This window comes from Sphingobium sp. SA2 (assembly GCF_032227065.1).
Classification (GTDB): Bacteria; Pseudomonadota; Alphaproteobacteria; order Sphingomonadales; family Sphingomonadaceae; genus Sphingobium.
The window spans coordinates 779,154-836,824 of the sequence record NZ_JAPMXX010000001.1 but is presented as its reverse complement, the minus strand read 5'-3'; the positions used below and the strand labels follow the sequence as shown (position 1 = coordinate 836,824).

Here is a 57,671-nt window from a genome sequence, read left to right as displayed (position 1 = left end):
GACCATCCAGTTCGAATGGCCAAGTCGCAAAGGCGACCTTCATCAGGTCTTTATTCTGCTCGGTCTTGTTGATGCCCTGCCCGTTGAACAGGCCCAATCCGAACGCGCCATAATTGCCGAACAATTTTTGCCCGTCATCGGCTAGCCTGTCCCAGATTTTCTGGACTGATGGCGGCGTATAATAGGCCACGACGCCCAGGTCGCGCTCGCCCGGCACGGCGCTGTTGATACCGTCGCTGCGATCGAGCGTCAGGCGGTTGGACGAGGATTGCATATTCTCCCAGCCATAGGGCACCTTCGATTGACCGAACCGCAGCCGGACGCTCTTGGCCTTGTCGAGGAAGATGTCGGCATAGGCGTCGCGCAACTGGCCGAAACTCTCCCGGCGCTCGCCACCACTCTGGTTGCTGACGGCGGTCGCGAAATCCGGCTGCAGATAGAGCGATACGCGATCAGAAATATCGCCTTGCAGGACGAGGCGGACCCGGCGCAGGGTAAAGCCGCCCTTGTCGGAAATGCCGCTGTCATGGACCGACCGCAGGCGGGATGTGCCCGCAGGCGCGCTGTCGTCGCCGGACAGGAAGGCATTGTAGCGCATCTGGGTATAGCCGCGCAGCGACAGGCGATCATACCAGCCTTTCTTCGGCTCTTGAGCAGGTTCGGCATCGACCGGGTCGGGAGTGGGTGCCGAAAGGCTCGCCATCTGCGGCGCAGGGGCGGGTGCAGGGTTGGTCGGAACCGGCGCAGGGGCGGCGGCGGACGCGGTCGCCGGGGCAGGCTGACGGGCGGACAGGGCGGCGGTAAGGGCCTGCACTTGGGCCTTCAGCTCATCGATCTGGCTTTGCAGTTGCTCGACTGTTTGCGCCTGCGCGGCTTGGGGCATCAGCGCCAGCAGGCTGACCGCCAGACCCATGCCGATATGTCTCGATTGTTTCACAGCCTTGTCCCTTGTTCGACAAGGGCGCCAGCTATGGCGGTTCAATGACTCTTTAATGACAGATTTTATCGGTTTTTATGACAGTAGCGACATGGAAATGTCACATATCTGGCGGCACCGTCATAGGTCAGGATGCAAAGAGATCGCCCTGCCGTGGCCGGGTGGCGGGGCGCCTTGCCAGGGGCGGCGCGCTGACCAGCGCGCGGGCGCGTCCGGTCAGGGTATAGACCGCTTGCCGCTGCGCGCCGCGGTTCAAATGATCGACGCGAAACCCTTGATAATGGCGTTTGAGCAATCCGGCCTTCACCAGTTCGGACACCGCGCGGCTGAGGTTCGTCTTACCGGAGGTCCGGACGCGGATACGTACTTCATCCTGCACCAGCGCCTCGTTCGTCGTCGCGTCGCCGGTCAGCCGCTCTTCCTTGCGCAATTCGTCCCTGACACGTTCGACCAGCGCCATCCGCCGGGGGTCGCGATGGCCCATGGGGGTCAGCGCATCGCACAACCAGTCGCGCAACGACACCAGGCTGTCGTCCACCCGCACCAACGGCCCGGCGCTGCCATCGGGTCGCGCCACGTCCGCGATCAAGGTCAGCAGCATGAAGGCATAGCGGGGACGCGAACAGCAATGCGACAATTGGTCGAGCAGCAGCGAGACATCGCTGCCGCCGGCTGCACGGGAGGGAAGGGGGGCGTGAAACATAAGGTGAATCAAGCACAGTGCAGCGCTCCTGTGAATCCCTAATTTCCGCCGAGGCGCACTTTGTCGCGCGTGACACTTTGCCCATCGGTAAAGTGTCACGCGCGAGACTTTGCCAGAGGGCCACCTTTGCCGCCTAGCGTTGGAGGTTCAGGTGACGGGTGAAGAAACGCGCCATGACGTCGAACGCCTCGCGTGATTCAGGCAAGGCCGGATCGTAGAAAAAGGCATGGCCCAGGCCATCCCAGATATGCAGGTCGGCATCGACCCCGGCCTTCACCAGTTCCTTATGCGTGTTGACCGCCGCGCTCATCTCGAACGCGCGCGTTCCCGTGATCACCAGCGTCGGCGGAAACTGCGCCAAGGTCGCGGGGGACTCGATCGGGGAAACGAAGGGATCGGACAGGTCGATATCCTTGAAATAGGCGCGACTATCCTCGCGCTGCGCCAAGGCCTGGAACGGGCGCCCGAACGCACGGCTGTCACCGCCCCACCGTGCATCGGCCGACGCACAGAAGATGCCGATCGCCGCTGGCAGGGGCAGTTTGTCGCGCACCAGCGCCGCGATCGTTTCCGCCGTCAGCAATCCGCCTGCCGAACAGCCGAATATCGCGATATCCTGTGGTTTGTGGGTCTTGAGCAATGCGCGATAGACGGTCAGCACGTCCTGCGTTGCGGCCGGGTAGACATGTTCGGGCGCCTGCCGATAAGTGATGCTGACGATCTCCACCCCGGCAAGACCCGCAAGCGGGATGGATTCGATCATGCCCGTTCCCGGCGCGGCGCCCATGACGAAGCCGCCACCGGGCAGATTGAGCAGGATCTTGGTCCGGTTCGCCTGCGGGACACCGCCTGCCGGTGTCGCGCGAACGGCGGGGACGCCTGCGATCTCCGTCTCTTGCGTGGTCACCTTGTACATCTGTTTCAGCGCATCAATGCGTGGCGCCATGAGCTGCGGCATACGCGCGCGCAACGCACCAGCCTGACCGGCCGCGACGGCGCGCATCATCGGTTCTTCGGGGTCGGACGGTGTCCGCGGCAGCGCCTTCTTCGCCGCCTCGCTCAGATAATCCGACGGCGGCAAGCGGAAGGACGGCACCACGACCGTACCGTCCGGCTCGATCGTGCCGGGTCCGCCCACGGGTGGCGTCTGGGCAAAAGCGGCGCCGATACACAGCGCACAAGCCGAAGTGGCCAAGAAAACCGTTTTAATTCCGTTGGATAGTCTGGACATGCTCATCTCCTATGACTTATGTTATGAAACATAACATACAGACTTGAGTGGGGAGGGCAAGCAGACTATTGAAACCTATGTCCGTGTCGCTGTCCGCTTTATCCGATCTGGTCGATCCGCTCGACACTCTGCTCAGCTATCATCTGCGCCGCACCACCACGGCGGCGACCGCCGCTCTGGCGAATATGCTTCAGCCTCTGGAACTCAATGTCAGTGAAGCGACGCTGCTGCTGTTCCTAGGCGCGAACCAGGGCTGTACCCAAAGCGACATCGGCCGCGCTTTGCGCGCCCAGCCCGCCAATCTGGTGCCGCTGATCAACAAACTGGCGTTGCTCGGCGCGCTGGACAAACAGCCGGGGAAGGGGCGGGCGATCGCCCTGTCGCTGTCGGACGAAGGCCAACAGCTCCATGCAAAAGTGCAGCAGGCTTTCGCGCGCCATGAAGAGGCGATCGGCCGTTCCATACCACCGGAACGCCGGGACGAGATATTGGCGCTACTCCGCCAGGTCTGCCGCGACGCCTGCCACCCCTGATCGATCATTCAGCGTCGGGTTCCACCCACTTGGTGGTCAGTGCGCGGGGTGAGAGATATTTGGTGGTGGTCCAGCCGCCATCCACCACGATCGTCTGCCCATTGATGAACCCCGCGCCCGGCGAACAAAGAAAGGCGATCGTGCTGGCGATATCCTCGACTTCGCCCAATCGGGGGAAGGGCGTCGTTTCGACATTCACCCGCTTGAACATCTCATCGTCGAACCGGTGCCGCACCATGTCGGTCATGGTGACGCCGGGCGCGACGCAATTGGCGCGAATACCGCGTGGACCATAATCGCAGGCGATATGCTGGGTCAGCGCGCCAAGGCCGCCCTTGGCCGCCGAATAAGCGCCGCCCCGCCGCCCGCCGATCATCGCATAGGTCGAACTGACATTCACGATGCCACAGCCATCCCCCATATGGCCAATGACTTCGCGACACAGGCGGAACGGCGCGCGGAGCATCAGCCCCAGAAAATAGTCGAGCGTTTCGTCATCGGTTTCATGCAGCGGCTTGGGGCTGCCTGCACCGGCATTGTTTACCAGGAAGTCGATCCGGCCGAAGCGGTCGAGCGCCAGAGCGACGATGCGGGCAGGCGCATCGTCGGCGGTGATATCGACCGAGAGCGTCGCGATCCGCGTCGGATCGCCGATCACCTGTTCCAGCGTCGCCAGCTTGTCCACGTCGCGCCCGACCCCCACGATCGCCATGCCGGCCTCCGCCAGCATCTTGGCGGTGGCAAGACCAATGCCGCTGCCCGCCCCGGTGATGATCGCAACCTGCATCGTTCATGTCCCTCTATCTGTCTTGAGCCTTTCCTATCGCGCCAGGACCGTCATCGCGAACCGCTGGAGCGATGCCTTGTCGGCCTGTCTTGAACGGGCGGATGCACCGGGTAACCCATCGGCGCGACAACCAGACGAGAAGGATAGGGCCATGGCAGAGCTACGTTTCGACGGGCGCGTCGCCGTCATCACCGGTGCAGGTCGTGGCCTGGGCCGCGCCTATGCGCTGTTGCTGGCCGCCCGCGGCGCGAAGGTGATCGTCAATGATCCGGGTGGCGCGATCCGGGGCGAGGGCGGCGATGCCGGACCCGCAGCCGATGTCGTGGCGGAGATCGAGGCCTTGGGTGGTGAAGCGATCGCCTGCACCGAATCGGTCGCAACGCCCGAAGGCGGCCGCGCCATCATCGACTGCGCGCTCGACCATTATGGCCGCATCGATATGCTGATCCATAATGCGGGGAATGTGCGCTACGGGTCGATGAAGGAATTAAGCCAGGATGATTTCGACGCCGTCCTAGACGTCCATCTGCGCGGCGCTTTTCACGTTGCCCGGCCCGCCTTTCCGATCATGTGCAGCGCGGGCTATGGCCGGATCGTGCTGACGTCTTCGATCGGCGGGCTCTACGGCAATGCACATTGCGTCAATTACGCCATGTCCAAATCCGGCATGATCGGCCTCAACAATATTTTGGCGCTGGAGGGGGAGGCGCAGGGCGTCCGGTCCAATATCATCGTGCCCGGTGCCGTCACCCGCATGGCCGATGGGATCGACGTGTCGGCTTATCCGCCGATGGGGCCTGAACTGGTCGCGCCCGTCGTCGGCTGGCTGGCGCATCAGGATTGCTCGATCACCGGCCAGATGCTGGCCTCGATCGCGGGGCGTATCGCGCGGGTTTTCGTGGCGGAAAGCAAGGGTGTTTATCAACCCGACTGGTCGATCGAGGATGTCGGTAGCCAAATCGACGCCATCATGGACAGCGCCGATCCGCTCGATTTCGGCCTGCACGGCCATGTCGACCATATCCGCTACAGCTTCGAACGGGCCGTAGCGGGGGCCTGAGGATCAGGTCGATACGCTAACCCGCTCCAGGCGGGGCGAGAGCAGGTGGACGGCGGCTAGCGCAACGAAATAGGCACTGCCCGCGACGGCAAAGAGCGGCGTGTAGCTGCCGATGCCGTCGAGGATATAGCCTGCATATTTGGCCATGACCATGCCGCCGATCGCGCCCACGGTCCCACCGATGCCGACCACCGACCCAACGGCACCACGCGGAAACAAGTCCGATGGCAGGGTGTAGAGATTGGCCGAGAAAGCCTGATGCGCGGCCGTGGCGATGCCGATTACCAGCACGGCAAGCCAGAGATTATCGATCGACTGTGCAAAGAAGATCGGCAGCACGGCAAAGGCGCATAGCAACATGGTGAGTTTGCGCGCCGCGTTGACGCTCTTGCCCGCCTTCATCAGCCTTCCAGACATCCAGCCGCCGAAGATGCTGCCACCGTCCGAGAGAAGGTAGATGGCGACCAGCGGCGGCCCGAAGCTGATGAGATCAAGACCATAGCGGGTGCCGAGATAGCCGGGCAGCCAGAAGAGGAAGAACCACCAGATCGGGTCGATGCAGAATTTGCCGATGGCATAGGCCCAAGTCTCCTTGATCGTGATGAGCTTGGCCCAGCCGATGGGTTCGACCGGATCGGCGGGATCCTGGCGGATATAGGCGAGTTCATCCGCCGTTACCTTGGGATGCTGATCCGGCCTGCGGTAGAAGACCAGCCAAGCGATGAGCCAGACGATGCCGAAAATGCCGGTGGCATAAAAGGCGACGCGCCAGCCATAGGCGACGGTCAACCATGGCACGAGCAAAGGCGTGATGATCGCACCGATATTGGCCCCAGCGTTGAACAGGCCGATCGCAAAGGCGCGCTCCTTTTGCGGGAACCATTCGGTCACCGCCTTGATGCCTGCGGGGAAATTGCCCGACTCGCCAATGCCAAGGCCAAAGCGCGCCATGGCGAATTGGGTGACACCATAGACGCCGCCATGCGCCATATGCGCGATGGTCCAGATGGTGACCGCGATGGCGTAGCCAAAGCGCGCGCCTATGACATCGACGATCCGGCCGAAACCGAGATAACCGATCGCATAGGCAGCCTGAAACCAGAAGACGATATTGGCATAGTCGGTTTCCGACCATTGCATCTCTGCTGACAGGGTCGGCTTCAGCACGCCGATCACCTGTCGATCGACATAGTTGATCGCGGTGGCCGCGAACAACAGCGCCACCACCACCCAGCGATAGCGGCCGACCGGCGGACCCTGCACCCCTGCTTCGTTCATCATCCTGGCTCCTGGTCTTTTATATGGTGTCAGAGGTTCAGCGTGGCGGCTGCGCCTCGATCGTGCAATGCAGTGTCCCCAAGGGACCAAAATCGGTTTCCACCGCTTGCCCGGCACGAACCGGATGGACGCCCGTCACCGCGCCGGTTGAAATCCACCAACCCGGTTGAATGGTGATCCCGCGCGCGATCAGATTTTCCAGCAAAAAGCTGACTGATCCGATCGCGCCTCGGTTGAACGCTGCGGCCGTGCCAGACCCAACGTCCACGCCGTCGATCCGGGTCGTCACCCGCTGATCCGCATAGGCCCCGCTGCGCCAATCGGGGATGGCAGGGCCGATCAACAGACCATTATTATTACCGAAGTCCGAGATCGTGACGGCAGGCCCCATCTCGTTGATCCCGGCGAAGGGCGAGCTGGCGATTTCGATACCGATATGCACGGCATCGATATGGTCCGCCGCTTCCTCCAGCGTGAAGCTGATCTGGTCCGGGCGTGGAACAGTGCCGATACGAAACAGATATTCGGCTTCCACCGCGCCGAACCCCCTGGCGAAAACCAGGCCTGTGGATTGGCTGGTGGCAGGAAAGACGGTGGGCGAGAAAATGGGACCGGCGAGGCGATCGCACCCATAGAGGTCGGCAAGCGGAGGCAGGATGCGCCCGACCTTCCAGCCCGCAATAGCATCAGACGTATGCGCAAGAGCGGTATCCTGGATGACATAGGCTTCCTCAAGCGTCGCCGGGGCATCGCCGGGATAATCATCGAAGCCCGTCGCAGCCTTGCGCATTGCCAGGAAATGGGTGGCAATCATTTGGGCCATGCTGCTTGCACTCACGGGTTAATCCTCTTCATCCTATCTGACCTTAACGCTATAGGAAACCGGTGTCATTGACAAGCCGGATCGCGGCGCTGCGTGGTGGCGGGCGTGAAAAACTCCACTATAAGGCTGTATGGCAAAGCAGAATCAGGATGAGGGCCAGACGGCCAAGCTGACGATCAACGACATCGCCAGCATGGCGGGCGTGTCGAAAAAGACGGTCAGCCGCGTCATTAATCGCTCGCCGTTACTCAACCGGGAAACGCGTGACAAGGTCGAGGCGATCATCCGCGAAACCGGTTATGTGCCCAATCCGCAAGCGCGTGCATTGGCGCTGGGGCGCAATTTCCTGATCGGGCTGGTCTATGACAATCCCAATGCGCAGATGATCCTGTCGATGCAGCGCGGCGTATTAGAGGCATTGCATGGGACGGAGTTCGAACTGGTGATTCGTCCGGTCGATCGCGGATCGAACCAGGTGATGGACGATATTCGTGGCTTCGTGTCGCGCCAGCGCCTGTTCGGTGTCGTCATTCTACCGCCCATGTCGGAAAATGACGCTCTTGCGCGGATGCTGGACGAGGAAGGCTGCCGCTATGTGCGCATGGGATCGGCCGTGCTGGACGACCCGGAGCATATGGTGGCGTCGAACGACCGGGAAGCGGTGGCAGAGGCGGTGCGTTATCTCATCGCGCAAGGGCATCGGCGGATCGGCCTGATCGCCGGGGCCCACGGGTTTCGGTCGGCCAAGGAGCGGCGGGACGGCTTTGAACTGGCGCTAGCCGAAGCGGGGATCAGCCTACCGCGCAGTTTGATCGCGGACGGGCAATATACGTTCGAATCGGGACAATCGGCATCGGAAAGTCTCTTCGATCTGTCGCCAAGACCCACCGCTATCTTTGCCAGCAATGATGAAATGGCGGCGGGCGTTCTTTATGCGGCGCGCCAGCGGGGCATCGCCGTGCCGGAGGAATTGTCGATCATCGGCTTCGACGATACGCCCCTGACCACGCGGGTATGGCCGCCGCTGAGCACGGTGCGCTGGCCGATCGTAGCGATGGGGCGCGCGGCGGCGCTCAAGCTGATCGGAACGGCGATCGGCGAAGGATCGGAGGTGAATGAGCCGTCGATGTTCAGTTCGACCCTGATCCGTCGTGCATCGGTTGCGCCACCCGCTTCATCCTGATAGACGGTTGCTCATGACACCGGTGTCTGACGACGCCGCAAGCAGTGCAAGGAAGAGGACCAATCATGTTCGACAAGACCTATTACGCGACGCACCCCGACATGATGGAATGCGTGTCGAACGAGGAATTGCGCGATCGCTATTTGATCGGCGGGTTGTTCCGCGATGGCGAGTGCGTGCTGAACTATACCCATGCCGACCGTTTCGTGATTGGCGGGGTTGCGGTAGCGGAGGCGCCGGTCGCGTTGCCAGCGCAGACCGAGCCTGCTTCGGCGGCAGGGCATCCTTTCCTCGAACGGCGCGAAATGGCGGTGGTTAACGTTTCGAACGTCGAAGGCACCGTCACCGTCGATGGCGAGCGCTTCACGCTGGGCAACAAGGATTGCCTCTATGTCACCATGGGCGCGAAGGATGTGCAGTTTGCCGGTGCAGGCGCGCGCTTCTATCTCGCGTCCTGCCCGGCGCATAAGGGGTTCACCACCCGCAAGCTCGGCATCGCCGATGCCAATGCGCTCGAACGCGGCTCCCTCGAAGAATCCAACGAACGGACGATCTTTCAGCTCGTCATCCCCGGCATCTGCGACAGCGCACAATTGGTCATGGGGCTGACTGTGCTCAAGCCGGGTTCGGTGTGGAACACCATGCCCCCGCATATCCATGAGCGGCGCAGCGAGATTTATTTCTACTTCGAGCTGGATGGGCCGTCGGATCGCGTCTTCCACTATATGGGCGAAGGCGATGCGATGCGGCATATCGTCATAGCCAATGAGGAAGCGGTGATCTCGCCACCCTGGTCGGTGCATATGGGGTCGGGCACCAAGGCCTATGCCTTCATCTGGGCGATGGCGGGTGAAAACCAGGATTATACCGACATGAATGTGCTGGATATCTGCCAGCTCGCCTGAACCAAAGTGGGAGCGCCGTTCGTGTCGAGCGAAGTCGAGACACGCTCGCACAGCGCCTCGACAGGTTTCTCGACTTCGCTCGAAATGAACGGAATTATTGTGACCAACCCCTTTAATCTGAGCGGCCAAGTCGCCATCGTCACCGGCGCGAATACCGGCATTGGCCAGGCCATCGCCCTGTCGCTGGCTGCGGCCGGTGCGGACATTGCCGCGGTCGGCCGCACCCCGGCGCAGGAAACCGTCGACAAGGTCCGCGCGCTTGGGCGTAAGGCGGAGATCATCTCCGCCGATCTCTCGACCATAGAGCCGGTCCAGCGCGTGGTGGACGAGACGCTGGAAAAGCTCGGCGGGCTGCACATCCTCGTCAACAATGCCGGGATCATCCGCCGTGCCGACAGCGTCGACTTTACCGAGGCGGATTGGGACGCCGTGATCGACACCAATCTCAAGGTGCTGTTCTTCCTGTGTCAGGCGGCGGGTCGCCATATGATCGGCCAAGGCGCAGGCAAGATCATCAACATCGCCTCGCTCTTGTCCTTCCAGGGCGGCATCCGCGTACCAAGCTACACCGCGTCCAAGAGCGGCGTCGCTGGCCTGACCAAGCTGCTGGCGAACGAATGGGCGGCCAAGGGTGTCAACGTCAACGCCATCGCGCCAGGCTATATCGCCACCAACAACACCGCCGCGCTGCAGGCCGACGAGACCCGTAATCGCCAGATTCAGGAACGCATCCCGGTCGGCCGCTGGGGCGATCCGTCCGACATTGGCGGGGCGGCCGTGTTCCTCGCGTCGAGCGCGGCGGGCTATATTCACGGGCATACCCTCGCCGTTGATGGCGGATGGCTCGCGCGCTGATCGCCTGACCCGCGCGAAGCAACGCCCTTCGACAGGCTCAGGGCGAACGGACGATCGAACAGAGGAGGGATAACCCTCCCAACCCACATCATGGAGGATGGATGCCCGATATCGACAGGCGTGCTTTCGTGGGCTCAGCCCTGATCCTGGGTACGAGTCCGGCCGTGGCCGCGCAACGCGACCCGGTTGTTTCGACGCGACAAGGGCACATCCGGGGTTTGCGCGAAGGCGGGCTGCAGGTGTTTCGCGGCATTCGCTATGGTCAAGATACGCGGTCGCGGCGCTTTCGCGCGCCAGTCGCGCCACAGGCTTGGTCCGGTGTCATCGACGCTGTGCGGTTTGGGCCATCCTGTCCACAGCGGGCCAAGCAGGAGGCGACCAGCGAAGATTGCCTGTTCCTCAATATCTGGACGCCGGGGCTGGAGCGACAAGCGAAGCGTCCGGTGATGCTGTATATCCATGGCGGCGCCTATGCCAATGGCAGCGTCGTCGATACGCTGAATGACGGGCGGCATCTGGCAGCGGCTGGCGATGTGGTCGTGGTCACGGTCAATCATCGGCTCAATGCGTTGGGCTATCTCTATCTTGCCCGGTTGGATTCGAGGTTTGCCGATAGTGGCAATGTGGGGCAGTTGGACCTGATGCTGGCGCTACGCTGGATAAGGGACAATATCGCGGCATTTGGTGGCAATCCCGCCAATGTGACTGTGTTCGGCCAGTCCGGCGGCGGGGCTAAGATCGCGACGATGATGGCAATGTCAGCCGCCAAAGGCCTGTTCCACCGGGCGATCACGATGAGCGGGCAGCAGGTGACGGCGAGCGGCCCGATCAATGCGTCGCGACGGACGATGGCTTATTTGGATCATTTGGGGGTAAAGCCGGATGCGCTCGAACCCTTGCTGATCATGCCGGTCGAGCGGCTGATCGAAGGGTTGGCGGCTACTGATCCGATATTGGGCGGCGGCGTCTATATGGGGCCAGTGCTGGATATGCGCTGGCTGAAGCGGCATCCCTTCTGGCCCGACGCCGCGCCGCAGGGCAATGCGATCCCGATGATGCTCGGCAATACATTGGACGAGACGCGGGCCTTTATCGATCCTGATGGGCCTTTGGTCGAGGGGCTGGATTGGAGCAATCTGGCGGACCGGATGGCTGGCGAATTGCGGATCGATCTGTTGCCCGAATGGATCGTGGATCAGTATCGCGCACGCTTTCCTGATTGGTCGGCCGAACGGATCTTCTATGCCGCGACCACGGCGGGCCGTAGCTGGCCGGGGCAAGTCATCGAAGCGGAGGCGCGGGCGCGGGCGGATGCGCCGACCTGGGTCTATCAGGTGGATTTCCAATCGCCGACGCAGCCCCGGCGGGGGGCGCCGCACACGATGGATATTGCGCTGGCCTTTGGGACGCTGGAGGCGCCGGGATCTCTTACCGGCACGGGTGCGGGCGCGCGGGCCGCTAGTGAAGCGATGATGGCGCGCTTCGTGGCATTCGCGCGGACGGGACGGGCCGATTGGCTGCAATATCGGCTCGACCGGCGCGCGACGATGATATTCGATCGGGTGAGCCGCGTGGAGGATGATCCGCGCGGTTGGGAGCGCGAATTATTTGCGCGCGCACCCTATATCCAGCCGGGAATGTGAGCCTCGATACATATGCTCAGCATATTTCGTTGGCAGGCCTATCTCGCTTTACCGTCGGCATGGGGCTTGACCGGATAGCTGATGATCAGGGCCAAAGGCTCTTCTCCCGTCTGCCGAATGCCGACGACCGCGCCGTCGTAGAGATAGGCGGCCATGCCGGGTGTCAGGGTGTGGGTCTTGCCGTCCGACGTCACTTCGCCGGTACCGTACAGGACATAATAGACTTCATCATGGGCTATCGGGTGAAGGCCGATGGCTGCCCCGACATGGAGGATGCGCTTGCGGAACTCCATGGTGCGAGGCTGGGGGACGATGTCGCTGATCCGATAGGCCGTGCTGGCCCCAATCGCGCCATGGGGCGGAGGTTCTTCGACACGCACGCTTTGTTCATCGACAACGACCATGGGCGGCGCTGCAGCAAGGAGCAGGGGGAGAAGAGGGGTCATCGGCGACTGGCCGATGCGTCGCCCTGGCGCATCATTTTGTCGCGATCCGAGAGATGTTCCGCGACGTCCTCGGTCTGGCCAGGATACCGCCCCGACTTCGGTTCCATCGTGTCGAGATTCCAGTCGGCTTCTACAAATGGCGCGCGGGTTTGCGCCATTTTGGGGTAGCCGCCGACTTCGCGTTCATCGTCGATGATGGTCCCGCGACCTTCCGCGACGAAGAAGAGGACACGCAAATCGTCGGCATCGCGATCCCAAGGACGGGCACCGGCCTGATCCAGCACATGGGTTTCGACGTCGCGCACGGGCAGAACCTGGGTGCCGGGCCACCAGATCGGCGGGGTTGCGACTTCGTTCAGCTTGGCGCGGGTTTCGCCGTAGCGGCCGAACATGGGAAGAGCGACGCCGAAGCGATCGACGGCGAGGTTATCCTTGCCATGATAGTCCAGGTCGCCATCGCCGCCCAATGTCAGAAAGGGCAGGCGTGGAGCGGTTGATACGCCCCCGCGCAGGACATTGCCGACCGCGGCGATCTTGCCCGTCTGATAGGGGTGATCGCCCCATTCGAGCGCCATGAGGTTGTAATGAACCGCCCGCTCACCCGGATTATAGAGAATATTGTTCACCATCGCGACCTGGCCACCGCCCTTCACTAGCGGGTTGCGCTCGACATTATGGGCATAAAGGTTCCGATAGATCAGTATCTGGCTGGCATTGTCGTGAATCAGCGTCCCTTTGCTATGTTCGCCCTTGGGGTGGCTGGCGTCGGCAAGGCCTTCGGCCGCGATATTATAGGAAAATGTGATCGCGTGGCTGGTTCCCTTGCGCCAGTCTTCGGGCGTGTTGCCGGTAAAGCGAGGGCCGGAAGCGGACATATTTTCGTCGATCGCCCAGGTGAAGCTGCAATGGTCGATCACGACATGATGCGCCGCAACGGTGGAAAGAGAGTCGGCTTCCCAACCGCTTAATTTGGGTTGCCCATCCACACCGGTCCGGATGCGAATGTGGCGGACGACGACATCATGGGTCGCGATGTCGATACCTGTCTTGATGAGGGTGATGCCCGGCGAAGGGGCGGTTTGACCGGCGATGGTGACGAAGGGCTCGGTGATCTTGAGCGTTTGGCGGCCCATGTCGATGATGCCGCCCACTTCGAACACGATGATTCGCGGGCCTTTGGCTTCCAATGCCGCCTTGAAACTGCCAGGGCCGTCAGCGGCCAAGGTGGTGACGCGCAAGATGCGGCCGCCACGTCCCCCCGGCGTTGTCGCAGCCCATCCTACCGCGCCCGGAAAGGCGGTGGCGGACTGGCTTGCGGGGGCGGTTTGTGGGCCGGGTTGGGCGCTGGCGGACTGGCTTGCCATGAGTTGGGCCAGGGCCAGGGCCAACAACATCCATTGGGGGCGGGGCCGGTTGAGTGTCGGCATGGTTATCAGTCTCCTCTCATCTCTGGTGTGCCACCGCCGGGCGGCATGATCAACCGTCGTTTGACACCGGTGTCTGAAAAAAGATGGCTTGTTGAGCGGTAGGGGCGATGGATGCCCCTGGCCGGTGGTGCCTAGCAACCAGACGCGCCGAATTTGGCAAGTATTGGACGCATAGACCTTTCGCGTAGACCGAAGCTTAATGAGGAGCGGGGGATAAAAGGCATTGGTGACGACATAAATTGCCACAGGATATTGACAGGCGGAAACACGACGCGCATTTATGACACCGGTTTCCAATGACGCCAACGGATCAGCAAAAGCTGGCGGCGCATGGGTGGGAGAGGATAGCGGCCCCGTCGCGCCTGCTCTCGCCCCCGACGAATCAGGGCCGTCCCGCCACCCGCGGATGACGGCCGCAACAGGGAAGGAGCGACAAGGTGACGATGCTAAAGGACGACAATCAAAGCCGGAACAGGCGCGGAGCGCGTTTGTGGCTGGCGGGATCTTCCATCGCGGCCATGATGTTGGCGATGCCGGGCGGCGCGCTGGCACAAGATGGCGCGCCACAAACGGCGGCGGACGAAGAAGTGGCGGACATCGTCGTCACCGGCTTTCGCGAATCCCTGGGCGCGGCGATCAACCTGAAACGTCAGTCGGTCGGTTCGGTGGATGCGATCGTGGCGGAAGATATCGCCAAATTCCCGGACCAGAATCTAGCGGAATCGCTCCAGCGCATTCCCGGTATTTCGATCCAGCGTGACGGTGGCGAAGGCCGCGCCATCACCGTGCGCGGGTTGGGCGCGCAGTTCACCCGTGTCCGCGTGAACGGGATGGAAACCGTGGCGACATCGACCGATGGAGCCAGTGCCAACCGAGACCGTGCCTTCGATTTCAACGTGTTCGCGTCCGAACTTTTCAGTTCGCTGGTCGTCCACAAAACCGCTGAGGCCTCACTCGACGAAGGCTCACTCGGCGCAGTAGTCGATTTGAACACCGGCAACCCGCTGGCGGGCAAGGATGGTTTCACCTTCGTCGGATCGGCGACTGCTTCCTATAATGACCTGTCCAAGAAATGGGGGCCGCGCCTGGCAGGCCTGATGTCTTGGAAATCGCCGGACGGTCGATGGGGCGTAGCGCTGTCGGCGGCCTATTCCAAGCTCGACACGCTTCAGATGGGTAATAATACGGTGCGCTGGTCGCAAGCCCGGTTCGACAGTGTCGACGGCACGCCATGCTTCACGCAACCCAATAGCGGCGGCACCTATCTGCCCAGCGCCGGTTGCGATGAAGCCGCGCTCGCTTTCCATCCACGTATCCCCCGCTATGGCGAAATCGCGCAGGAACGTGAGCGTCTGGGTATTACCGGTTCGATCCAGTGGGCACCGTCCGATGCGACCAAAGTGTCGATCGACGGTCTGTTCTCCCGCTTCCGTGAAACCCGCGAAGAGAAGTGGGGCGAAGTGCTGCTTCGGTCGAACGAGCGATCGATCGACGTCGTGAACCCGGTCTATGACAGCAATAATAACCTGGTGTCGGCGACGCTGAACGACGCCTGGGTGCGGACTGAACATTATCTGCGCAAATCCCAGACGAAATTCTACCAGTTGGGTGCGACCTGGGACCAGGATGTCAGCGATAGCTTCCGCTTCACGCTGCTGGGCGGCTTCTCCAAGTCGGATGCCTCGATCCCGGTCGAGACGACTTTGGTGTTCGACGATCGCGATGCGCAGGGCTATAGCTATGACTATAGCAATATGAAGCGCCCCGTGCTGACGTTTGGAACCAGCGTGACCGATCCGGCCAATTTCCAATTGTCGGAAATTCGTGATCGCCCATCTTCGACGGTCAACAAATTCCGTACCGCGCAACTGCGGACCGAATGGGATGTGACGGAGGGCTTCACGGTCAAGGCGGGCGCAGTCTATCGCCGCTTCTCGTTCGATACCGAAAGCTTCACGCGCGATACGGTCGTCTGCGGCAATGGTGGTGTCGATCGGGTTCTGGGCACTCTGAATTGCTCGCCATCATCGGCATTTGGCCCGTCCGCCGTCTATGGTTTTCCGGTTACCGCCGCGCTGGCGGAAATGTTCAATCTCAAGGGCGCGAACGCACCGGCGGGTACCACGACGCAATGGCTGGTTCCCAATCTGGCAGCGGGGACCGACTTTACGAACCTTTATGGGCGCACCCCCACTATCGATGCCGGCAATACCCGCAGCGTGGTGGAAGAAACCAAGGGCGGCTATATCCAGTTCGACGCCAAGGGCGAGATTTTCGGACTGGAATATGCGGCCAATGCGGGCATCCGCTATGTCCGGACCAACCAGAGTTCGGTCGGCCTGAACAATGCGGTTCCGGTGGAGGTCTCGCGGTCCTATGAGGATTGGCTGCCCGCGATGAACATCGCCTTCTTCCCTCATCGGGATTTCGTGGTGCGCGCATCGGTGGCCGACGTGATGACGCGGCCTTCGCTGGGCAATCTGACGCCGGGCGGATCGGTCGATGGGTTCAACTATCGAGTCAGCTTCGGCAATCCCAACCTCAGTCCGTTCCGGGCGACGGCCTATGATCTCGCGCTGGAATGGTATTTCGCGCCGCAGTCGATCGCGTCCGTCGCCATATTCAAGAAGGATGTTCAGAGCTTCCCGATCGGCCAGACGATCAACGGCACTTTCGCCTCGACGGGTCTTCCCCTGTCCGTCATCCCGCCAAGCTCGCCAGCAGCAGGGCAGCCTGAGCGGGACGAAGGCTGGGCGATCAACACGATCGTCAACGGCACCGGTGCGAGCCTGAAGGGTATCGAATTGTCGGTGCAGGCACCCTTTACCTTCCTGCCCGGTTTCCTGTCCCGTTTCGGCGGCATCGCCAATGCGACCTTCGTGGACTCCAGCGCAGACTATAGGGTGGCGGGGCCAGCCGTGGTGCCGGGCGGTGGGACGGTGTCCTCGGTTCGCAATGCCACCCTGTTCGGCCTGTCGAAGCGGGCGTTCAACGGCACCATCTATTATGAAGATGCCAAGTTCAGCGCGCGCGTCTCGGCCAGCTATCGCAGCGGCTATATCGACCAAAATAGCGGCACGGGTAACGTGTTCGAAGGCTATAACAGCACGATCAACGTCGATGCGTCGATGCGCTACAAGCTGACCGACTGGATCGAATTGTCGCTGGAAGGCATCAACCTGACCGACGATTATCGCGATCGCTACACCGACCTCGACGCCAATCGCAATTATGAGCAGTTGCATTATGGGCGCACCATCCAGTTGGGGGCGCGCTTCAAGATGTAAGGCTCATGACCGGGTCGCCTCTGCACGGGCGGCCCGGTTTTTTTGGTTGGGAAAGACTATGGCGATCAGTCGGCGCGACGCGATGACGGGTGTATTGGCGGGAAGCACGCTGGCGTTTGGGCGCGTGGAGGCTGCCACAGCACCCATGGCCGCGACGGACTGGAAACGGGGTTTCGACAATCAGCGTATCGCCGATTTGGGCGACGGGCGCTTCCTCAATCCGCTGATTTCGGGCGACCGCCCTGATCCGGCCATCCTCAAAGATGGCGCGGATTATTACATGACCTTCTCCACATTCGACAGCTATCCCGGCGTTACGATCTGGCATAGCCGCGACCTGATCAACTGGCAGCCGCGCGGAGCGGCATTGCACAAGAATATCGGGTCGGTATGGGCGGTCAGCCTGGGAAAGCATGGCGGGCGCTATTTCCTCTACATTCCGGTGAAGGCGGCCCCCAACAGCATCTTCGTGATCCATGCCGACACGATCGACGGGCCATGGAGCGACCCCATTGACCTCAAACTGCATGACCATATCGACCCCTGCCATGTGGTTGGCGAGGATGGCAGCCGCTGGCTGTTCCTGTCGGGCGGCGACCGGATAAGATTGAGCGATGACGGACTGTCCACGGTCGGCACGGTCGAGCATGTCTATGATCCCTGGCGCTACCCCGACACGTGGGATGTGGAAGGATTTTCACCGGAAGGGCCGAAGATCCATCGCCATGGCGGGTGGTTTTACATGCTGACCGCGGTGGGCGGGACAGCGGGGCCGCCGACCGGGCATATGGTGATCGCAGCGCGATCCCGCTCCATTCATGGTCCCTGGGAGCAGCATCCGGGCAATCCGCTGGTCCGGACCGAAAGCCTGGCCGAACGCTGGTGGTCGCGCGGCCATGCCAGCCTAGTGGAAGCGCCCGATAAAAGCTGGTGGGCGGTCTATCATGGCTATGAAAATGGTCTTTGGACATTGGGTCGGCAAACGCTGCTCGATCCGGTCGAATGGACGGCGGATGGCTGGTTCCGCATGACCGGCGGCGATTTGTCGCAGCCCATTGCCAAGCCGCGCGGTGGCCCAGCACTGCCGCACGGCATGGCGCTGTCGGATGATTTCGCGACGCTGAACCTCGGCGCGAAGTGGAATTTCTTCAAGCCGACGCCCGACGAAGCAGACAGGGCACGGGTGGAAGACAACATATTGTTCTTGAAGGGGCGGGGGACCGCGCCAGCCAATTCATCGCCGCTGCTGCTGATTGCGGGTGACCCGGCCTATGAATTTCAGTGCGATATCGAGATCGCGCCGGGCGGGACAGCGGGGCTGCTGCTTTTCTATGACGACAGGCTCTATTGCGGGCTGGGGTTTGACGAGAACCGCTTCGTCACCCACCAATATGGCATGGAACGGGGCCGCCCCGCCAATCCCCACGGCCGCAAGCTGACGATGAAGGTGACCAACCGTCACCATATCGTTTCCTATCATCTGAGCGGTGATGGCGGGCGGACATGGCGCCGCTTCGACCGGGGCATGGAAGTGTCGGGCTATCATCATAATGTGCGCGGCGGGTTCCTGATGCTCCGACCGGGCTTGTTTGCGGCTGGTCCGGGGGAGGCGCGGTTCCGCAATTTCCGGTTTCAAGCGCTTTGATCAGGCGGTCGTCAGGCTCGTGCGGATCGCGGCCTTGAGTATCTTGCCGGCGTCATTCTTGGGCAAAGCATCGACCCACAAGACACTTTCGGGATATTTGAAGCGGGCAACGCCTTGGCTGGCGAGAAAGTCAGCCAAAGAGGCTATGTCGGGTTTTGCGCCGTTGCGCGGGACGATGACGGCAACCGCCTTTTCCCCTGTGCGCGAATCGGGAATGCCGACGATCACAATTTCGGCGATGTCGGGATGGGCGATCAACAGATCCTCAATCTCCTTCGGCGCGATATTCTCGCCATTGCGAATGATGATATCCTTGATCCGCCCAGTGACGACCAGATGGTCGCCTTCGATCCATGCACCCTGGTCGCCGGTGCGATAATAGCCGTCGGCGTCGAAGCTGGTTTCCTCATCCTCCCGGTGGAGATAGCCGACCATCATCTGCGGTCCGCGCGCACGGATTTCACCATCGGGCGCGATGCGGATGGTGGCGATGCCGGGGCGGCCATCGGTATCGGCGGCATGATCGCGATCGGCCGGGTCGATCACGCCGACAGTGGTGACGGGCAATTCGGTGGAGCCATAGACGCGGCTGACGATCGCCTTGTCGAAATAGGTGGCAGCGTCGCGGATCAGGCTGGGCGGAACCGATGCGCCGCCGCAGATGAAGAGTTTAAGGTCGGGCAGGCGCGTCCCGGCTGCGCGCGCCGAGGCCAGCAGATGCTGTAGAAATGGCGTGGCACCCGCCATATGGGTGCAGCGCTGGGCGCTCATGATGGCGACGGCTTCATCTGGGTTCCAATGTTCCATCAGGATCGCGGTCGCCCCCAACAGCAGCGGCGTTTCGAAGGCGTAGATCGATCCGCCAATATGGCTGATGGGGGACGGCACCAGAAAGCGGTCGCCCCGTTCGACCAGCCAATGGCGGCCGATTTGGCGGATCAGCGCGTTGATGCTGTTATGGCTGTGGAGAACGCCCTTTGGCCGTCCGGTGGTGCCGCTGGTATACATGACCATGCGAACATCGTCGGGATCGACGGTTGGGAGCGGCGCGTCGGCGACTTCTGCCAGCAGGTCGGCAAAGGCGATGTGCGGGCCTGCCTCGCCGCGCAAGACGACGACGGCGGGCGGGCTGTCCAGCGCCGGGGTGACGCGCGCGAGCATGGCGGCATAGTCATGCCCGCGAAAGCTGGCGGGGATGAAGATCATCGCACTGTTCAGGTCGGCGAGGATGAAGCGCAGATCATGGTCGCGCAGCGAGGGCAGGATAGGGTTGGCGACCATGCCTGCCAGTGTCGCGCCCATGTAGATGATCGCGGCTTCGTGCCAGTTGGGTAGCATGAAGGAGATGGCGCTGCCCGGTGCGAAGCGGGCGAGCATGGCTTGTGCCAGACGGGAGGCCTGCGCGTGGAGGGCGGCGGCGGTCAGGCTGGTGACGCAGTCGATCAGCAGGATGCGGTCGGGCGTTTCGCGCGCGGCCCGCACCAGCGCATCGGCGGCGGTATCCGCCTGCCACCAGCCATCCTTATAGGCCTGCGCCGCGAAGGTGTCATCACGGCGGACGGACCAACCGGTAGGCGTCGTGCGCCGGAGCGAAGCTATGTCGGACATGACGCAGAAATGCGGGAGTTGTACGGCACGGGCAAGCCGCGCAGCAATCCAGCGCTCTGGCGATGGACGGTCAGAGCAACGCCCGGTAGCGCGCGAGCAGATCGTCGATGAAAGCAATGACGGCGCGGGTGTGGGGGGATTTTTGATGTTCGGGGCGCAGGACCAGCCAGTAGCTGCGCGTGATTTCGACCTCGTCGGGTAGGATGCGGACCAGGCCGGGCTCGCTGTCGGCCGAAAAACGATGGAGCAGGCCAAGGCCGACGCCTGACGCCACCGCCTTTTGCTGGGCGACGATCGAGCTGGAGCGGAATACGGGGCGGGCTTCGCCCGCGACTTCGGACAAATAGCGCAGGCCACGCATGTCGATCATCTGGTCGATATAGGCCACGAAAGGCTGCGCGGCGACATCCTGCGCGCTGCGGATCGGCGGATGACGGGCGAGATAGTCGGCGGATGCATAGAGGCCGAGTTGATAGTCGCACAGTTTGCGCACGACCAACTTACCGCGCGGCGGGCGATCGACGGTGATGGCGATGTCGGCTTCACGGTTGGCGAGGCTGACGGCGCGGGATTCGGGCATCAATTCCAGCAGCAGGTCAGGGTAGCGATCGTGAAAATCGGCGATGTTGGGAGCAATGATATAGGTGCCGAAGGCTTCGGGCGTGGCGAGGCGAACTTCGCCTGCGATGGCTTCGGCCCGGCCCGACAGCGTGGCGGCGGCGGCTTCGAACTCACGCTCGACCCGTTCGGCATGGTCGAGCAGCAGCGCGCCCGCCGCGGTCATCACCACGCCGCGCGAAGTGCGATCGAACAGGCGCGCGCCCAGTGCGTCCTCCAGCGCGGTCAGGCGGCGGGCAACGGTGGTGTGGTTGACGCCCAGCGCCTGCCCCGCGCTGGTCAGGCGGCCAGCACGCGCGACGGCAAGGAACAGGCGAAGATCATCCCAATGCAGCATATATATCCATGCACAACAGATGCGCACATATGATCATTTTTGCGCAGGGCGCCATAGGCTAATCGCCGCGTCAGGCATTTATCGCGAGGGCATCATGCGCATTATCGACAATTTCATCGGCGGCAGTCATCAGGCATCGACATCCGCTCGACTGGGCGACGTGTTCGATCCGGCGACCGGCAAGGTGCAGGCGCAGGTCCGCCTGTCCGATCCCACCGAACTGGACGCGGCCGTCGCCAATGCGCAGGCGGCGCAGCCCGCATGGGCGGCGATGAACCCGCAGCGGCGGGCGCGGGTGATGTTCAACCTCAAGGCGCTCATCGAAACGCATATGGATGAGCTGGCCGAAATGCTGACGGCCGAACATGGCAAAGTGCATTCGGATTCCAAGGGCGATATCCAGCGCGGGCTGGACGTGGTGGAATTCGCCTGCGGCATTCCGCATCTGTTGAAGGGCGAATATAGCGAAGGCGCAGGACCGGGGATCGACGTCTATTCAATGCGCCAGCCGATCGGCATCGCGGCGGGGATTACGCCGTTCAATTTCCCGGCGATGATTCCGATGTGGATGTTCGCGCCAGCGATCGCGTGTGGCAATGCGTTTATCCTCAAGCCCTCCGAACGGAACCCGTCGGTGCCGATGCGGCTGGCGGAGCTGGCGATGGAGGCGGGGCTGCCCGCAGGCATCCTGAACGTCGTTCATGGCGACAAGCAGGTGGTGGACGCGATCCTCGATAATCCGGCGATCCGCGCCGTCAGCTTTGTCGGCTCGTCCGATATCGCCCAATATGTCTATGGTCGCGGCGCGTCGAACGGCAAGCGGATGCAGTGCATGGGCGGCGCGAAAAATCATGGCATCGTCATGCCCGACGCCGATCTGGACCAGGCGGTCGCGGATATTCTTGGCGCGGCATACGGGTCGGCGGGCGAACGCTGCATGGCGTTGCCGGTAGTGGTGCCGGTGGGCGAAGCGACGGCGGTGGCGCTGCGGGCCAAGCTCGAAACCGGGATAGCGGGATTGCGCGTCGGCGTGCCGAGCGATCCTGACGCTCATTATGGTCCGGTGGTCAGTGCGGCGCATAAGGCACGGATTGAAAACTATATTCAGATGGCGGTTGATGAAGGGTCTGAACTGGTGATCGATGGGCGCGGCTTTGCGTTGCAGGGGTATGAGGAGGGGTTTTTCCTGGCGCCGACGCTGCTCGACCATGTGAAACCGGACATGAAAAGCTATAATGAAGAGATTTTCGGGCCGGTGTTGCAGATGGTGCGAGCCGACACGTTCGAGGAGGCGCTGAGCTATCCGACCAAGCATCAATATGGCAACGGCGTGGCGATCTTCACCCGCAATGGCGATTATGCGCGGAAATTCTGCGCCAATGTCGAGGTCGGCATGGTGGGCATCAACGTCCCGATCCCGGTGCCGGTCAGCTATCACAGCTTTGGCGGCTGGAAGCGGTCGGGCTTTGGCGACATGAATCAATATGGCATGGATGGCGTGCGTTTCTATACGCGGGTCAAGACGATCACCCAGCGTTGGCCGAGCGGCGGTGCTGTGATGGATCAGAGCTTCGTCATCCCGACGATGGGCTGACGGAGAGGGCGGGTCGGCCACGGCTCGCCTTTTCATCGCTGTCGCACTGCTATAGCCTTATGTTACACAAGATGATGGGAGAGCGGTGATGAAACGGATGGGGGCGATACTGGCTGGACTGTTGCTGGCAAGCCTAACCAGCAGCCCGGTCACGGCGCGGACGCTGCTAGACTGCCCGCTTCGCGATGCACCGTTTTCGATCGAGTCACCCTTGGTTGATCTGTTGCTCAACCCGGTGGCGAAAAGCGTGCTGGGCACCCAGGCTCCCGATCTCTTCAAGGCTCTGCCTCCCAGCTTTACCTCGACGAAGGCGCCGACATTCGCGGCTATTCTGACGGTACGGACGATGGGGGAAAAGGCCATGACGCCAGAAGCGCTGGCCGCTATCGACCAGCGTTTGCGGGCAATCCCGGTGACGGATGCGGACCGGGCGGCACGGTGCGCCCGTTATGATGATGATCGTCCGAACTTTACGCTGCCTGATAAGAAGCTGGCGGTCTTGCTGTTCGAGAAGATGACCGGTTTCCGGGATGGGCCGTCGGTCGAAGCGGCAAAGGCTGCCTTTCTGGCCATGGCACAGCGTGAAGGCTGGGCGATCGTCGTGACCGACAAGGGCGGTGCGATGAATCCCGCGACCCTGGCGCAGTTCGATGTCGTCATCTGGAACAACGTCAGCGGAGACGTATTGACCCTGTCCCAGCGCAAGGCCTTTCGCGACTATGTCGAGGGCGGCGGCGGTTTCGTAGGGGTGCATGGATCGGCCGGCGATCCGGCGACGTTTTGGGACTGGTATGTCGATACGCTGATCGGCGCGCGCTTTGCCGGGCATCCGATGGAACCGCAATTTCAGGATGCGCGGGTCGTGGTCGAAAATACAAGTCATCCTGTCAATCAGGGTCTGCCCAAGGCGTGGGTCATGAATGACGAATGGTATTCCTTCAAAAGCAATCCGCGTGGGACCGGGGCGACGATCATCGCGACGTTGGACGAAGGCAGCTACAAGCCCGGCGAACCGTTGACGATGGGTGATCATCCCATTGCCTGGACGCGCTGTATTGGCAAAGGGCGCATGTCGTACAGCGCTATTGGCCATCGCCCGGAAACCTACGTTGACGTGCATCATGTACGGTTGTTGGAAAATGCGGTGCGGTGGGCGGGCGATCGACGGGCGACGTGTCAGCCTGAATAGAAAGGCGCTTTAACATAATATATATTATCGATTATTTTTGCTGTAAGCGCAATTTAGAGATGTCACTCCCCGCAATTTAGAGATGTCACAACCGGGACGTCTTGCGGTTCCGGTGGCATGTTCTCCTGCATGCGGGAGGACACGCTTATGACGGTGGTGGCAATGAGCCATGGCGAGCTTTCACGGTACGATACACTGCTTCGTTTCGACCGTGGTGAACTGAGGGTCGAGGATGCAGCGATGCTGCTTGGGGTATGTCGCCGCCAGGTGTACCGGTTGCTCGACCGATTACATACAGACGGCCCTGAAGCACTTGTGTCTTGGAAGCGCGGCCGCCCTAGCAACCGCGCCTTCAAGGAGGACCTTCGCACACGCGTTCTCGACCTGGTGCGCCAGCACTATCATGATTTCGGTCCGACGCTGGCGACCGAATATCTCGCCGAGCGGCACCAGATCACGATTTCGCACGAGACTTTACGCAAGTGGATGATTCAGGCCGGATTCTGGAAGGACCGTGACGCCCGTCGCCCTCGCCCGTATCAACCGCGTTATCGGCGGGACTGCCGGGGTGAGCTGATCCAGATCGACGGCTCAAAACATTGGTGGTTCGAAGACCGCGGCCCACAATGTACTCTGCTGGTCTATATTGACGACGCTACCAGCGAGCTGATGCACCTCCAGATGGTCGAGAGCGAGAGCACCTTCGCCTATATGGAGGCGACGCGCCAATATATAGAGCGACATGGCAAGCCGGTGGCGTTCTATTCCGACAAGCACAGTGTTTTCCGCAATGCCAAAGCCAGCGCAGCGCGCGGGGATGGCATGACGCATTTTGGTCGCGCGCTGGATGCTCTGAACATCGAGATCATCTGCGCCAACTCGCCGCAGGCCAAGGGCCGGGTCGAACGGGCCAATGCCACCTTGCAGGATCGCCTGGTCAAAGCGATGCGCCTGGAAGGCATCTCATCGATCGAGGACGCCAACACCTTCCTCGACAGCTATAGGACCAGGCACAACGAGCGGTTCGCCCGACCCGCCTTCCATGCCCGCGATCTGCACCGCCCCCTCGCCCCACATGACGATCTGTGCTCGATCATGGTCTGGCGGGAGCAGCGGACCGTGACGGCTGCACTGACGCTGCATTACAACAAGGCGATGTTCATTCTGGAACCGAACGATGTCAGCAAAAAACTGGCGCGCAAGCGGGTGACGGTCTGTGAATATCCCGACGGCAGGCTGGAGATCGAGCATGAGGGCCATGTCCTGCCCTATCGTCAGTTCGACAAGATGCGGCAGGTGAACCAACCTGCCATTGTCGAGAACAAGCATCTCGACGCGGCGCTGATGTTGGCCAGACAGATGCAAGCGATCATGCCGCATCACCGTAAACGCAATAATGACGCCCCTGCCCGCCGCGACCAGCCCATGCATATGTTCCCCGAGCCAGAACCGCCCGCGAAGATCGATCGCCGCAAACTGGGTGGGTCAAAGCTCAAGCGCGGTCCCAGGCTGAGCGACGCAGAGTTGCGCGAACGCGGCACGCTCAGGTTCGTGCAGAGGACATGACCGCGCCCACTGCTCACGCAGCGGGTCCATGGTCCACCAGCCCGTGGTCAGCGCATCAGCAGGGTCTGCGCTGCGCTATCCCGAGGGCTCCACGCAGCCCCTGCTGTCCTCAAGCCTGTGACATTTCTATATGGCTCAGATAGTGACTTCTCTAATTAGCAGGAACATTTGCGATGTTGGGTGGATTCTAGATCGAAGTGCGAAATCCTAGGATTTATAGGGGTTTGATCCCCTTTCCAGGAAGGCACATGATGAACGGCTACCAGCATCTGGGTTTGGATGAGCGGCGACAGATCTATCAACTGGCTGCAACCGGGCGGTCCGTGCATCAGATAGCAGCGTCGCTGCAGCGACATCGTTCGACCATCTATCGCGAGCTCAAACGTAATCAGCATCTCGATGACGAGCCGGTGTTTCGTGGCTATTTTCCAACGGCCGCACAAACGATGGCGGACAGGCGCCGGGTGCGTGGCGGCAAAATCGCCCGAAAGCCCGAGCTTGCCGCCTATATCGCCGACCGCTTGTCAGCAGCCTGGTCGCCGGAGCAGATTGCGGGATACCTTCGACGCCATCGCGGTAATCGTGAAGCCGTCTGTCACGAGACCATCTACCAGTTCGTCTATGGGCCGGACGGACGAAGCCAGGGCCTGTGGCGCCTTCTGCCTGTTGCCCGTCGATCTCGACGGCAGCGCTATGCGCGCAAGCCCCGCGGTCTGCATATCCCTTTGGCCAACACCATTGGCAAACGCCCTTCCGAAATCGGTAATCGCAGCAGCTTTGGTCATTGGGAAGGCGACCTGATGATCTTCAGGTTGGAATATGGCAAAGCCAACCTCACCTCGCTGGTCGAGCGCCGCAGCCGGTTTACTATCCTCGCCCGCAATCCCAGTCGGCATTCCGCCGGCGTCATGTCGGGAATCCAGCACCACTTGCACATGCTGCCCCCTTCCCTGCGTCAGAGCATCACCTTTGACCGGGGAACGGAATTTGCTGCCTTTGTGACACTCCAGAAGAAACTCGCGATGACGAGCTATTTCTGCCTGCCATCGGCACCCTGGCAAAAGGGCAGCGTGGAAAACAGCAACGGTCGCATACGGCGCTTCCTGCCGTCTGACACGGACCTGGCGTTGCTATCGGATAAGGAAATCCAGGCCGTTGCTGATCGCATCAACAGCACCCCTCGCAAGTGCCTGAACTATCGCACCCCGCATGACGTTCTGGGAGAGCAAATCACCCTCCTCAACGCCCGGTAGATTTGCCATCCAGGGTGGGGCTCGCCCCACCCTGGATGAAATGCTACGCATCCCATGGATGTCGCGCTTCAAATCGAAACCGCCTTTGTTTGCGGCGTTTCGATGGAGCTAGCCGCAGCATAAACTATGCGGCCCCTCCCAATCACGGAAGCGTTTGACGTTCGCACATTCTGCGCATAGTCGCAGGCGCACATTCACCCACGGGGTGTCCTGGCGCTGTCAGGGCTGAGACGCGGATCGGGCGCAAGGGGTGCCTAGTCCGCAAACCCGCGAACCTGATCCGGCTCATACCGGCGGAGGAATAGGGACTATGCGTCGTTACGCCATCATCTCGTTTACCTGTCTGTCCACCCTACCCTTCGCATTCGTATTGTCCAATGCGGCGCGGGCGGCCGAAGGGAGCGAGGCGGATCGCATCATCGTCACGGCGCGGGGGCGCGAGGAAGCGCAGATCGGCGTCCCCGATACGGTGACCGTCTATGGTCCCGCCGCCATTGCCGCGCGCAAGATGACGACGATCGACGATTTCATCGCGGCAACGCCGGGCATCTTCATCATCAATGATCAGGATCCAGGTACGAATTTGATATCGGTACGTGGCGTATCGACCAATCGCAGCCAGTCGCCTTCTATCGCTTATATCGTTGATGGTTTGGCGCTGGCCGATTCCGAACTCTTCACCCTGCGAACCTATGATGTCGCGCGGGTCGAGATATTGAAGGGACCGCAGGGCGCGCTGTTCGGCCGCTCGGCATCGGGCGGCGCGATTGCCGTGGCGACGAATGAGCCCGGCCCGGATTGGGGTGGCGAAGCGGCGGTCGGTATCGGCAATGGGTTCACTTGGACCGCCGATGGCGTGGTCAATGCGCCGCTGTCCGACCGTGTGCAAGTGCGGTTGGCGGGTTCCTATCGCAACAGCGAAGGGTTCATCCGCAACAGCTTCCTCGACAAAAAAGTCGATGGCCAGATCAGCCGCAACCTGCGGCTGAAGGCGACGATGGTGCTGAGCGAAACCGCGACCTTCAAACTGCGCGCGAGTTGGGCCGAGGAGGAAGGCGGCGCGGCCTATATCTCGTCGGGCAATGTGACCGGTCTTTACGGTGGTAGGCTGGCAGGCGATGCGCTGACCGATCCGTTCGGCGATTTCGAGGGACGTTCCGACCGCAATTATTGGGGCGTTCAAGCGACTTATGAGCAGCTGCTGGGTGATACCCTGAGCCTGAGCTGGACCGGCGGCTATGACGAATATCATAAGGATTTCGTCGAGGAACTGGATTTCCGCAACGACACGCCAATCACGCTAGGCGGTATTCCGCTCTTTCCAGATGGTATCCAGCCCATCTCTCAACCCGTTGATATTCTGGCCTGGACCAGCGAGTTGCGGCTGACATCGATGACCGATGGTCCGCTACGTTGGCATGTCGGGCTGTTTTTCCAGCGGCTGGAGCGCGACCGGACCGACGATTTCGGGCCTTTGCTGTTCGGCGCGGAAGCGTTACGCGCGGAGACACGCTCGAACCAGATCGGTGTCTTCGCTCAGGCGAGCTACGACATTGCGCCGCAGATCGAATTGACCGCCGCGCTGCGCTACGACCGCGATCGGCGCAAGGAAGATACGGTCGGCTCGACAAGCGGCGCGCTGGTGGCGCAGCGGGCGCGGACGTTTGACAAATGGCAGCCCAAGGTTTCGCTGGCGTGGCGGCCCAATGCGAACCTGACCGCTTATGTGACCGGCGCGGTTGGTTTCAAGGCGGGCGGGTTCAATCCCCTGCCCGGCGCGACGGATGTGTGGCAAGCCGTGTTCCCCGGCGAGACGACCAAGTCGGTCGAGGTCGGCGTCAAGGCGCAGAGCAGCGATGGCCGGGTGCGTGGGTCGATCGCGGGCTTCGTCACCGACTATAGCAATTTCCAGAATACGGTCTTCCTGGGCAATTCGGTGGTGCTGTCGGTGCCGCAAGTCGATGTCCATGGGTTGGAGGCGTCGGGCGATGTGGCGCTGGGCGCAGGGTTCCGCGTCGATGGCGGGATCGCCTGGACGCATAGCCGCACGGGTCGCTATCTGACCCCCAATCCGACGCCGGAGTCGGGTGAACCGGCGATCGTCGATATGAGCGGTAAGCGGACGCCCAATGCGCCCGACTGGACGGTCAATGGCGGGATCGGCTGGGAGGGCGCGGCAGGACCAGCGCTGGTCGATGCGCGGCTGAGCGTCGCTTATGTGTCGCGGGTGGATTTCGAGATCGACAATATCTTGCATACGCCGGGCTATACGTCGGTCGACGGGCGGATCGGCGTGACGCAGGGCGCTTGGACGTTCGACATCTGGGCGAAAAATCTGTTCGACAAGCGCTGGGCGATCTCCGCCTTTGGCCAGCAGCAATTGCCGCTGTTGTTGGGGATTGGTCCCAATGGGCCGTTCGACAGTTTCACGATCAATACCGGCCGCCAGTTCGGGGCGAGCGCCTCAGTCAAGTTCTGACAGGAGACGAGATGATGAGCTTTTGCGCAGAGATTTGGGACGAGGTCGCGCCGTTGCGGCAAGCCATCTTGGCCCACCCTTTCCTGACCGAACTGGCGGCGGGGACATTGCCGTCGGCCAGTTTCCAGCACTATATCGTGCAGGACAGCCTCTACCTCGCCGAATATGCGCGGGTGCTGGCGATCGCGGCGGCGCGCGCGCCGAGTGCGGCCGGGCGGCTGGAATTTTCCGATGGGGCCAAGGTGGCAGTGCAGGTCGAGGAAGGTTTGCACCAGGCCTTTTTCGCGCAGTTCGGGGTAAGCGGCGACATGGCGGCGGCGGTCGAGCCCAGCCCGGCGTGCCGGGGCTATACCGGCTATCTCGCCAGCCTGGCCGCGACGCGGACTTATGAGGAATTGATCGCGGGGATATTGCCGTGCTTCTGGGTCTATTGGGAAGTGGGCTGCGCGATCCGGCCGCAGGCTGTCAGCCCCAACCCCTATGCGCCGTGGATCGACACCTATGCCGCGCCTGAATTTGGCGAAGCGACAGATCGTGTGCGGGCGTTGGTGGATGCAGCAGCGGAGGCGGCGAGTCCGGCCGTGCGGGACGCTATGGCCCAGGCGTTCCGCGTGGCGACGCGCTATGAGTGGATGTTCTGGGACTCGGCCTATCGGCGCGAGGCTTGGCCGATCTGATCGGGTCGGTTACAACGTCACGCCGCGCTTCCAGATGGCGATGTCGCGTTCGCCGTTGATCTCGTTGCGGGCGGGTTCGCCCGACGCGATCGCGCAGATGCGGGTCATGAGTGCGTCGGTTGCGGTGTCCAGCCCCTCGTCCAGCACCATAGCGGCATCGAAGTCGATCCAGCCGGGTTTACGGCGGGCAAGGTCATGGTTGGTGGCAAGTTTGAGCGTCGGGATCGGGCTGCCGAGCGGGGTGCCGCGCCCGGTGGAGAAGAGCGTGATGGTCGCGCCCGCCGCTGCCAGTGCCGTCGTGGAGACGGCATCATTGCCGGGGGCTTCGAGGATCGTTAGGCCAGGGCGGCGCAGGGTTTCGCCATAAGCGAGGACGTCGGTGACCGGGGCATGGCCGCCCTTCTGCACCGCGCCCAGTGATTTTTCCTCTAGCGTGGTGATGCCGCCTGCGACATTGCCGGGGCTGGGATTTTCCGAGATCGGCTCGCCATGGTCGATGAAATAGCGCTTGAAGCGATTGACCAAGGCAACCAGCGCATCGAAGATGTCGGCATCGGCGGCGCGCTGCATCAACAGCCGTTCGGCGCCGAATATTTCCGGGATTTCGGTGAGTATCGCTTGCCCGCCTGCGCCGGTCACGACATCGGCGGCGCGACCGATTAGGGGGTTGGCGGTCAGGCCAGAGAGGCCGTCCGAGCCGCCGCATTTGAGGCCAAGGCGCAAGGCGTCGATGCCGACTTCCTCGCGCTCGTCCTGCGCGGCGGTTTCGACCAGGGCGTCGATGGCGGTGGCGGCGTCGGCATATTCGTCGGCGCTGATCTGTGCACCGACGCTGCGGATGCGGTCTCGGCGGTCTGGCGGGATGCGTTGCAACAGGGCGGCAAGCTGGTTTTCTTCACAGCCCAGCCCGATGAGCAGGACGCCGGCGGCATTGGGATTGCAAGCGAGCGCTGCGAGCAGGCGCGCGGTGGCGTCAAGATCATCGCCCAGTTGCGAGCAGCCCAGCGGATGGGGGAAGGCAAGGATGGCATCGACGCGCCCGGCGTGGCGGATGGCGGCCTGCTGTGCGACGCGATCGGCAGTGCGGGCGACGCAGCCGACGGTCGGGATGACCCATATTTCATTGCGGGTGCCGACCGAGCCGTCGGCGCGACGATAGCCCTGGAAGGTCCAGCGGGAGGTCGGAGCGGCGGCGGCCGATGGGACGGGGACGAAGGTGTAGGGTTCTTCCGCCTTCAGGTTGGTGGTGAGGTTATGGCTGTGGACATGATCACCCGGCGCGACGGGTTGCGTCGCCGTACCGATGGGCCAGCCATAGCGCAGCACGGCTTCCCCCGCCGCGATGGGGCGAAGTGCGACCTTATGGCCGCGCGCAATTCGTACAGCGACCCGGACACTGGTTTCACAAATTGACACCGTCTCGCCCGCGTCGAGGTCGCGCAGAGCGATGGCGACATTGTCGGTTGCGGCAATGCGGGTCGCGGCAGGGAGTTGGTCCATAGATGGCGGCGTAGCAGCTATGCTACCGGTGGCACAAGGGCGCTGCCCCGCTGATGGACAGCCTTGTCCATCAGGCGCGGGCGGCGGTGATGATGATTTCGACCTTATAGCCTGGGTCGGCGAGCTTCGCCTCGCCGGTTGCACGCGTTGGTGCGGGAACGTCCGCGATCCAGGCGTCCCAGACGGCGTTCATTTCCGTGAAATCGGCCATGTCGGCGAGCCAGATGGTGGCGCGCAGGATGTTCGCTTTGCTGCTGCCCGCCAGCGCCAGCAAGCGCTCGATCTCGGCGAGCGTTTCCTGCGTCTGGTTGGTGACGCTCTCGCCCGGCGTGCCGACCTGGCCCGCGAGATAGACGGTGTCGCCATGGATGACCGCTTCGCTCATACGCGGGCCGGTTTCGATGCGGGTGATGGTCATGATTCTTCTCCTTGAAAAGTCAGCGGCGGTAGCGGGCGAGACCAAGATCAGCGGTTTCGATCGCGGGGGGACGGCCGCCGATGATGTCGGCGATCACCTGGCCTGATCCGCAGGCCATGGTCCAGCCGAGCGTGCCATGGCCGGTGTTGAGGAACAGATTGTCGAGCGGCGTCGCGCCGATGACCGGGGTGGAATCAGGGGTCATAGGCCGCAGGCCGCTCCAGAAGGTGGCCTGCGACAAGTCCCCTGCGCCGGGGAAGAGCGTGCCGACACTATGGTCGAGCGTGTCGCGGCGCGCTTGCGGCAGGTCATTGGTATAGCCCGATAGTTCGGCCATGCCGCCGACCCGGATGCGATCGCCCAGCCGCGTGATCGCGACCTTGTAGCTTTCATCGAGCAGGGTCGAGACCGGCGCGGCGTCCTCCTGCACGATCGGCACGGTGATCGAATAGCCCTTCACCGGATAGACCGGCAGACGCAGGCCGAGCGGGGCGAGGAGCAGCGGCGAGAAACTGCCCATGGCGACGAGATAGGCATCGCCGGTGACGGGGCCATCGCTGGTGACGACATGGCTGATCCGGCCGGCTTCGCGCGCCAATCCGTGGATGGTGCGGCCCATCAGGAACTGGACGCCGCGTGCGCGGGCCATGTCGGCGAGACTATTGGTGAATTTGAAACAGTCACCGGTTTCGTCATTGGGCAAACGAAGCCCGCCTGCGATCGGCGATGCGCTGGCGGCGAGGCCTGGTTCGGCGGCGATGCAACCGGCGCGGTCGAGGACTTCGAACGGCACATTGTCGGCGCGCAGCACCTCGATATCCTTGGCGATGCCGTCCAGCTGCTTTTGTTCGCGGAAGAGTTGCAGCGTGCCCTGGGTGCGTTCGTCATAGCGGATGCCGGTCGCGACGCGCAGCGCGATCAACTGATCACGACTATATTCGGCGAGGCGCACCATCCGCCCCTTGTTGATGCGATAGTCGGCCGCGTTACAATTGCCGAGCATCGCGATCATCCAGCGGATCATCGCCATATCGATATTGGGGCGCAGGATCAGCGGTGCATGCTGCATGAACAGCCAGCGCATCGCCTTGGCCAGGATGCCGGGCGCGGCCCAGGGGGAGGCATAGCCGGGCGAGATTTCGCCCGCATTGGCGAAGCTGGTTTCCTGCGCGACGCCGCTCTGGCGGTCGATGACGACGACTTCATGGCCGGCCTGTGACAGATACCAAGCGGAGGTGACGCCGACGACGCCGCCGCCCAAAATGACGATCTTCATGGCTTATTGCTCCTGAATGGCGGCGGCGGGCGCGGGCAGATAGGTGCGCGCGTAGCGGGGGCCGAGCCGGGTCAAAATCTCGTAGGATATCGTGTCCGCTTGTGCCGCGACATCATCGATCGACTGGTGCGGACCGATGAGTTCGACCGCTGCTGCAGGATAGAGGAGATAGTCGGGGACATCGGTGACATCGAGCGCGAGGCTGTCCATCGAGACGCGGCCGACGATCGGCGCGCGCACGCCACCGATATAGGCAAAGCCCCGGTTGCTCAGATGCCGGGGCCAGCCATCGGCATAGCCGACCGACACGGTAGCGACGTGCGAAGGGCGATCGAAGCGATGAGTGAGGCCATAGCCGACCCCAGCCCCGGCTTCGACGGTGCGCAATTGAACGATATAGGCGTCGAGAGAGACAACGGCGTGCATCGGGTTGGGCTCGCCATGGGGCGCGCCGCCATAAAGCGCGATGCCGGCGCGGACGATGTCGCCATGGGTGACGCCCGCCGTCATGGCGCCGCCCGAATTGTCGATGGAGCGGGGCACGCCGGGGAATTGCCGGGCGATCGCATCGAAAGTGGCGCGCTGATGTTCGTTGAAGCTGTCGTCGGGATGGTCGGCGCAGGCGAGATGGGTCATGACCAGTCGCACGTCGATGCCTGCCAGCCGATCCGGCTGATCGCGCAGGGTGGCGAGTTCTGCAGATGCGAGGCCGAGGCGCGACATGCCACTATCGACCTGAATCACCGCCGGGAGCGCATGGCCCTGTGTGCGGGCCACTGCCGCCCAGCCGTCAATCTGTTCGAGCGAATTGAGGACGGGCAACGCGCCGATCGCTGCGCAAACCGCCTCTGCGCCGGGTTGCACGCCATTGAGGATATAGAGGGTGGCGTCGGTCGGCAGATGGGGTCGCAAGGCGGTGGCTTCGCACAGATGGGCGACGAAAAAGTGGCGGCAGCCCGCATCGAGCAATGCGCGTGATATTTCGGCTGCGCCGAGTCCATAGGCATTGGCCTTGACCACGCCCGCGACACTGGCGGGCGCCACCTGCGCCGCGATCAGCCGGTAGTTGGCGACCAGTGCGGCAAGGTCGATGCGCAAATTGCCCGCCATCTGCAAATCCATGCCGCTTCCCCTTCTCATCTTGCGGCACTGTAGATCACGTTTCTTCGAAATGGGATGGCGAATGATCGAAGAATATTCCATTTCATGCTGTGAAATCGCAGAATAGTTCAAGAGATTCGCATATATGGCCATTTCCTTCGATACGACCGACCGCGCCATCCTGCGCTTGCTCAAGCTCAATGCGCGCCGGTCCAATGCGGAGATCGCAGCGGAGGTCGGCCTGTCGCCGTCCGCCTGCCATCGGCGCATCCGGCAATTGGAAGCGCAGGGCGTCATTCGCGGCTATACGATCGTCGCGGGCGGGCGCGATGACAGCCCGCTGGTCAATGTCGTAGTACAGGTGACGCTGGATCGGCAGACCGAGGATTATCTCGCGCGGTTCGAGCATGCGGTGCGGCAATGCCCGGAAATCCGCGAATGTTTCCTGATGACCGGCGCGGTCGATTATTGGCTGCGCGTCGAGGCGGACAGTGTGGACGCCTATGAACGCATCCATAGCGAGATATTGTCGCGCATGCCCGGCGTGACGCGGATCAATTCCAACATCGCCATGCGCGATGCGCTGCGCCCGCGCCGAGGCAAGGGCGCGGGTTAAAAAGCGTCCGCTCCCAGCGCCATCAACGTGTCTTCGCCTGCCATGATGCTGGCGGCCAGGGCGTCGGCCTGGGGCAGCATGCGCTGCGCGAAGAAGGCGGCGACGGACCGTTTGGCCTGGTGCAGCGGCGTGTCGTCCTGTGCGGCGGCGGCCATGCGGGTCCACATCCAACCCATGGCGACGAGGGCGAAGAGGCGCAGATAGTCGACCGCAGCCGCGCCCGACGCATCAGCCGCGCCCGACGCATCGACCGATGCGCCGCGTAGCGAGGCGGTGACATCGCGTAACCGAGCGAGCGCTTCACGGGTGCGGGTCGCGATCGGCAGGTCGGTGGCGTCGAGATCGGCGGTGATCAGGTCGAAAAAGCCTTCGACCACAGCGCCGCCGGACAGGGGCAGTTTGCGCGCGACCAGATCCATCGCCTGCACGCCGTTGGTGCCTTCGTAAATCTGGGCGATGCGGGCGTCGCGGACATATTGTTCCATGCCCCATTCGCGGATGTAGCCATGGCCGCCAAAAACCTGCTGCGCCTGCACCGCGCTTTCAAAGCCCATGTCAGTGAAGGCCGCCTTGACCACCGGGGTCAGCAGCGCGACGAACGCGTCGGCCTTGGCGCGCTCGGCGGCATCGGAATGGGCGTGGGCGCGATCGAGTTGGAGCGCGGTCCAGCCCGCCAGTGCGCGGCCCGCCTCGACAAAGGCACGGATGGTGAGCAGCATGCGGCGGACATCGGCATGTTCGATGATCGCCACGGGGTTGCGGCTGCCATCGGCGCTGCGGCCCTGTAGCCGTTCCTTGGCATAGCTTGCCGCTTGGCCATAGGCGGCGCCGGCAATGCCCAACCCCTGGATGCCGACCATCAATCGTTCGGCGTTCATCATCGTGAACATGGCGGCGAGGCCGCGATGCGGTTCGCCCACCAGCCAGCCGGTCGCCTCGTCATAATTCATGACGCAGGTGGGCTGGGCGTGGATGCCCATCTTCTTTTCGAGCGCGCCGACCGACATGCTGTTGCGGATGGTGAAGCCGCCATCGGCGTCGGGCAGGAATTTGGGGACGAGGAAGAGGCTGATCCCCTTGACGCCGGGCGGGGCGTCGGGGAGGCGCGCGAGGACGAGGTGGACGATATTGCCGCCAAAATCATGATCGCCCGACGAGATGAAGATTTTCTGGCCGGTCACGGCGTGGCGGCCATCGCCCAGCGGCACGGCCTTGGTCTTGAGCAGCGCCAGGTCGGTGCCTGCGCCGCTTTCGGTCAGCGCCATTGCGCCGGTCCATTCGCCGCTAACCAGCGGGGCGAGATAGGCGGCTTTCAAGTCTTCGCTGGCATGAGCGATGATCGCCTCCACCGCGCCGCGCGTCAGGCCGGGGAAAAGGCCGAAGGACAGGTTGGTGGCCGACAGCATTTCGTCGAGCCAAAGTTGGAGGATGAAGGGCAGCCCCTGCCCGCCATGGTCCGGCGACGCGGCGAGCGCGGGCCAGCCAGCCGCCACGAATTCGCGATAGGCGTCGGCAAAGCCGGGCGGGGTGACGACGGCCCCGTCTACAAGGCGGCTGCCCTGTTCGTCGCCTTCTCGGTTGAGGGGCTGGAGCCGGTCGGCGCAGAGGCGTCCCGCCTCTTCCAGCACGGCGACTGCGAGGTCCGCGTCCACATCCTTGCCGACATCGGCCATCGCTTCATCGAAGCGCAGGACGTGCGTCAACAGGAAGCGGTAATCGTCGATCGGGGGGACGTAGCTGTACATCGGGCCTCTCCTGCTGGCGTAGATGAGGACTACACCAAACAGCTGTTACAGTCAACTATCCGCCGAGGGGCCGGCCTCCCGGCGCGGCCCCTCTATCCGATCATCGCATCAGTCCGGCCTTGCGCAGCGCGTCTTCGATGATGGCGCTGACGCCGGTCGCCTTGTGCGCTGGCTTTGAGGTTGGCTTTCTGGCGTGCATGGGTTGCGGCCGGATGCGTTCGCCGGGCGTGGGGGCGGATTTGCGGGCGGGTGTGGCGGTCATCAGCCCCCAAGCCTGAGCGATCTGTCCGGTCGAGGAGATGCCTGCCTCCAGCATATAGGGCGCGGCGTTGCCATGGCCGTCCGGGCCGACGGTGTTGAGTGGCGTGCCATGGCCCATACCGACAATCTCATAGGACTCGATGACCGCCCTGCCCTTTTTGTCGCGCCAGGTGCGGCGGGGGCTGCCGTCGATGATTGCGCGCTCAGTGGGCAAGCTATCAACGCCGTGCAGCGCCTGCCACTGGGCGAGGATGCGGTCGGCATTGGAGGGGGCGACGGTCTGGTCGGCGCTGCCCTGCCAGACGGAAATGGTTGGCCATGGTCCCTGATGGCCGGACGCTGCCTTGACCAGTTCGGGCAGGCGGTCGTCAGCGGGATAGCCCTCGCCGCGCATGCGGGCGAAGGCGTCGTTGACGGACGCCGCGCAACCAAAGGGCAGCCCGGCGATGATCGCGCCGCCCGTGAACAGTTCGGGGTAGCAGGCCAGCATGATCGAGGTCATCGCGCCGCCCGCGGACAGGCCGGTCACGAAGATGCGGCTTTGGTCGATGTCATGGGTGGCAACCATGGTATCGATCATCTGGCGGATCGACAGGGCTTCGCCGGAATCGCGCCGGGAATCGACCGGCGAGAACCAGTTGAAGCAGAGGTTGGGATTGTTCGAGCGCTGCTGTTCGGGGAAGAGCAGCGCAAAGCCCTGCTCATCGGCAAGTTGCGACCAGCCTGCGCCATGATCATAGCCCGCCGCATTCTGAGTGCAGCCATGGAGGACGACGACCAGCGCCGCGCCTTTGGCCAGATTTGCGGGCACATAGATTCTGGCGCGCAGGGCACCGGGGTTGCTGCCGAAGGCGATCAGGTCGTCCAGGCGATCCTTGACCGGATCGGCCGACGCGCCGTGGGCCATCGCCCGGAATTTGGCGAGTTGGGTAATGGTGGAACTTAGACGGGTCATCATGGGGTCTCCGGTGCGGCTTGCGCATATATTATGCTATAATGGCTGAACCGCCCAGATAGTTGCTGCATCGCACAATGGAATATGATGCCTATTCCCCTTATCTTCATGGAGATGTGAGGATAAATTTCTTCATTCTGCCGCAACGCAGCATATTCCTACACCTCTGGCTCGGTCCAATGTTCGGCGCGTTGGGCGGCTTCGATCAGGCTCTTGCCCGTTTCCGATGCGGCGTAAGCGGTCATGGTTACGGCGATACCGTCGGGACCGTCGAGCAATACCAGCCCGGCTTCCGCGCTGGCTATGCCGGGCCGCGTCTGCGTGCCGGCGATGGGAGGGGGAGACCTCATGAGGCTTGGCTTTCGTTGGGTTTGGTAGGATCGGCATCGATGTACAGATAGTCGGGATTGAATTGCCCCCGCCTGGCGAGACCCCGGACGTCGAGAATATCGACGAGCGACGAGCGGAAGACGCAGAGCCCCTCCTCGCGCAACTGGCGCAGGACGCGATTGGCGTGGACGTTGGTGATGCCACATATTTCGGCGATGTCGTTCTGGGTGATGCCCAGTGCAAAGCGGCTTCCGTCGCTCAGGCCGACGGGCAGAAGCCGGGCGTTTGTTTCGCTCAGAAAATGCGCGACGCGGCCGACTGCGTCCAACCGACCGAGCCGGAACAGCCAGGCCCGGTGGATGGCGGCATCGAGCAGGGTCGAGAACCATAATTTTCGGGTCAGTTCCGGCATGGTCGCGTTGATGCCGTCCAAGGCGCGGTGGGGGACGATCGCGACGGTGGCCGCGGTCAGGGTGGCGACATCATGGTCGAGCGTCTTGAGCGGATAGGCGTGGAGATCGACGAAATCGCCCGGCACTTGCACCGCGACAAGTTGGCGCATGCCTTCCCGGTCATCGAGATAGCGGCACATGAAGCCGTCGATCAGCAATGTGCTGTTGGATAACGGGTCGCCAGCGCTGACGATGGTAGCGCGCGCGTCGATGCTGCGGACTTCGGATATGGCACCTTCCAATACAGCGCGTTCTTCCGCGCCCAGTTGGACGCCCCGACGTCCTTTCAAAAACCGATCCGTGAACAATATATCGTCCTTCACCTATAATGGCGATCTTTGCCCCGATCGCCCGTGACAGTCCAAACGGCCCGCTGCGCCAGTATATCCGAGCCATGGCCACAAAACGTTATGACGCAGATTAGTATTTGCCAGACCGCGGCAACTTGCAACGTTGCCGAGTGTTTCCGTGACGTAGCATTTCTGCAGACCGTCCCTGCGCATGTCGCTGAGCATGGCATTGCCCTTGTTCGCCTATGTGCGCGCTCTCCAGTTGAGGAATTCTCATGGCCAAGTCAGACAAACCCGCCAGCGCATCCGGCAAGATCGCCGAGCAATCGGCCCGCATGGCCCCGCCCCCGCCGCCCGCCGATGGCGTGTCCGATGTTTATGCCGAACCGCAGGCGGATGGCGGCGAGACCCATCAGATTGCAGGCGGTGACGTTGCGACCTTGACGACCGCCCAGGGCATTCCCGTCGCGGACAACCAAAATTCGCTGAAACAGGGCGCGCGCGGGCCGACGCTGCTGGAAGATATGCATTTTCGCGAGAAGATGTTTCATTTCGATCATGAGCGCATCCCGGAGCGCGTCGTTCATGCCCGCGGCTATGGCGCGCATGGCTATTTTGAGCTGACGGAATCGCTGAGCGATGTGACGCGCGCCGATGTGCTGCAGCGGGTGGGCGAGAAGGTGCCTGCGTTCGTGCGCTTTTCGACTGTTGCCGGATCGAAGGGGTCAGCCGACCTTGCCCGCGATGTGCGCGGCTTTGCGGTCAAGCTCTATACGCAGGAAGGCAATTGGGATCTGGTCGGCAATAACATCCCGGTCTTTTTCATTCAGGATGCGATCAAATTTCCCGATCTGGTGCATGCCGCCAAGCCTGAGCCGGATCGGGATTTCCCACAGGCGCAGACCGCGCATGACAATTTCTGGGATTTCATCAGCCTGTCGCCCGAAGCCATGCATATGGTGATGTGGACGATGTCCGACCGGGCGATCCCGCGCTCGCTGCGCACTATGGAAGGGTTTGGCGTCCATACTTTCCGCCTGGTCGATGCCGAGGGCAAGTCGACCTTCGTCAAATTCCATTGGAAGCCCAAGCAAGGTTTGCAGTCGGTCGCCTGGAACGAGGCGGTCAAGATCAACGGGGCCGACCCGGATTTCCATCGCCGCGACCTGTGGGACGCGATCAATGCGGGCGATTTCCCCGAATGGGAATTGGGCGTGCAGTTGTTTGACGATGCGTTCGCCGACAGTTTCGATTTCGATGTTCTCGACGCGACCAAGCTGATCCCCGAAGAATTGATCCCGGTGCGGATCGTCGGACGGCTGGTGCTTGATCGGGTGGTCGATAATTTCTTTGCCGAGACCGAGCAGGTCGCCTTCTGCACGCAGAATGTGCCGCCCGGCATCGACTTCAGCAATGATCCGCTGCTGCAGGGTCGCAATTTCTCCTATCTTGACACCCAGCTCAAGCGGCTGGGCGGTCCCAACTTCACGCATATCCCCATCAATGCGCCCAAATGCCCGATGGCCCATTTCCAGCAGGACGGGCATATGGCGATGCGCAATCCCAAGGGTCGGGCCAATTACGAGCCCAATAGCTGGGGCGCCGAACAGGGTGGTCCGCGCGAAGATCCGGCCAAGGGTTTCGTCAGTGTCGCCACGGTCGAGGACGGCCCCAAGCAACGGGTCCGGTCGGAGAGTTTTGCCGATCATTATAGCCAGGCGCGGCAATTCTATATCAGCCAGATGCCGATCGAGCAGAAGCATATCGGCGATGCGATCGTGTTCGAACTGAGCAAGGTCGAGCGGCCCGACATCCGGTCGCGGACGGTATCGCATCTGCGTAATATCGATGAGGAACTGGCGGCTACTGTCGCCGATGGTTTGGGCATGGCCCTGCCGGAGCCTGCGAAGGCGGCGCGCGCCACGATCATGGACTTGCCGCCGTCCGATGCGCTGAGCATCCTCAAAAATGGCCCGGACAATTTCAAGGGCCGCAAGCTCGGTATCCTTTTGGCCGATGGGGCCGATGCCAAGATGTTCGACGCGCTGGTCAGGGCGGTGGACAAGGAAGGCGCGGTTTATGAAGTGATTGCGCCCAAGATCGGCGGCGTTACCCTGTCCGATGGCACGGCGGTTGCGGCCAAGCAGAAGATCGATGGCGGACCATCGGTTCTCTATGATGCGGTTGCGGTGGTCGCATCCGCGGATGGTGCGGCGTTGCTGGCGATGGATGCGGCGGCCAAGGACTTCGTCACCGACGCCTTTGCCCATTGCAAGTTCATGGGGCTTACGGCAGAGGCACAGATCTTGTTCGAAAAGGCGGGTATCGCCGACGATCTGGACGAGGGCTGCCTGCCGCTTGCTACAGCGAAAGATGCCACGAGCCTGCTGACCGCCTGTCGCGGGCTGCGCCATTGGCCACGGGAAATGACCGTGGATCTGGACGCCGTGCCCGACGCCTGATCTCGATCTTCGATCAACCGGGGGCGAATGCGTTTTCGCCTCCGGCCCTCTTCTTGTCCAAAGGATATCGTTGATGCGGATTGGCATTATCGCCCATCTCAAGCATCCTATTGCGGAACCGTTCGCAGGCGGTTTGGAGATGCATACGCATCTTCTGGCCCGGTCGCTGCGGGATCGCGGTCATGCCGTGACCGTCTTTGCGTCATCCAGGTCCGAGCCGGAACTGGGGCTGGAGGCGATCTGTACGGAGACGGCGATAACGTCGGTCGGGACGACGGAAGCGAGCGACATCGCCTTTTTTCGCGAGCACCATGCGTATCTCAGCCTGATGACCGGTTTGCGGAACCGGGATTTCGACATCATTCACAATAATGCGCTCCATTATCTGCCGCTGACCATGGCTGACAGTCTGCCGATGCCGATGGTCACGACACTGCACACGCCGCCCTTCTGCTGGCTGGAAAGCGGTATTCGGCTGTGCGAAGCGCCCAATCATGCGCTGGTTGCGGTATCGCAGTCGGTCGCGGCGCAGTGGAGCCATGTCGCGCCCGCCGATGCCGTGATCCTCAACGGGATCGACTTGCGGAAATTCGTCTTTCGCGCGCAGGCCGACAGCGCGCCCTATCTGGTCTGGTATGGCCGCATCGTCCCGGAAAAGGGGTTGCACCTGGCAATCGAGGCGGCGCGCCTTATCGGCTTGCCGTTGCGCATAGCGGGGCCGGTGTTGGATGAGGATTATTATCGGACGGTGATAGCGCCTACGTTAGGCGCGGACATCATCCATGTCGGGCATCTGGCACATAGCGAATTGGCGCAGTTGGTGGCTGGGGCCAGCGCGTTTCTGTGTACGCCTTTATGGGACGAGCCCTATGGGCTGGTCGTGGCCGAGGCATTGGCCTGCGGCGTGCCGGTGGCTGCTTTTGCGCGGGGCGCGATACCGGAAATTCTTGATTCCAGTTGTGGAGTTCTGGCTGCGCCTGATGATGTCGGGTCGCTGGCGCAGGCGGGGCGCGCGGCGCTGGCGCTGGATCGGCGGGCCTGTCGCGCGCGGGCGGAGCAGATGTGCGACGCCAACCGCATGGTGAAAAGCTATGAGGCGCTCTATCAGCAGCAGATCGACTTGGGCAGGCCGGTGCCGCGCGATGGGCGGGCGGCCATGCATCTGGTGCCGCCATGCTCGCCGGAATCCTTGCGTGCGATGCTGCATGGTTGAGCCGGCGATCAATTTTTGCGTCTGTGTGCCGGCACGGAACGAGGCCGAACGGTTACCGGTGCTGCTCGGCGCTCTGGCGGCGCAGGACTGGCTGGATCCGGTGATGGTGTCGATCGGCGTCAACAATACGAGTGACGACAGTCTGGACGTGATCGGCAGGGCGCAACGGCGATATGGCGCGCGGCTGGATATTGCGGTGGTCGTTGCCGATTTCGCGCCGGAGCTGGCGCATGCCGGATCGGCGCGAAAGTTGGCGATGGATGCGGGGCTGTCGCGGATTGCGATGGCCGGAGATGGCGTGCTGGTCAGTACCGACGCCGATAGTCGGCCGCCGGTCGATTGGCTGCGCAATATCGCCAAGGCTGTGGACCGGGGTGCGGATATGGTGGGTGGACGGATCGATATCGATAGCCAGGAACCCCTGCCCCCGGCCGTTTCGGCGCTGCGTTCGGCATGGGATGCCTATTGGGCGGCGGTGCGCGCGATAGAGGATGCGATCGATCCCCTGCCCTGGGATATTGCGCCGCGCCATGGCGATCATACGGGGGCTTCACTGGCGATCCGGGCCTCTGCTTATCAGGCCTGTGGTGGCGTACCGTTGCTCGCGACGGGCGAGGATCGGGCGTTGGTGACGGCGGCATTGGCGCGTGGCGCGCGGCTCGCCCATCCGGCTGATGTGCGTATATCCGTATCACCGCGACTGGAGGGGCGAGCGGAAGGTGGCATGGCGAGTGCCATGCAGCAGCTTTACCGGGACGCAGAGGATGGAAGTCGGCCGATGGCCCCCGCCTTCCACCATTGGCGCGAGCGAGCGCTATGGCGCAAGCGGTTGCGCGCGCGGTTGGATGGCCATGCGCTGATTGCGCGACGCGAGCCGTTGTTGCCGCCGATGCCGCATGATATGCCGCTGGAGATCAGCACATGACGCGGCGACCGATCGGCTATTATGTCCATCATCATGGTGCGGGACACAGGGCACGCGCGCGGGCGATTGCCGCCGCGAGCGACTGGCCGATCATATTGCTGGGGACCGGGGTTGGCGAGGCCGGGATCGATTTGCCCGACGATCGGCCGTTGTCGGGCCTGTTCAATGGCGTGGATGGCAGCGAAAGGCGGCCCGCAGCGCTCCATTATGCGCCCATCGACCATGAAGGCGTGCGGTTGCGCGTGGCGCGGGTGGCGCAATGGATCGCGACGGAACGGCCCGCGCTGATGGTCGTGGATGTGTCGGTGGAAATGGCCATGCTGGCGCGGCTGGCATCGGTACCGACCATCTGTGTCCGGTTGAATGGTGCGCGCAGCGATGCGCCGCATCTGGAGGCTTTTCGGGGGGCAGCGGGGTTGTTGGCCCCCTTTCATGCCGATCTGGAGTTGGAGTCGACGCCGACCTGGGTGCGCGAGCGGACGCGCTATCTGCCGGGTATTACGACGGCCGTAGCGGGAGACGTGCCGCCGTCGGGCCGGATATTGGTGGTGATCGGGCGCGGTGGTGCGTCGGGCGATGGCGCGCGATTGGCGGAGGCAGCGCGGGCTTGCCCGGATCTGCAATGGCGGGTGATCGGGTCGGTGTCGGCGGTCGGCGATCGCCCGGCGAATCTGGATATTGCGGGTTGGGTTGAGGATGCGGCGCGGGAGATCGCGGCGGCCAATGTGGTGATCGGCGGAGCGGGTGAAGGACTGGTCGGCGCGGTATTGGTCGCGGATCGGCCGTTCATCTGCTTGCCCGAAGCGCGGCCCTTTGGTGAGCAGCAGGCCACGGCGAGCGGGCTGGCGCGTCTGGGCGCGGCGGTGGTGCTGCAGGATTGGCCGGAGGCTGCGGCATGGCCGTCCTTGTTGGCGCAGGCGAAGGCACTGTCCCCGGAAGCGAGGAAGCGGTTGCACGATCCGCAAGGCGCGCGAACGGCGGCGATCTGGCTTAGCGAACAGGCGGCAGCGGCATGAGCGTAGCGCCCTCCCCTATCGCGGACGACGCGCATCCGACGGCGCGGGCTGCGGCTGTTGCGCCGAGGCTGATGGAATTGGGGGCGCGCTATGACGCCGCGCCGGTCTTTCCGATCGACAGTATGCAATGTCTGGCGGCGGCGGGCCTGCATCGCTGCTTTGCGCCGGTCGCAAGTGGCGGGCTTGATTTTGGCGGCGACGAGGACGCATGGCATCTATGCCTGTTCGATGTCCTGCGGGTTATCGGTCGCGCGGACCTGAGCGTTGGGCGGCTGTATGAAGGGCATGTCAATGCGATGATCCTGTTCGATCATTTCGCGACGGGCGCGCAACACCATAGTCTTGGGCAGAGGCTGGATGCGGGGGCCTTTTATGGCATGTGGGCGACCGAGCCGCCGCCGGGTGTGCAGATGGTGGGTCGGACGCTGCAAGGGGCCAAGTCCTTCGCCACGGGCGCGGGCGGGCTGGCGCATGCGATAATCACTGTGCAGCCGGAGGACGGCGCGCGGCAATTGGTCGTGGTTGCAGCGGACGATGCGGCGCGGGCTGATTTGTCGCAATGGCGGGTGCGGGGGATGCGCGCGACGGGCAGCGGGCTGTATGATCTGACCGGGATGATGGTTGCGCCGGAAGACATGTTGGGCGGGTCGGGCGATTATGATCGCGAGCCGCTGTTCACCACCGGGGCGTGGCGGCTTACCGCGGTGCAACTGGGCGGCATCGAAGCGCTGCTGATCGAGACGCGCAAGGCGATGTCGGAGGCAGCGCGGGGCGACCCGGTGCAGCGCGCGAAATTCGCCGATGCGGTGGCGGCCACGCGCACCGCCTATCTGTGGGTGCGCGAAGCGGCGCTGCGCGCGGCGCGGGACGATACCGATGGCCCGGCCTTTGCGCGGATGACGCGCGGCGTGGTGGAGCGGGCGGCGCTGGATGTCATGGAACTTGCGGCGCGGATCGTGGGCACGCGCAGCGCGATGGACGGGCAGCGGATCGACAAGATCAGCCGCGACTTAAGCCTCTATCTGCGCCAAGGTGGTCCCGATTATGCGCGGGATCAGGCGGCGCTTGCCTGGCTGGATCATGATGCCTGGGGCGCGGAGGATCTGTTGTGGTGACGGCTGCGCTGTCCTCGCGTCAGTGGCGCGACCTGCGCTGGCTGGTGTTGGCACCGCATCCCGATGACGAGACGTTGGGCGCGGGCGCGCTGATCGCGCAGACGGCCAAGGCCGGGCGGTTGGCGGGCCTAGTCTATCTAACCGATGGCGCGGGGTCGCATGGCGCGGCGCAACGGCTGGCGGCGGCCCGGCGGCGCGAGGCGACCAGGGCAGTGCAGCGACTGGCGGGTGGACGGGCGCAGCGGCCCGTGCATCTGGACTGGAAGGATGCGGCCCCGGCACGTCCCGGCGATCCACTGTTCGAGCGGACGGCGCGTTATCTGGCAGCGTTGTGCAGGCGTTGGCGGGTCGATGCATTGGCAGTCACGGCCGGGCATGAGCCGCATTGCGACCATGAAGCTGCGGCTGCGCTGGCCTATGCGGTGCATGGGCGGGCGATGCGCCGTCTGGTGGTGGCGGAATATCTGGTCTGGGCTGACAGGCCTGATCAGAAGATGCGGCGCGCGATCCATACGGCGCCGATGGCGGCGGGACAGCGGCGCTTGGCGCTGGCGGCGCATCGCAGCCAATTGACCGCCGCGCATGGCCCCGGCTTTCGCCTGTCGCCCGAACAGCGCCGCATGGGCGCGCGCGATATACTCTATGTGCGGAGACGGCCATGACACGGCATGTTAGCAGCCTTGATCCCCAATATTTCGAGCAGATGTTCCAAGGGACGCAAGATCCCTGGTCGCTGGAAACCAGCGCTTATGAGCAGGCGAAATATGCCCATAGCATCGCGGCGCTGGGCGATCGTCGCTATGAATTGGGGTTCGAGATTGGCTGCGCCAAGGGCATGTTGACGCGACAATTGGCCGAGCATTGCCGGGCATTGGTCGCGATCGATGTCAGCGAAACGGCGCTCGGCGGCGCGCGCGAGCGTTGTGCCGTATTCGATCATGTCTCCTTCAACCGGATGACCTTTCCCGCGCAAGTGCCGCTGGGGGGGGCGTTCGATCTGATCATCCTGTCCGAAGTCATTTATTATTGGGATGATGCGGATATCCGGCGCGCGGCCGAATGGGCGGGCAGCCATGGCGCACCGGGTGGCGACCTACTGCTGGTCCATTGGACGGGCGAAACGGACTATCCGCAAAGCGGTGACGAGGCGGTGGAGAAATTTCGTGCAGCAATGCCGGCACCGATAGAGGTCGTCACAGCGGAACGCCGCGACCAATATCGGCTCGATCTGTGGCGCATGTCGGCATGACGATGAGCGTCCTGACGATCGTCAAGAACCGGCCGGGGCATCTGGCGCAATTGATCGAAGGGTTGCGGCGGAGCGAGGAACAGCCCGACGAACTGGTGATCGTGGATATGGGCAGCGATCCGCCCGTCGCGGTGGAGGCGATGGACTTTCCCGTGCATATCGTGCGGCTCGATCAGCCGGGCCTGCCGCTCGCGGCGGCGCGCAATGCGGCGGCGCAGGCTGCGCGGGGCAACATGCTGTTGTTTCTGGATGTTGATTGCATTCCGATGCAGGGCCTGACGGCGGCGATGGCGCAAGCGTTGACGGAGCAGGATGCGCTGATCTGTGCCGAAGCGCTCTATCTTGGTCCCAGGGATGCGCGCGGCGCGTGGGACGAGGCGGCTTTGATGCAATGCGCGAAGCCGCACCCGGTTCGTCCTTTTCCCGCGGCGGGCTTGCGCGAAGAACATAATGCCGGGCTATTCTGGTCGTTGATCTTTGGCATTCGACGCGAGCGGTTCGTCGAACTGGGCGGGTTCGATGAGGCGTTTACCGGCTATGGCGCGGAAGATACCGATTTCGGTTTCCGCGCGCGGGAGGCAGGCTTGCCCCTGCTATTCCTGGGGGGCACGGGCGCGTTTCATCAATATCATGATGTGATCGACCCGCCGCTGCAGCATCTGGGCGATATCGTGCGTAATGCGCGGCTGTTTCGCCAGAAATGGGGGATATGGCCGATGGAAGGCTGGCTGGCCGCCTTCGAGAAGGCGGAATTGATCGCGCGTGAGAGCGATACGATCAGCCTGTCGCGCATGCCTACCATGGCGGAGGTGAATGCGGCGCGGGTCATAGGTTCCGAGTAACCCGTTCGGACGAAAAATCGGCGGGGTTGCCCCCGCCGATACGTTTTTCTTAGTGCTGCATCGAATGCTTGATGTCGCGCATTTCGTCATGGCCTGCCTTAACCGAGCTATAGCAGCCTTCGATCACGCTGCGGACGGCGGGCGAAAGCTTGGTGTCGCCCAGCGCGTCTTCGAACTTGGCCTTGATATGATCTTCGCCGGCTTCGACTTCGTTGACGATCGCCTTGTCGTCCTGGCCCGTCATCATCGACTTGAGGTTGAGGAACATGCGATGTGCGCCTGCAAGGACGGTGCCGTCGTCTTCAGGATTGCCGCCCAGGCGGGTCACTTCCTGCTGGAGCCGCGTAGCGACTTCGCGGCGTTCGGCGGCGCGGCTGGTGAAGAGGGTCACGAAGCGACCGCCTTCGCTGTCCTTGGCGGCTTCGGTATAGCCATCGGCGCTGTCGATCGTGGTGGCGATCAGGTCATTAAGGGTCGAAATATCGTGGCTGTTGTCGGACATGATGGTTCCCGTCTTGAAAGATGAAAACCGGCGCCATTGGCAACCGGATACCCCCTTCAACGACGCGCGACCGGGAAAGTCGCAAACAAATGTCGGTCCTTAACCTCCATCAATGAGATTGATGGGAAAGCCCTCAGTCACCTGATGCCGCGAGCATCCGATAGTCGCGGATGCCCAGTTCCAGCAGTCGCGCCTCCGCCCGCAGCAAATGCGTGCGGCCCAGGGGATTGGGCGCGTGGAGCGCATTTTGCAACGTCGTATCGGTCGTGACGGTCACGATACGTTCAAGCCCGGTCATCAGCGCCGTCGCCATGCTGAACACGGGCGATTGCGGTTTGCTAAGGTCGCCATCCATCTGTTCGACCATCAGGCGCATGACCGGCAGGGCTGCGTTGATACGATGCAGCATCATCCGTTCATTCTGCGCGTCGGCCATGCGGTTGCGCAGATGGAGCAAGCGGGAATTTTTGACCCAGAAGCCATGATAGGCCGTCACCAGCGCCAGACTATGCTCACCCAGCGAAGCATCGTCCCAGCGCGTGCGGAGCAGGCCGACATATGCCTCTTCGGCGGTCGCCATCACCGGTTCCAGCACGGCCAGGAGCAATTCGGTCAGGTCGTTGAAATAATTGTAGAGCGACGTCATGCCAAGCGACGCCTGACGCGCGACGGCGCTAAGCGACAGTTCGATATCGGCGGGGCCAGCGAGCAATTCGTTGGTGGCGGCAAGGATGCGGTCGCGCGTGTCCCGCCCCTTGCGCCCCAACCGTTGTCCGTTGAGATTATGGCTGAGCGTCTTGGTCGCGGCGGACGGGCGCGAGCGCGGCGATTTGCCTGCCCCCTGCCCTGCCTTCATGTCCGCCTTTGCGCTCAAGAGCCGATCCTTGCTATCCTGTCATGCGCGCCATGCGATCAATTTGGTTTCGAGAAATTCCTCGATTCCCTCAAGACCCCATTCGCGGCCGATTCCACTGGCCTTGTAACCGCCAAAAGGCAAGTCCCCGGCAATGCACATGCCGCCATTCACGCTGACGGAGCCGGTGCGTATCCGCCTCGCCACCGCAATGGCGCGATCGAGATCGGCCGAATAGACCCCGCCGCACAGGCCATAGTCGCTTTCATTGGCGATGCGGACGGCGTCGTCATCATCCTCGAACGGGATGACGACCAGCACGGGGCCGAAAATTTCTTCCTGGGCGATGCGCATGTCGTTGGTGACATCGACAAAGCAGGTGGGCTCGATGAAATAGCCGCTGCCCTTGTCGGGCCGTGCCTTGCCACCCGCCAGCAGTGTCGCGCCTTCGGCCTGGCCGATATCGATATAGGACAAGACCCGTTCCATCTGCCGCTGCGACACGACCGGTCCCATGATATGCGCGGGATTATCATAGTCGCCCCAATTGTCGCCGAAGCTGGCATAGGCATGTTTGAGGACCGCTTTGGCTTCCTCATAGCGGCTGCGCGGGACGAGCAGGCGCGAATGGACGGCGCAGCCTTGGCCGGCGTGGAACACCAGCATCGACTGGGCGACGTCCATCGCGAAATTGGCGCTGTCCTCCAATATGATCTTGGCGGACTTGCCGCCCAGTTCGAGGAAGACGCGCTTCAATGTGGCCGCGCCCTGTTCCATGATGCGCTTGCCGACATTGGTAGAGCCGGTGAAGGAGATGAGATCGACGCGCGGATCGGTCACCAGCATCTCCCCGGCGAGAGCAGGATCGCTGCCGAAGATGACGTTGAGTACACCGGCGGGGAAGCCCGCTTCCTGGGCCAGTTCGCCGAAGATTGCGCCCATGCCCGGCGTGTTGGGCGCGGGTTTGAGGATGACGGTGCAACCGGCGAGCAGCGCGGCGACGACCTTGCCCACATTCACATAAAGCGGGACGTTCCAGGGCGTGATGGCGCCGACGACGCCGACCGGTTCATAGACCGCCTTGCGCTGCGTTTCGAAGTCATAGCCGGTGCGGCCGCCATAATCCTTGTCCCATTTCAATTGCGGAAAGAGGCGCAGATAATCGTCCCAGCCGTCGAGCGCCATGTCCACATGGGCGCGGCCGACCGCGCCCATCGCGGCACCGGCTTCGTCGCGCGCGAGGTCGGACAGGCGTTCGCGGTTCGCTTCGAACAGGGCACGCAATTTGGTGACCAGGTCGACGCGCTTTTCGACATTGGTGGACCAGTCGGTCGTGTCGAAGGCGTGGCGCGCGGCGGCGATGGCTTCATCCACATCGGCGGCCGAAGCATCGGCGGCCTTGCCGACCGGCTGGCCGGTCCAGGGGCTGATGACGTCGAAGGTCTTGCCGCCCTGCGCGTCGCGCAGCACGCCGTCGATGGTGAGTTTGGCGTCGGGGAGAGTGGCCATGGCTAGGGTCTTTCTGTCGATATGCGGGATAGGGCGATCAGCGGCGGCGCGCCGTCAACGCGACCGTGCTGATGTGCAGGTCGGCGGGCATGTCGATGACGGCGCGGAAGGCGTCGGTGACGGAATCATAATGGGTGATGGGCCGCTCGCGCGGGTTGAGGCCGATCTTGGCATTGTCCTGCATGAAGCGCATGGCGACATCCATCGGCCAGTTGGTGCCGGTCTTGGTTTCGTCCATCATCTGCCCGGCCTGGACCACGGTGACGCGCACATCGTCGGCCGCCAGTTCCCGTCCCCACATGTCCGACATCAATTCCAGCCCTGCCTTGCCCCCGGCATAGAGCCAGAGCATCGCCATCTTGATCGCGACGGATTCGCTGCTGACGTTGATGATATGCCCGCCACCCCGCAGCAGCGGCAGCGCTTCACGGGCGCAATAGATCGGCCCGGCGACATTGATGGCGAGGGACGACTGAATCTGGTCGTCGCGCACCTCGGCGAGGGTGAACGGCTCATAGATGGCGGCGTTGTTGATGAGGACGTCCACTTTGGGATGGCGCGTGGCGATCTGCGCGAAGGCGGCGCGAACGGAGTCGGGATCGCCGACATCGCATTGCAGGGCCAAATGCCCCTCGCCCAGTTCGGCTGCCACGGCTTCCAGCTTCGACAAGGTGCGGCCGAGCAGGATGACGGTTTCGCCGTCACGCGCAAAGCGCCGCGCCAGGGCGCGACCGAGGCCGTCGCCCGCGCCGGTGATGATGATCGTCTTGCCCATGTCCTGCTCCATCCTTCATCTCTTGTTGCTTCATCCCATTCCGCACTGGCGCGCGCACGGCAAGGGGGACGGCCATCGCGCGCGCGATAGCTGTTCAGGCGGCGGCAGCGGGCCGCGCGAAATCGGCGGGGTAGACCGAGAGGTCGCCATCATAAGCGATGCCGCCGGGCCAAAAGGCCGGGCCGCTGACTTTGCCGAAATAATGGACCGTGCGCGCGACCGAGCCGGAGGCGGAGCGCGGGGCGAAGGCGACGCCGCTGGGGCTGACGCCGCGGGCGCGGGCGCTGAAATCCTTGACGGTAAAGAGCAGATCGTCGGTCTGCTGCGCGCAGATAACCAGGTCGCTGCCGGGGCAATAGCGTTTGGGTTCGAGTTGCACCGGCGACAGGCGGCCGCGCTTCATGCCGACCTTGCCGGGGACGCGGGTCACTTCAGGGGAATGCACCGTGTCATACCAGTGATGATATTCGGCTTCGCGCCCGGCGACGAAATTGGCGAGGATGATGCTGACGCCCGAAAAGGGCTGATCGGCCCGGTGGTTGGGGCTGAAGGCCCAGTCGGCATACATGGCATAGCTGTGAATGCGTTCGCTTTCGTCGCTATCGTCGATCAGCCCGGCGTCGCGTGCCTGGGCCAGGAGAGGGGCGAGCGCGGGCAGGTCGATTTCCGGGGTGGCGGTGTCATGCTCGTAGACGGTCAGAAATCGCCATGGCTGGGGGATGTCGTGCATGATCTGCTGCGGCGTGATGGCATAGCGGTCGGCGCTGCGGAAGCCGCGCAGGCGGGCGAGGTCGTCGCGATGCGGGCCGTCGAACCAGGCGGCATAGTCGCCTTCCCGCCCGGCCGGGACGTTATGGAGGTGGATGGTGGTATGCAGGCTCATTCCTCTGCCCTCTGGCTGCGCGCGCTCAAACGCTTGTCGGGTGACAATTCAGCATGGACGGCAACGGTGCGCCAGAGGATTGGGCGAGCCTGATCGATTGATCGCCGGGGCAATGGCAACCGGGCGGGTATCAGAAGCGGAACCCGCGCATCTGGTTGCCGCCGTCGCACAAGATGACCTGGCCGTTGACGAAACTGCCTTCTTCCGACGCGAGGAACAGGGCCAGGTTTGATATATCGGCTGCTGTCCCCTGCCGCTTGACCGACTGCATGGCTTTGAGCCGCTCCCAATTGGCGGGATCGACGCCTTGGAGCGCTGCTTCGGTTTCCATGAGGCCCGGCGCGATGCCGACGCAGCGAATGTCGTCGATGCCGAACTGCTGGGCCATGGCGTGGGTGAAGACGGTGAGCGACGCTTTGGTGATGCCGTAAGCGGTGGCGGGATTATAGCTGGCCATCGAGCATTTGTTGATGATGACGCCCTTGGCTTTTGCCAGCGCGGGACGCAGCGCTTCGGCCAGCAACAGGGGGCCGAAGGTGTTGACGGCGAAAAAATGCTGCCATTTGGCCATGCCGAGATCAAAGAATCCGCGCGCGATTTCGCCTGCATGCAGGCCTGCATTGTTGATGAGGACGTCGAGCCGGTCATGCGTCGACAGGATCGTGGCGGCGAACGCCTGAATGTCGGCTTCCTGGCCCATGTCGACGCGGTGGACGGACGCATTGCCGCCGCCCGCTTCGATCAGCGCCTGGCTTTCGGCCAGCCTCGATTCGTTGATATCGGCGAGGATGAGATGCGCGCCCTCCCCTGCAAAGGCCAGTGCATGGTCGCGGCCGAGGCCGCCTGCCGATCCGGTGACCAACACGGTCTTGCCGCTGAAACGATGGGCCATGATCCTCTTGTCCTTCATGCTTGGTCCATGCGGGTGAAGGTCACTTGCGCGATCCGCCACCCCTGGGGTGTGCGGCGAAAGACGTCGCTGTAGCGGCCCATCACCGTGTCGATTGCGCCGGAACTGCGGCGCTTGAGCTTAACCAGGACCGTCCAGTCGCCGGTGGCGCAATCGCCGTCGATCAGGATTCGTGGCGAATGGAGCATGTGCAGCAGCCACGCGCTGTTGCCCGCAATGGCGGTGCAGAGGAAATCGGTGATCGCCTGCGCGCCGATCAACCGCCCCATGCCATAGTCGCCGACGAAATCCTGCGCGAAGATGGTCGCGAAGGTGGCGCGGGCCTGATCCGGGTCGCTGGCGGCGAGATCGGCGGTGGCGCAGTAGCGGGCCTTGAGATTGGCGATCGCCAGCGACTGCTCCGCGTCGTCGCTCATGCCGGTTCGGTGGAGAGCTGTTTGACCACCAGCGCTTTCAAATCCGCCGTCTTGATCTTGGCGCTGCCGGTCAGCGAGAGGTCGTCTTCGCTGAAGAAGAGGACGCGACGGGGCACTTTATAGCTGGCGAGTTGCGCCTTGGCGTAGGTGCGGATGGCGTCTTCGTCCAGCGGTGCGCCGACATGGGGGACGATGCAGGTGACGACCAGTTCACCCAAGGTTTCATGGGGCACGCCGACGGTCTGGGTGACCTTTACGCCGGGGCAGCTTTTGATGACGGTGTCGATCTCGATCGGCGAGACATTCGCGCCGCCGGTCTTGATGATGTCGTTGAGGCGCCCTTCCCAATGGAGCCGTCCTTCCGCATCGAACCAGCCGCCATCGCCCGTGTGGAAGAAGCCGTCGGCGTCCACGCTTTCGTCCAATGGCACGCCAATATAGCCCAGCATCAGCGTCGGTCCCTTGACCGCGATCTCGCCGCGCTGGCCTAAGGGCACGACCGCGCCGGTCAATGGATCGAGGATCTTGAAGATATTGCCGGGCAAGGGGATGCCATGGGTGCCCGCGATCCGATCGTCGGGCGTGCCGGAATCGAAGATGGTGCTGATGGTGAAGGTTTCGGTATTGCCATAGGCGGCCATCGGTTCCTGCCAGTCCGTGCTGACGGTGGGATGGCGGCCGAGCGGGGTATGCTGGCCGACATAGTGGAGCGCGGACAGGTCCACATCGCTCCAGTTCGCCGCCCCCTCCAGTTGTGCCCATTGGTGGGGCCAAGCGAAGGCCATGGTCGCCCGTTCGCGCGCCATGAGGGTCAGCGCTTCTTCGGGCTGGAAGGTGGCTTGCAGGATCAGGCTGCCACCCGACGAGAGCGCGCCGCCGATCGCCATGGCGAAATTACCCGACCAGAAGAAGCCGTTGGCCGACCAGGCGCGGGCATCCTCTTTGGCGGCGAGAAAGCGTTTCCAGCGCCAGAGCTGGAGCGTGACGCCGCGGTGCATCGAGAGGATGCCCTTGGGCTTGGCGGTCGAGCCGGACGAGAAGAAGAGGACGCCGGGGTCGGCAGGCGTGACGGTAGCGGCGGTCGCATCGATCAGCGCCTGATCGATGCTATCGCCGCGCGTCAGGAAGCGGTCCCACGGTTCGATCATGCCCTCGCCACCGCCGAGCGAGGCGATGTGGCGGAGGAAGGGAAAATAGGGTGAGGCGAGCGCACCGGGGCTGGCCGTCGAGATGCCCGGTTCCAGATCGGTCAGGATCGCGGCAAAGTCCTTTTTGAGGACGGTGCGCTCCATCAGCAGGACGTGGCAGGCGGACGACTGGAGCAGATGGTCCAGTTCGGCAGGCGTCGAAAAGGTGCTGAGCGTCGCGGCGACGCCGCCCGCCAGCGCCGTGCCGAAGGCCGCCGCCAAAAATTCCGGGCGGTTGGTCATCAGGATGCCGACGCGCGTCCCCTTGCCCACGCCGCAGGCGATGAGCGCGCGCGCCACTGCGTTCGCGCGCGTCCACAGATCGTCATAGGTCCAGCGGGTGACGCTGTCCCCTTCGTACATCACCAGCGCTTCGGCCGGGCCGGACCGCGTCGTGACCTCGCGCAACCAGCCGCTCAAGGTCAGCGCCCCCAGCCCCGGCTCTTCACTGAGCGGGGGGCCGGCGACGATCGAAAGCGGCTGGTCGGTCATGATGCGTCCTTGGGGTAAGGGTCAGCGGTTCACGTCGACGATGATGCGCCCGCGCACCTTGCCATCCATCAGGTCGGTGGCCGCCGTGACGGCTTCGGACAGGCTGATTTCGGTGGCAATCACGTCCAGCAAAGCAGGGTCGAGATCGCGCGCCAGCCTTTCCCACGCCGCAAGGCGTGGCGCCTTGGGCGCCATCACGCTGTCGACGCCGAGCAGGCGCACGCCGCGCAGGATGAAAGGCATGACCGTTGCGGGAAAGTCCGCGCCCTGTGCCAGGCCGCAGGCCGCAACCGCGCCGCCATAGCGGGTCTGGGCGCAGGCATTGGCGAGGGTGAAGCTGCCGACCGAGTCCACCACGCCAGCCCAACGCTCCTTCTGGAGTGGCTTGCCCTTTTCGGACAGTTCAGCGCGGTCGATGACGCCGGCTGCGCCCAGTTGCGTCAGATAATCGGCTTCCGACGCCTTGCCGGTCGAACCGATGACGGTGAAGCCTGCTTTTTTAAGCAGGGCAACGGCGACGCTACCCACACCACCGGTGGCACCGGTGACGAGGATTTCGCCCTGATCGGGAGTGACGCCAGCCTTGACCAGCGCTTCGACGCAAAGTGCGGCGGTATAGCCGGCCGTGCCGATCGCCATCGCCTGCGCCCCGGTGAAGGCGGCGGGCAATGGCACCAGCCAGTCGCCTTTCAGCCGGGCGACCTGCGCCAGACCGCCCCAATGGCCTTCGCCCACGCCCCAGCCGTTCAGCACGACCTTGTCGCCCGGCTTCCAGTCGGCATGATCGGAGGTGCGCACGGTGCCGACCAGGTCGATGCCGGGGACCATCGGGAATTTGCGGACGACCGGCGACTTGCCGGTGATGGCCAGGCCATCCTTATAATTGAGCGTCGAATAGGCGACGTCGATCGTGACATCGCCTTCGGGCAATTGGGCTTCGTCGACCTGCTGGAGCGAGACGCTCTGCTGGTCGTCGGTCTTGTCGATCATGATGGCTGAAAACATGGGGCTATTCCTTTTTGGGAGACGAAGAGGGTGCCGTTGGTGTCAGTCCTTTGCGGAGGCGATCGGCGATGCCGGGGAAGCGATCGGCGCGCATCGAGCCATACATGCACAGGCGCAGCGATTCCTGCGCCACACGCCGGGCGAGATCGCGCCGCTCCTGGTCCGGGCGACCATGGGATTGCGCCCAGACCGGCCAGAGAAACGCACCCGACAGCATCATCACCGACAACACTTCGACGTCGATGCCGTCTTCGGCCATATCGGTTTCGGCAAAGCGCTGGAGCGACCCTTCATATTCGCGCCAGAAGGGGTCGGCCATCGGATCGGGCGAAGCCAATAGCTGGAGCAGCCAGATGCGGCACAGTTCCGGGTTTTCCATCGCGAAGATGGCGAGGCGGTCGGTCGTGTCGGCAATATCGACCTGCTCGACGCGGCGTTCACCGATGGTTTCAGGGTCGCCGAATACCGCGCGGAACATGCGGTCGGACACCCATTCCGCGGTCGCCTCGATCAGTTTCTCGCGGGTTTCGAAATGCTGGTAGGCGGTCCCGCGATTGACCCCGGCGAGCGTTGCGACTTCGGACAGGCTGATCCCCTCCGGCCCGTCCTTCGCCAGCAGCGCACGCGCTGCTTCCAGTATGACTTCGCGTGTGGCTGCAGGATCGCGGGAGCGTCTGGTTCGCGTTTGCGTCATGCGGCATGCCTCTCTTGTCGTTCGGGCGGCCCGCCGTAACGATCCGAACGACCGCCCGGCTGGCTCGCCTGGGATAAGAAGGCATAAATCAACATCAGTGTTGTCCATTAGGCAAGGGCCGTCATCGCCAGCGCCGGTGATGCGCGTCCTTCGCAGAGACTGCGGGGGCGATCCGACCGATCCTGTCCAAGGTTCGGACCGCCCCGCAAAATCTCAGCGCGATCCGAAGTAGAAACGCACGTTGATGCCGAATTCGCGCGGCGGCGTGACCGTGCCACCGGTGTAGGTGCTGGTGAAGGTCTGCGCCGCCGTCGTCGCACCTGTTGCGGTGAAGCCGGTGATCTGCTGATAGCTGGTGAACAATGGCGTGGTGCGGGTCAGAACCTTGGTCGTGTCGAACAGGTTCTTGGCGAAGAGCGATACTTCCCAACCGCCATCGGGATCGCGGATGCCGGCATAAAGGTTGGCAAGGGCATAGGCGCCGACCTGATCAAAATTATTGCTCGGATCCCCTTGCGACTTGCCGTTATAATTGACCAGTCCGCGCAGGAAACCATCGACTTTGCTGGAAACGGCGACATGATATTCGCCCTGCAAGGTCGCCGTTACCGGGGG

At 63.0% G+C, this 57,671-nt stretch carries 52 protein-coding genes and 1 riboswitch (2 of these 53 cut by a window edge); of the genes, 23 read left to right on the top strand and 29 right to left on the bottom strand.

The window, feature by feature from the left end:
- From OVY48_RS04110 to OVY48_RS04100, 3 genes are all read right to left on the bottom strand, one after another.
- Positions 1-913, bottom strand: the 5' portion of a protein-coding gene (locus OVY48_RS04110) for a porin (protein ID WP_313922057.1). Its footprint begins 515 nt before the window's first position; only the first 913 of its 1,428 coding nucleotides appear in the window; it begins with the start codon at positions 911-913; its stop codon lies off the left edge, out of view.
- 151 nt (positions 914-1,064) lie between these two features.
- Positions 1,065-1,640, bottom strand: a complete 576-nt coding sequence (locus tag OVY48_RS04105; RefSeq protein ID WP_096062357.1) for a hypothetical protein — start codon at positions 1,638-1,640, stop codon at positions 1,065-1,067.
- Between the two features lie 133 nt (positions 1,641-1,773).
- Complete coding sequence (locus OVY48_RS04100; RefSeq protein WP_037476490.1) at positions 1,774-2,835, bottom strand: alpha/beta hydrolase fold domain-containing protein; 1,062 nt, start codon at positions 2,833-2,835, stop codon at positions 1,774-1,776.
- A 113-nt stretch (positions 2,836-2,948) separates the two neighbouring features.
- Between OVY48_RS04100 and OVY48_RS04095 the strand changes: the two genes are divergently transcribed.
- On the top strand, positions 2,949-3,404 hold the full coding sequence (locus OVY48_RS04095; RefSeq protein ID WP_156106213.1) for a MarR family winged helix-turn-helix transcriptional regulator: 456 nt from the start codon (positions 2,949-2,951) through the stop codon (positions 3,402-3,404).
- 4 nt (positions 3,405-3,408) lie between these two features.
- On the opposite strand, the gene OVY48_RS04090 is transcribed toward OVY48_RS04095, so the two are convergent.
- Positions 3,409-4,191: an SDR family NAD(P)-dependent oxidoreductase gene (locus OVY48_RS04090; protein ID WP_037476492.1), complete on the bottom strand. Its 783-nt coding sequence runs from the start codon at positions 4,189-4,191 to the stop codon at positions 3,409-3,411.
- Between the two features lie 151 nt (positions 4,192-4,342).
- Here OVY48_RS04090 and OVY48_RS04085 point away from each other — a divergent pair, with 151 nt between their 5' ends.
- Positions 4,343-5,251 (top strand): SDR family NAD(P)-dependent oxidoreductase, encoded by a 909-nt coding sequence (locus tag OVY48_RS04085; protein WP_037476493.1) that lies wholly within the window; start codon positions 4,343-4,345, stop codon positions 5,249-5,251.
- Positions 5,252-5,254: 3 nt separating this feature from the next.
- Here the strand turns inward: OVY48_RS04085 and OVY48_RS04080 are convergent, their stop codons facing one another.
- Positions 5,255-6,529, bottom strand: coding sequence for an MFS transporter (locus OVY48_RS04080; protein ID WP_313922056.1), 1,275 nt, complete (start codon positions 6,527-6,529; stop codon positions 5,255-5,257).
- A 37-nt stretch (positions 6,530-6,566) separates the two neighbouring features.
- Positions 6,567-7,367 (bottom strand): fumarylacetoacetate hydrolase family protein, encoded by an 801-nt coding sequence (locus OVY48_RS04075; RefSeq protein WP_037472823.1) that lies wholly within the window; start codon positions 7,365-7,367, stop codon positions 6,567-6,569.
- 115 nt (positions 7,368-7,482) lie between these two features.
- Between OVY48_RS04075 and OVY48_RS04070 the strand changes: the two genes are divergently transcribed.
- From OVY48_RS04070 to OVY48_RS04055, 4 genes are all read left to right on the top strand, one after another.
- Positions 7,483-8,535, top strand: a complete 1,053-nt coding sequence (locus OVY48_RS04070; protein ID WP_313921887.1) for a LacI family DNA-binding transcriptional regulator — start codon at positions 7,483-7,485, stop codon at positions 8,533-8,535.
- 65 nt (positions 8,536-8,600) lie between these two features.
- The gene (gene kduI / locus OVY48_RS04065) at positions 8,601-9,440 is read left to right on the top strand and encodes a 5-dehydro-4-deoxy-D-glucuronate isomerase (RefSeq protein WP_037472820.1); all 840 of its coding nucleotides are present in this window, start codon (positions 8,601-8,603) and stop codon (positions 9,438-9,440) included.
- Between the two features lie 99 nt (positions 9,441-9,539).
- Positions 9,540-10,295 (top strand): 2-dehydro-3-deoxy-D-gluconate 5-dehydrogenase KduD, encoded by a 756-nt coding sequence (gene kduD / locus OVY48_RS04060; RefSeq protein ID WP_313921886.1) that lies wholly within the window; start codon positions 9,540-9,542, stop codon positions 10,293-10,295.
- A 101-nt stretch (positions 10,296-10,396) separates the two neighbouring features.
- Positions 10,397-11,938, top strand: a complete 1,542-nt coding sequence (locus OVY48_RS04055; RefSeq protein ID WP_037476822.1) for a carboxylesterase/lipase family protein — start codon at positions 10,397-10,399, stop codon at positions 11,936-11,938.
- Between the two features lie 38 nt (positions 11,939-11,976).
- Here the strand turns inward: OVY48_RS04055 and OVY48_RS04050 are convergent, their stop codons facing one another.
- A complete protein-coding gene (locus tag OVY48_RS04050; protein ID WP_037476821.1) occupies positions 11,977-12,384 on the bottom strand; it encodes a cupin domain-containing protein in 408 nt (135 codons plus the stop codon).
- Positions 12,381-13,811, bottom strand: coding sequence for a polysaccharide lyase family 1 protein (locus OVY48_RS04045; RefSeq protein WP_237236138.1), 1,431 nt, complete (start codon positions 13,809-13,811; stop codon positions 12,381-12,383). Before OVY48_RS04045 ends, OVY48_RS04050 begins: the two co-directional genes overlap by 4 nt.
- A 443-nt stretch (positions 13,812-14,254) precedes the next feature.
- Here OVY48_RS04045 and OVY48_RS04040 point away from each other — a divergent pair, with 443 nt between their 5' ends.
- Positions 14,255-17,098, top strand: coding sequence for a TonB-dependent receptor (locus OVY48_RS04040; protein ID WP_409592953.1), 2,844 nt, complete (start codon positions 14,255-14,257; stop codon positions 17,096-17,098).
- 58 nt (positions 17,099-17,156) lie between these two features.
- Positions 17,157-18,743, top strand: coding sequence for a family 43 glycosylhydrolase (locus tag OVY48_RS04035; RefSeq protein WP_037476819.1), 1,587 nt, complete (start codon positions 17,157-17,159; stop codon positions 18,741-18,743).
- Here OVY48_RS04035 and OVY48_RS04030 read toward each other — a convergent pair whose 3' ends face one another.
- The gene (locus OVY48_RS04030; protein WP_037476818.1) at positions 18,744-20,351 is read right to left on the bottom strand and encodes an AMP-binding protein; all 1,608 of its coding nucleotides are present in this window, start codon (positions 20,349-20,351) and stop codon (positions 18,744-18,746) included.
- 70 nt (positions 20,352-20,421) lie between these two features.
- Positions 20,422-21,306, bottom strand: coding sequence for a LysR family transcriptional regulator (locus OVY48_RS04025; RefSeq protein ID WP_069064303.1), 885 nt, complete (start codon positions 21,304-21,306; stop codon positions 20,422-20,424).
- A gap of 94 nt (positions 21,307-21,400) precedes the next feature.
- On the opposite strand from OVY48_RS04025, the gene OVY48_RS04020 reads away from it, so the two are divergent.
- The 6 genes from OVY48_RS04020 to tenA all read left to right on the top strand — a co-directional run bounded on the left by OVY48_RS04020 (position 21,401) and on the right by tenA (position 30,064).
- Positions 21,401-22,900 (top strand): CoA-acylating methylmalonate-semialdehyde dehydrogenase, encoded by a 1,500-nt coding sequence (locus OVY48_RS04020; protein ID WP_037478167.1) that lies wholly within the window; start codon positions 21,401-21,403, stop codon positions 22,898-22,900.
- Between the two features lie 88 nt (positions 22,901-22,988).
- Positions 22,989-24,089, top strand: coding sequence for a ThuA domain-containing protein (locus tag OVY48_RS04015; protein WP_052027611.1), 1,101 nt, complete (start codon positions 22,989-22,991; stop codon positions 24,087-24,089).
- 147 nt (positions 24,090-24,236) lie between these two features.
- On the top strand, positions 24,237-25,655 hold the full coding sequence (locus OVY48_RS04010) for an ISNCY family transposase (protein ID WP_313921885.1): 1,419 nt from the start codon (positions 24,237-24,239) through the stop codon (positions 25,653-25,655).
- A gap of 248 nt (positions 25,656-25,903) precedes the next feature.
- Entirely contained in the window at positions 25,904-26,908 is a 1,005-nt protein-coding gene (locus tag OVY48_RS04005; protein WP_069064301.1) for an IS30 family transposase, read from the top strand.
- Positions 26,909-27,099: 191 nt separating this feature from the next.
- A riboswitch (TPP riboswitch) is annotated at positions 27,100-27,227 on the top strand.
- Complete coding sequence (locus OVY48_RS04000; RefSeq protein ID WP_037473019.1) at positions 27,219-29,387, top strand: TonB-dependent receptor; 2,169 nt, start codon at positions 27,219-27,221, stop codon at positions 29,385-29,387. (Overlaps the previous riboswitch by 9 nt.)
- Before the next feature lie 11 nt (positions 29,388-29,398).
- Positions 29,399-30,064, top strand: a complete 666-nt coding sequence (gene tenA, locus OVY48_RS03995) for a thiaminase II (RefSeq protein ID WP_237748765.1) — start codon at positions 29,399-29,401, stop codon at positions 30,062-30,064.
- 9 nt (positions 30,065-30,073) lie between these two features.
- Here the strand turns inward: tenA and OVY48_RS03990 are convergent, their stop codons facing one another.
- From OVY48_RS03990 to alr, 4 genes are all read right to left on the bottom strand, one after another.
- Positions 30,074-31,564, bottom strand: coding sequence for an altronate dehydratase family protein (locus OVY48_RS03990; RefSeq protein ID WP_313921884.1), 1,491 nt, complete (start codon positions 31,562-31,564; stop codon positions 30,074-30,076).
- Between the two features lie 70 nt (positions 31,565-31,634).
- Positions 31,635-31,982, bottom strand: coding sequence for a RidA family protein (locus OVY48_RS03985; protein WP_037477371.1), 348 nt, complete (start codon positions 31,980-31,982; stop codon positions 31,635-31,637).
- A gap of 19 nt (positions 31,983-32,001) precedes the next feature.
- On the bottom strand, positions 32,002-33,258 hold the full coding sequence (locus OVY48_RS03980; protein WP_313921883.1) for a D-amino acid dehydrogenase: 1,257 nt from the start codon (positions 33,256-33,258) through the stop codon (positions 32,002-32,004).
- A gap of 3 nt (positions 33,259-33,261) precedes the next feature.
- Positions 33,262-34,380, bottom strand: a complete 1,119-nt coding sequence (gene alr, locus OVY48_RS03975) for an alanine racemase (RefSeq protein ID WP_052027741.1) — start codon at positions 34,378-34,380, stop codon at positions 33,262-33,264.
- Between the two features lie 124 nt (positions 34,381-34,504).
- Between alr and OVY48_RS03970 the strand changes: the two genes are divergently transcribed.
- Positions 34,505-34,975, top strand: coding sequence for an Lrp/AsnC family transcriptional regulator (locus OVY48_RS03970; RefSeq protein ID WP_037477368.1), 471 nt, complete (start codon positions 34,505-34,507; stop codon positions 34,973-34,975).
- Here the strand turns inward: OVY48_RS03970 and OVY48_RS03965 are convergent.
- From OVY48_RS03965 to OVY48_RS03950, 4 genes are all read right to left on the bottom strand, one after another.
- The gene (locus OVY48_RS03965) at positions 34,972-36,720 is read right to left on the bottom strand and encodes an acyl-CoA dehydrogenase C-terminal domain-containing protein (RefSeq protein ID WP_037477365.1); all 1,749 of its coding nucleotides are present in this window, start codon (positions 36,718-36,720) and stop codon (positions 34,972-34,974) included. The two genes, OVY48_RS03970 and OVY48_RS03965, sit on opposite strands and share 4 nt — an antisense overlap.
- 100 nt (positions 36,721-36,820) lie before the next feature.
- On the bottom strand, positions 36,821-37,939 hold the full coding sequence (locus OVY48_RS03960; protein ID WP_313921881.1) for a PHB depolymerase family esterase: 1,119 nt from the start codon (positions 37,937-37,939) through the stop codon (positions 36,821-36,823).
- Between the two features lie 155 nt (positions 37,940-38,094).
- Positions 38,095-38,286 (bottom strand): hypothetical protein, encoded by a 192-nt coding sequence (locus tag OVY48_RS03955; protein WP_037477363.1) that lies wholly within the window; start codon positions 38,284-38,286, stop codon positions 38,095-38,097.
- Positions 38,283-39,026 carry a Crp/Fnr family transcriptional regulator gene (locus OVY48_RS03950; RefSeq protein ID WP_193378899.1) on the bottom strand — a complete coding sequence of 248 codons (744 nt, stop codon included), beginning with the start codon at positions 39,024-39,026 and terminating at the stop codon, positions 38,283-38,285. The genes OVY48_RS03955 and OVY48_RS03950 overlap by 4 nt, the downstream gene beginning before the upstream one ends.
- 317 nt (positions 39,027-39,343) lie before the next feature.
- Between OVY48_RS03950 and OVY48_RS03945 the strand changes: the two genes are divergently transcribed.
- From OVY48_RS03945 to OVY48_RS03910, 8 genes are all read left to right on the top strand, one after another.
- Positions 39,344-41,470: a catalase gene (locus tag OVY48_RS03945; RefSeq protein WP_052027801.1), complete on the top strand. Its 2,127-nt coding sequence runs from the start codon at positions 39,344-39,346 to the stop codon at positions 41,468-41,470.
- Between the two features lie 73 nt (positions 41,471-41,543).
- Positions 41,544-42,683 (top strand): glycosyltransferase family 4 protein, encoded by a 1,140-nt coding sequence (locus OVY48_RS03940; RefSeq protein ID WP_052027740.1) that lies wholly within the window; start codon positions 41,544-41,546, stop codon positions 42,681-42,683.
- On the top strand, positions 42,676-43,608 hold the full coding sequence (locus OVY48_RS03935) for a glycosyltransferase (protein WP_037477361.1): 933 nt from the start codon (positions 42,676-42,678) through the stop codon (positions 43,606-43,608). Before OVY48_RS03940 ends, OVY48_RS03935 begins: the two co-directional genes overlap by 8 nt.
- Positions 43,605-44,624: a glycosyl transferase gene (locus OVY48_RS03930; RefSeq protein ID WP_037477358.1), complete on the top strand. Its 1,020-nt coding sequence runs from the start codon at positions 43,605-43,607 to the stop codon at positions 44,622-44,624. Before OVY48_RS03935 ends, OVY48_RS03930 begins: the two co-directional genes overlap by 4 nt.
- Positions 44,621-45,739, top strand: a complete 1,119-nt coding sequence (locus OVY48_RS03925; protein WP_037477356.1) for an acyl-CoA dehydrogenase family protein — start codon at positions 44,621-44,623, stop codon at positions 45,737-45,739. Before OVY48_RS03930 ends, OVY48_RS03925 begins: the two co-directional genes overlap by 4 nt.
- Complete coding sequence (locus tag OVY48_RS03920; RefSeq protein ID WP_237748925.1) at positions 45,736-46,401, top strand: PIG-L deacetylase family protein; 666 nt, start codon at positions 45,736-45,738, stop codon at positions 46,399-46,401. The genes OVY48_RS03925 and OVY48_RS03920 overlap by 4 nt, the downstream gene beginning before the upstream one ends.
- Positions 46,398-46,988, top strand: coding sequence for an SAM-dependent methyltransferase (locus OVY48_RS03915; protein ID WP_313921880.1), 591 nt, complete (start codon positions 46,398-46,400; stop codon positions 46,986-46,988). Before OVY48_RS03920 ends, OVY48_RS03915 begins: the two co-directional genes overlap by 4 nt.
- On the top strand, positions 46,985-47,830 hold the full coding sequence (locus OVY48_RS03910; RefSeq protein WP_313921879.1) for a glycosyltransferase family 2 protein: 846 nt from the start codon (positions 46,985-46,987) through the stop codon (positions 47,828-47,830). The genes OVY48_RS03915 and OVY48_RS03910 overlap by 4 nt, the downstream gene beginning before the upstream one ends.
- Positions 47,831-47,879: 49 nt before the next feature.
- Here the strand turns inward: OVY48_RS03910 and OVY48_RS03905 are convergent, their stop codons facing one another.
- The 11 genes from OVY48_RS03905 to OVY48_RS03855 all read right to left on the bottom strand — a co-directional run.
- The gene (locus OVY48_RS03905; RefSeq protein ID WP_313921878.1) at positions 47,880-48,332 is read right to left on the bottom strand and encodes a PA2169 family four-helix-bundle protein; all 453 of its coding nucleotides are present in this window, start codon (positions 48,330-48,332) and stop codon (positions 47,880-47,882) included.
- A 133-nt stretch (positions 48,333-48,465) separates the two neighbouring features.
- Positions 48,466-49,206, bottom strand: coding sequence for a TetR/AcrR family transcriptional regulator (locus tag OVY48_RS03900; RefSeq protein WP_037473112.1), 741 nt, complete (start codon positions 49,204-49,206; stop codon positions 48,466-48,468).
- A gap of 21 nt (positions 49,207-49,227) precedes the next feature.
- Positions 49,228-50,694 (bottom strand): aldehyde dehydrogenase family protein, encoded by a 1,467-nt coding sequence (locus tag OVY48_RS03895; RefSeq protein WP_313921877.1) that lies wholly within the window; start codon positions 50,692-50,694, stop codon positions 49,228-49,230.
- A gap of 37 nt (positions 50,695-50,731) precedes the next feature.
- Positions 50,732-51,481, bottom strand: a complete 750-nt coding sequence (locus OVY48_RS03890) for an SDR family oxidoreductase (RefSeq protein WP_237748768.1) — start codon at positions 51,479-51,481, stop codon at positions 50,732-50,734.
- A gap of 82 nt (positions 51,482-51,563) precedes the next feature.
- Positions 51,564-52,352, bottom strand: a complete 789-nt coding sequence (locus OVY48_RS03885) for a hypothetical protein (protein ID WP_037473110.1) — start codon at positions 52,350-52,352, stop codon at positions 51,564-51,566.
- Positions 52,353-52,482: 130 nt separating this feature from the next.
- Complete coding sequence (locus OVY48_RS03880) at positions 52,483-53,262, bottom strand: SDR family oxidoreductase (protein ID WP_313921876.1); 780 nt, start codon at positions 53,260-53,262, stop codon at positions 52,483-52,485.
- Positions 53,259-53,678, bottom strand: coding sequence for a nuclear transport factor 2 family protein (locus OVY48_RS03875; RefSeq protein ID WP_037473108.1), 420 nt, complete (start codon positions 53,676-53,678; stop codon positions 53,259-53,261). Before OVY48_RS03875 ends, OVY48_RS03880 begins: the two co-directional genes overlap by 4 nt.
- Positions 53,675-55,357 (bottom strand): class I adenylate-forming enzyme family protein, encoded by a 1,683-nt coding sequence (locus tag OVY48_RS03870; RefSeq protein WP_313921875.1) that lies wholly within the window; start codon positions 55,355-55,357, stop codon positions 53,675-53,677. The genes OVY48_RS03875 and OVY48_RS03870 overlap by 4 nt, the downstream gene beginning before the upstream one ends.
- Positions 55,358-55,378: 21 nt before the next feature.
- On the bottom strand, positions 55,379-56,362 hold the full coding sequence (locus tag OVY48_RS03865) for an MDR family oxidoreductase (protein WP_037480402.1): 984 nt from the start codon (positions 56,360-56,362) through the stop codon (positions 55,379-55,381).
- A gap of 4 nt (positions 56,363-56,366) precedes the next feature.
- The gene (locus OVY48_RS03860; RefSeq protein WP_037480413.1) at positions 56,367-57,056 is read right to left on the bottom strand and encodes a TetR/AcrR family transcriptional regulator; all 690 of its coding nucleotides are present in this window, start codon (positions 57,054-57,056) and stop codon (positions 56,367-56,369) included.
- Between the two features lie 213 nt (positions 57,057-57,269).
- Positions 57,270-57,671: the 3' portion of a TonB-dependent receptor gene (locus OVY48_RS03855; protein WP_037480416.1), read on the bottom strand. The gene runs 2,019 nt beyond the window's last position; 402 of the gene's 2,421 nt are visible here — the last part of the coding sequence; its start codon lies off the right edge, out of view — the gene reads right to left on this strand; it ends in the stop codon at positions 57,270-57,272.

Excerpts from the sequence above, each read along its gene's own strand:
- OVY48_RS04105 (WP_096062357.1), bottom strand. The coding sequence starts at position 1,640 with ATGTTTCACGCCCCCCTTCCCTCCCGTGCAGCCGGCGGCAGCGATGTC.
- OVY48_RS04095 (WP_156106213.1), top strand. The coding sequence starts at position 2,949 with ATGTCCGTGTCGCTGTCCGCTTTATCCGATCTGGTCGATCCGCTCGAC.
- OVY48_RS04090 (WP_037476492.1), bottom strand. The coding sequence starts at position 4,191 with ATGCAGGTTGCGATCATCACCGGGGCGGGCAGCGGCATTGGTCTTGCC.
- OVY48_RS04085 (WP_037476493.1), top strand. The coding sequence starts at position 4,343 with ATGGCAGAGCTACGTTTCGACGGGCGCGTCGCCGTCATCACCGGTGCA.
- OVY48_RS04080 (WP_313922056.1), bottom strand. The coding sequence starts at position 6,529 with ATGAACGAAGCAGGGGTGCAGGGTCCGCCGGTCGGCCGCTATCGCTGG.
- OVY48_RS04070 (WP_313921887.1), top strand. The coding sequence starts at position 7,483 with ATGGCAAAGCAGAATCAGGATGAGGGCCAGACGGCCAAGCTGACGATC.
- kduI (WP_037472820.1), top strand. The coding sequence starts at position 8,601 with ATGTTCGACAAGACCTATTACGCGACGCACCCCGACATGATGGAATGC.
- OVY48_RS04055 (WP_037476822.1), top strand. The coding sequence starts at position 10,397 with ATGCCCGATATCGACAGGCGTGCTTTCGTGGGCTCAGCCCTGATCCTG.
- OVY48_RS04050 (WP_037476821.1), bottom strand. The coding sequence starts at position 12,384 with ATGACCCCTCTTCTCCCCCTGCTCCTTGCTGCAGCGCCGCCCATGGTC.
- OVY48_RS04045 (WP_237236138.1), bottom strand. The coding sequence starts at position 13,811 with ATGCCGACACTCAACCGGCCCCGCCCCCAATGGATGTTGTTGGCCCTG.
- OVY48_RS04040 (WP_409592953.1), top strand. The coding sequence starts at position 14,255 with ATGCTAAAGGACGACAATCAAAGCCGGAACAGGCGCGGAGCGCGTTTG.
- OVY48_RS04035 (WP_037476819.1), top strand. The coding sequence starts at position 17,157 with ATGGCGATCAGTCGGCGCGACGCGATGACGGGTGTATTGGCGGGAAGC.
- OVY48_RS04030 (WP_037476818.1), bottom strand. The coding sequence starts at position 20,351 with ATGTCCGACATAGCTTCGCTCCGGCGCACGACGCCTACCGGTTGGTCC.
- OVY48_RS04025 (WP_069064303.1), bottom strand. The coding sequence starts at position 21,306 with ATGCTGCATTGGGATGATCTTCGCCTGTTCCTTGCCGTCGCGCGTGCT.
- OVY48_RS04020 (WP_037478167.1), top strand. The coding sequence starts at position 21,401 with ATGCGCATTATCGACAATTTCATCGGCGGCAGTCATCAGGCATCGACA.
- OVY48_RS04015 (WP_052027611.1), top strand. The coding sequence starts at position 22,989 with ATGAAACGGATGGGGGCGATACTGGCTGGACTGTTGCTGGCAAGCCTA.
- OVY48_RS04010 (WP_313921885.1), top strand. The coding sequence starts at position 24,237 with ATGACGGTGGTGGCAATGAGCCATGGCGAGCTTTCACGGTACGATACA.
- OVY48_RS04005 (WP_069064301.1), top strand. The coding sequence starts at position 25,904 with ATGATGAACGGCTACCAGCATCTGGGTTTGGATGAGCGGCGACAGATC.
- OVY48_RS04000 (WP_037473019.1), top strand. The coding sequence starts at position 27,219 with ATGCGTCGTTACGCCATCATCTCGTTTACCTGTCTGTCCACCCTACCC.
- tenA (WP_237748765.1), top strand. The coding sequence starts at position 29,399 with ATGATGAGCTTTTGCGCAGAGATTTGGGACGAGGTCGCGCCGTTGCGG.
- OVY48_RS03990 (WP_313921884.1), bottom strand. The coding sequence starts at position 31,564 with ATGGACCAACTCCCTGCCGCGACCCGCATTGCCGCAACCGACAATGTC.
- OVY48_RS03985 (WP_037477371.1), bottom strand. The coding sequence starts at position 31,982 with ATGACCATCACCCGCATCGAAACCGGCCCGCGTATGAGCGAAGCGGTC.
- OVY48_RS03980 (WP_313921883.1), bottom strand. The coding sequence starts at position 33,258 with ATGAAGATCGTCATTTTGGGCGGCGGCGTCGTCGGCGTCACCTCCGCT.
- alr (WP_052027741.1), bottom strand. The coding sequence starts at position 34,380 with ATGGATTTGCAGATGGCGGGCAATTTGCGCATCGACCTTGCCGCACTG.
- OVY48_RS03970 (WP_037477368.1), top strand. The coding sequence starts at position 34,505 with ATGGCCATTTCCTTCGATACGACCGACCGCGCCATCCTGCGCTTGCTC.
- OVY48_RS03965 (WP_037477365.1), bottom strand. The coding sequence starts at position 36,720 with ATGTACAGCTACGTCCCCCCGATCGACGATTACCGCTTCCTGTTGACG.
- OVY48_RS03960 (WP_313921881.1), bottom strand. The coding sequence starts at position 37,939 with ATGATGACCCGTCTAAGTTCCACCATTACCCAACTCGCCAAATTCCGG.
- OVY48_RS03955 (WP_037477363.1), bottom strand. The coding sequence starts at position 38,286 with ATGAGGTCTCCCCCTCCCATCGCCGGCACGCAGACGCGGCCCGGCATA.
- OVY48_RS03945 (WP_052027801.1), top strand. The coding sequence starts at position 39,344 with ATGGCCCCGCCCCCGCCGCCCGCCGATGGCGTGTCCGATGTTTATGCC.
- OVY48_RS03940 (WP_052027740.1), top strand. The coding sequence starts at position 41,544 with ATGCGGATTGGCATTATCGCCCATCTCAAGCATCCTATTGCGGAACCG.
- OVY48_RS03935 (WP_037477361.1), top strand. The coding sequence starts at position 42,676 with ATGGTTGAGCCGGCGATCAATTTTTGCGTCTGTGTGCCGGCACGGAAC.
- OVY48_RS03930 (WP_037477358.1), top strand. The coding sequence starts at position 43,605 with ATGACGCGGCGACCGATCGGCTATTATGTCCATCATCATGGTGCGGGA.
- OVY48_RS03925 (WP_037477356.1), top strand. The coding sequence starts at position 44,621 with ATGAGCGTAGCGCCCTCCCCTATCGCGGACGACGCGCATCCGACGGCG.
- OVY48_RS03915 (WP_313921880.1), top strand. The coding sequence starts at position 46,398 with ATGACACGGCATGTTAGCAGCCTTGATCCCCAATATTTCGAGCAGATG.
- OVY48_RS03910 (WP_313921879.1), top strand. The coding sequence starts at position 46,985 with ATGACGATGAGCGTCCTGACGATCGTCAAGAACCGGCCGGGGCATCTG.
- OVY48_RS03905 (WP_313921878.1), bottom strand. The coding sequence starts at position 48,332 with ATGTCCGACAACAGCCACGATATTTCGACCCTTAATGACCTGATCGCC.
- OVY48_RS03895 (WP_313921877.1), bottom strand. The coding sequence starts at position 50,694 with ATGGCCACTCTCCCCGACGCCAAACTCACCATCGACGGCGTGCTGCGC.
- OVY48_RS03890 (WP_237748768.1), bottom strand. The coding sequence starts at position 51,481 with ATGGAGCAGGACATGGGCAAGACGATCATCATCACCGGCGCGGGCGAC.
- OVY48_RS03885 (WP_037473110.1), bottom strand. The coding sequence starts at position 52,352 with ATGAGCCTGCATACCACCATCCACCTCCATAACGTCCCGGCCGGGCGG.
- OVY48_RS03880 (WP_313921876.1), bottom strand. The coding sequence starts at position 53,262 with ATGAAGGACAAGAGGATCATGGCCCATCGTTTCAGCGGCAAGACCGTG.
- OVY48_RS03875 (WP_037473108.1), bottom strand. The coding sequence starts at position 53,678 with ATGAGCGACGACGCGGAGCAGTCGCTGGCGATCGCCAATCTCAAGGCC.
- OVY48_RS03870 (WP_313921875.1), bottom strand. The coding sequence starts at position 55,357 with ATGACCGACCAGCCGCTTTCGATCGTCGCCGGCCCCCCGCTCAGTGAA.
- OVY48_RS03865 (WP_037480402.1), bottom strand. The coding sequence starts at position 56,362 with ATGTTTTCAGCCATCATGATCGACAAGACCGACGACCAGCAGAGCGTC.
- OVY48_RS03860 (WP_037480413.1), bottom strand. The coding sequence starts at position 57,056 with ATGACGCAAACGCGAACCAGACGCTCCCGCGATCCTGCAGCCACACGC.